The sequence below is a fragment of the Sphingomonas faeni genome, from assembly GCF_024273235.1.
Taxonomy (GTDB): domain Bacteria; phylum Pseudomonadota; class Alphaproteobacteria; order Sphingomonadales; family Sphingomonadaceae; genus Sphingomonas; species Sphingomonas faeni_A.
In genome coordinates, this window is sequence record NZ_JANBVH010000021.1 from 1 (window position 1) to 57106 (window position 57106).

Annotated in this window: 57 protein-coding genes (1 of these 57 cut by a window edge); 16 read left to right on the forward strand and 41 right to left on the reverse strand. The window is 66.3% G+C overall.

What is annotated here, in order from left to right; all coding sequences use genetic code 11:
• Window positions 1-28 precede the first annotated feature (28 nt).
• A complete protein-coding gene (locus NLI89_RS12515; RefSeq protein WP_254687320.1) occupies window positions 29-1171 on the reverse strand; it encodes an anhydro-N-acetylmuramic acid kinase in 1143 nt (380 codons plus the stop codon).
• Between the two features lie 94 nt (window positions 1172-1265).
• Between NLI89_RS12515 and rimO the strand changes: the two genes are divergently transcribed.
• Window positions 1266-2618 carry a 30S ribosomal protein S12 methylthiotransferase RimO gene (gene rimO / locus NLI89_RS12520; RefSeq protein WP_254687321.1) on the forward strand — a complete coding sequence of 451 codons (1353 nt, stop codon included), beginning with the start codon at window positions 1266-1268 and terminating at the stop codon, window positions 2616-2618.
• 109 nt (window positions 2619-2727) lie between these two features.
• Here rimO and NLI89_RS12525 read toward each other — a convergent pair whose 3' ends face one another.
• Complete coding sequence (locus tag NLI89_RS12525; RefSeq protein WP_128452849.1) at window positions 2728-2874, reverse strand: lmo0937 family membrane protein; 147 nt, start codon at window positions 2872-2874, stop codon at window positions 2728-2730.
• A 162-nt stretch (window positions 2875-3036) separates the two neighbouring features.
• Here NLI89_RS12525 and NLI89_RS12530 point away from each other — a divergent pair, with 162 nt between their 5' ends.
• Both NLI89_RS12530 and NLI89_RS12535 read left to right on the forward strand, forming a co-directional pair.
• Complete coding sequence (locus NLI89_RS12530) at window positions 3037-4428, forward strand: serine hydrolase domain-containing protein (RefSeq protein WP_254687322.1); 1392 nt, start codon at window positions 3037-3039, stop codon at window positions 4426-4428.
• A complete protein-coding gene (locus NLI89_RS12535; RefSeq protein WP_254687323.1) occupies window positions 4425-5813 on the forward strand; it encodes a leucyl aminopeptidase family protein in 1389 nt (462 codons plus the stop codon). Before NLI89_RS12530 ends, NLI89_RS12535 begins: the two co-directional genes overlap by 4 nt.
• A 103-nt stretch (window positions 5814-5916) precedes the next feature.
• On the opposite strand, the gene NLI89_RS12540 is transcribed toward NLI89_RS12535, so the two are convergent.
• Both NLI89_RS12540 and tpiA read right to left on the reverse strand, forming a co-directional pair.
• Window positions 5917-6615: a hypothetical protein gene (locus NLI89_RS12540; RefSeq protein WP_254687324.1), complete on the reverse strand. Its 699-nt coding sequence runs from the start codon at window positions 6613-6615 to the stop codon at window positions 5917-5919.
• Between the two features lie 125 nt (window positions 6616-6740).
• Window positions 6741-7484 (reverse strand): triose-phosphate isomerase, encoded by a 744-nt coding sequence (tpiA, locus tag NLI89_RS12545; protein WP_302675764.1) that lies wholly within the window; start codon window positions 7482-7484, stop codon window positions 6741-6743.
• A gap of 185 nt (window positions 7485-7669) precedes the next feature.
• On the opposite strand from tpiA, the gene NLI89_RS12550 reads away from it, so the two are divergent.
• Window positions 7670-9625: a peptidylprolyl isomerase gene (locus tag NLI89_RS12550; protein ID WP_254687325.1), complete on the forward strand. Its 1956-nt coding sequence runs from the start codon at window positions 7670-7672 to the stop codon at window positions 9623-9625.
• Window positions 9626-9629: 4 nt separating this feature from the next.
• Window positions 9630-11123: an anthranilate synthase component I gene (gene trpE, locus NLI89_RS12555; protein ID WP_254687326.1), complete on the forward strand. Its 1494-nt coding sequence runs from the start codon at window positions 9630-9632 to the stop codon at window positions 11121-11123.
• A 188-nt stretch (window positions 11124-11311) separates the two neighbouring features.
• On the opposite strand, the gene NLI89_RS12560 is transcribed toward trpE, so the two are convergent.
• On the reverse strand, window positions 11312-11716 hold the full coding sequence (locus NLI89_RS12560) for a hypothetical protein (RefSeq protein WP_187504394.1): 405 nt from the start codon (window positions 11714-11716) through the stop codon (window positions 11312-11314).
• A 215-nt stretch (window positions 11717-11931) separates the two neighbouring features.
• Between NLI89_RS12560 and NLI89_RS12565 the strand changes: the two genes are divergently transcribed.
• From NLI89_RS12565 to moaC, 4 genes are read left to right on the forward strand one after another with little or no spacing between them, the layout of a single operon-like run.
• Complete coding sequence (locus tag NLI89_RS12565; protein WP_254687327.1) at window positions 11932-12615, forward strand: anthranilate synthase component II; 684 nt, start codon at window positions 11932-11934, stop codon at window positions 12613-12615.
• Window positions 12612-13592, forward strand: a complete 981-nt coding sequence (gene trpD, locus NLI89_RS12570; protein ID WP_254687328.1) for an anthranilate phosphoribosyltransferase — start codon at window positions 12612-12614, stop codon at window positions 13590-13592. Before NLI89_RS12565 ends, trpD begins: the two co-directional genes overlap by 4 nt.
• 1 nt (window position 13593) lies before the next feature.
• Window positions 13594-14385 carry an indole-3-glycerol phosphate synthase TrpC gene (gene trpC, locus NLI89_RS12575; protein WP_254687329.1) on the forward strand — a complete coding sequence of 264 codons (792 nt, stop codon included), beginning with the start codon at window positions 13594-13596 and terminating at the stop codon, window positions 14383-14385.
• Window positions 14382-14849: a cyclic pyranopterin monophosphate synthase MoaC gene (gene moaC, locus NLI89_RS12580; RefSeq protein ID WP_254687330.1), complete on the forward strand. Its 468-nt coding sequence runs from the start codon at window positions 14382-14384 to the stop codon at window positions 14847-14849. Before trpC ends, moaC begins: the two co-directional genes overlap by 4 nt.
• A gap of 91 nt (window positions 14850-14940) precedes the next feature.
• On the opposite strand, the gene NLI89_RS12585 is transcribed toward moaC, so the two are convergent.
• The gene (locus NLI89_RS12585) at window positions 14941-15681 is read right to left on the reverse strand and encodes an energy transducer TonB (protein WP_254687331.1); all 741 of its coding nucleotides are present in this window, start codon (window positions 15679-15681) and stop codon (window positions 14941-14943) included.
• Window positions 15682-16197: 516 nt separating this feature from the next.
• Between NLI89_RS12585 and NLI89_RS12590 the strand changes: the two genes are divergently transcribed.
• Both NLI89_RS12590 and lexA read left to right on the forward strand, forming a co-directional pair.
• On the forward strand, window positions 16198-17379 hold the full coding sequence (locus tag NLI89_RS12590; protein WP_254687332.1) for a molybdopterin molybdotransferase MoeA: 1182 nt from the start codon (window positions 16198-16200) through the stop codon (window positions 17377-17379).
• A 68-nt stretch (window positions 17380-17447) separates the two neighbouring features.
• A complete protein-coding gene (gene lexA / locus NLI89_RS12595; protein WP_254687333.1) occupies window positions 17448-18122 on the forward strand; it encodes a transcriptional repressor LexA in 675 nt (224 codons plus the stop codon).
• A 312-nt stretch (window positions 18123-18434) separates the two neighbouring features.
• On the opposite strand, the gene NLI89_RS12600 is transcribed toward lexA, so the two are convergent.
• On the reverse strand, window positions 18435-20714 hold the full coding sequence (locus NLI89_RS12600; RefSeq protein ID WP_254687334.1) for a ComEC/Rec2 family competence protein: 2280 nt from the start codon (window positions 20712-20714) through the stop codon (window positions 18435-18437).
• Window positions 20715-20804: 90 nt separating this feature from the next.
• Between NLI89_RS12600 and gltX the strand changes: the two genes are divergently transcribed.
• The 3 genes from gltX to NLI89_RS12615 are packed head-to-tail and all read left to right on the forward strand — an operon-like array spanning window position 20805 to window position 23747.
• A complete protein-coding gene (gltX, locus tag NLI89_RS12605; protein ID WP_302675765.1) occupies window positions 20805-22235 on the forward strand; it encodes a glutamate--tRNA ligase in 1431 nt (476 codons plus the stop codon).
• A gap of 25 nt (window positions 22236-22260) precedes the next feature.
• Entirely contained in the window at window positions 22261-23544 is a 1284-nt protein-coding gene (locus NLI89_RS12610; RefSeq protein WP_254687336.1) for a citrate synthase, read from the forward strand.
• Complete coding sequence (locus NLI89_RS12615; protein WP_056058354.1) at window positions 23544-23747, forward strand: hypothetical protein; 204 nt, start codon at window positions 23544-23546, stop codon at window positions 23745-23747. Before NLI89_RS12610 ends, NLI89_RS12615 begins: the two co-directional genes overlap by 1 nt.
• Here NLI89_RS12615 and NLI89_RS12620 read toward each other — a convergent pair.
• The 4 genes from NLI89_RS12620 to NLI89_RS12635 all read right to left on the reverse strand — a co-directional run bounded on the left by NLI89_RS12620 (window position 23721) and on the right by NLI89_RS12635 (window position 27700).
• The gene (locus NLI89_RS12620; protein ID WP_254687337.1) at window positions 23721-25100 is read right to left on the reverse strand and encodes a sensor histidine kinase; all 1380 of its coding nucleotides are present in this window, start codon (window positions 25098-25100) and stop codon (window positions 23721-23723) included. The two genes, NLI89_RS12615 and NLI89_RS12620, sit on opposite strands and share 27 nt — an antisense overlap.
• Window positions 25097-26191, reverse strand: coding sequence for a DUF2336 domain-containing protein (locus NLI89_RS12625; RefSeq protein WP_254687338.1), 1095 nt, complete (start codon window positions 26189-26191; stop codon window positions 25097-25099). The genes NLI89_RS12620 and NLI89_RS12625 overlap by 4 nt, the downstream gene beginning before the upstream one ends.
• Window positions 26192-26244: 53 nt before the next feature.
• Window positions 26245-27426 (reverse strand): hypothetical protein, encoded by a 1182-nt coding sequence (locus NLI89_RS12630; RefSeq protein ID WP_254687339.1) that lies wholly within the window; start codon window positions 27424-27426, stop codon window positions 26245-26247.
• A gap of 133 nt (window positions 27427-27559) precedes the next feature.
• A complete protein-coding gene (locus NLI89_RS12635; protein WP_254687340.1) occupies window positions 27560-27700 on the reverse strand; it encodes a hypothetical protein in 141 nt (46 codons plus the stop codon).
• Here NLI89_RS12635 and NLI89_RS12640 point away from each other — a divergent pair.
• Both NLI89_RS12640 and NLI89_RS12645 read left to right on the forward strand, forming a co-directional pair.
• Complete coding sequence (locus NLI89_RS12640; RefSeq protein WP_439144510.1) at window positions 27699-30002, forward strand: hypothetical protein; 2304 nt, start codon at window positions 27699-27701, stop codon at window positions 30000-30002. The genes NLI89_RS12635 and NLI89_RS12640 overlap by 2 nt on opposite strands.
• Window positions 30003-30103: 101 nt before the next feature.
• The gene (locus NLI89_RS12645; RefSeq protein ID WP_254687341.1) at window positions 30104-30883 is read left to right on the forward strand and encodes an SDR family oxidoreductase; all 780 of its coding nucleotides are present in this window, start codon (window positions 30104-30106) and stop codon (window positions 30881-30883) included.
• Between the two features lie 150 nt (window positions 30884-31033).
• On the opposite strand, the gene NLI89_RS12650 is transcribed toward NLI89_RS12645, so the two are convergent.
• From NLI89_RS12650 to NLI89_RS12795, 30 genes are all read right to left on the reverse strand, one after another.
• A complete protein-coding gene (locus NLI89_RS12650; protein ID WP_254687342.1) occupies window positions 31034-31315 on the reverse strand; it encodes a DUF1467 family protein in 282 nt (93 codons plus the stop codon).
• Window positions 31316-31319: 4 nt separating this feature from the next.
• Window positions 31320-32957 carry a ribonuclease J gene (locus NLI89_RS12655; protein WP_254687343.1) on the reverse strand — a complete coding sequence of 546 codons (1638 nt, stop codon included), beginning with the start codon at window positions 32955-32957 and terminating at the stop codon, window positions 31320-31322.
• A 63-nt stretch (window positions 32958-33020) separates the two neighbouring features.
• Window positions 33021-33809, reverse strand: coding sequence for a type III pantothenate kinase (locus tag NLI89_RS12660; RefSeq protein ID WP_254687344.1), 789 nt, complete (start codon window positions 33807-33809; stop codon window positions 33021-33023).
• Between the two features lie 10 nt (window positions 33810-33819).
• Window positions 33820-34551, reverse strand: a complete 732-nt coding sequence (locus NLI89_RS12665; protein ID WP_254687384.1) for a biotin--[acetyl-CoA-carboxylase] ligase — start codon at window positions 34549-34551, stop codon at window positions 33820-33822.
• Window positions 34552-34553: 2 nt separating this feature from the next.
• Window positions 34554-35999: an NADH-quinone oxidoreductase subunit NuoN gene (gene nuoN / locus NLI89_RS12670; RefSeq protein ID WP_254687345.1), complete on the reverse strand. Its 1446-nt coding sequence runs from the start codon at window positions 35997-35999 to the stop codon at window positions 34554-34556.
• Window positions 35999-37534, reverse strand: a complete 1536-nt coding sequence (locus NLI89_RS12675) for an NADH-quinone oxidoreductase subunit M (protein ID WP_254687346.1) — start codon at window positions 37532-37534, stop codon at window positions 35999-36001. The genes nuoN and NLI89_RS12675 overlap by 1 nt, the downstream gene beginning before the upstream one ends.
• Window positions 37534-39639, reverse strand: a complete 2106-nt coding sequence (gene nuoL, locus NLI89_RS12680) for an NADH-quinone oxidoreductase subunit L (protein WP_254687347.1) — start codon at window positions 39637-39639, stop codon at window positions 37534-37536. Before nuoL ends, NLI89_RS12675 begins: the two co-directional genes overlap by 1 nt.
• Before the next feature lie 5 nt (window positions 39640-39644).
• On the reverse strand, window positions 39645-39953 hold the full coding sequence (gene nuoK / locus NLI89_RS12685) for an NADH-quinone oxidoreductase subunit NuoK (RefSeq protein ID WP_082441002.1): 309 nt from the start codon (window positions 39951-39953) through the stop codon (window positions 39645-39647).
• Complete coding sequence (locus tag NLI89_RS12690; RefSeq protein WP_056048540.1) at window positions 39950-40561, reverse strand: NADH-quinone oxidoreductase subunit J; 612 nt, start codon at window positions 40559-40561, stop codon at window positions 39950-39952. Before NLI89_RS12690 ends, nuoK begins: the two co-directional genes overlap by 4 nt.
• Window positions 40562-40686: 125 nt before the next feature.
• The gene (gene nuoI, locus NLI89_RS12695; protein WP_055877898.1) at window positions 40687-41172 is read right to left on the reverse strand and encodes an NADH-quinone oxidoreductase subunit NuoI; all 486 of its coding nucleotides are present in this window, start codon (window positions 41170-41172) and stop codon (window positions 40687-40689) included.
• Window positions 41169-42215 (reverse strand): NADH-quinone oxidoreductase subunit NuoH, encoded by a 1047-nt coding sequence (gene nuoH / locus NLI89_RS12700; protein WP_254687348.1) that lies wholly within the window; start codon window positions 42213-42215, stop codon window positions 41169-41171. The genes nuoI and nuoH overlap by 4 nt, the downstream gene beginning before the upstream one ends.
• Window positions 42212-44206: an NADH-quinone oxidoreductase subunit NuoG gene (gene nuoG / locus NLI89_RS12705; RefSeq protein ID WP_254687349.1), complete on the reverse strand. Its 1995-nt coding sequence runs from the start codon at window positions 44204-44206 to the stop codon at window positions 42212-42214. Before nuoG ends, nuoH begins: the two co-directional genes overlap by 4 nt.
• Complete coding sequence (gene nuoF / locus NLI89_RS12710; RefSeq protein WP_254687350.1) at window positions 44206-45507, reverse strand: NADH-quinone oxidoreductase subunit NuoF; 1302 nt, start codon at window positions 45505-45507, stop codon at window positions 44206-44208. The genes nuoG and nuoF overlap by 1 nt, the downstream gene beginning before the upstream one ends.
• Entirely contained in the window at window positions 45507-45734 is a 228-nt protein-coding gene (locus NLI89_RS12715) for a hypothetical protein (protein ID WP_254687351.1), read from the reverse strand. The genes nuoF and NLI89_RS12715 overlap by 1 nt, the downstream gene beginning before the upstream one ends.
• Window positions 45731-46399: a complex I 24 kDa subunit family protein gene (locus NLI89_RS12720; protein WP_254687352.1), complete on the reverse strand. Its 669-nt coding sequence runs from the start codon at window positions 46397-46399 to the stop codon at window positions 45731-45733. Before NLI89_RS12720 ends, NLI89_RS12715 begins: the two co-directional genes overlap by 4 nt.
• On the reverse strand, window positions 46399-47634 hold the full coding sequence (locus NLI89_RS12725; protein WP_254687353.1) for an NADH-quinone oxidoreductase subunit D: 1236 nt from the start codon (window positions 47632-47634) through the stop codon (window positions 46399-46401). The genes NLI89_RS12720 and NLI89_RS12725 overlap by 1 nt, the downstream gene beginning before the upstream one ends.
• Window positions 47631-48455 (reverse strand): NADH-quinone oxidoreductase subunit C, encoded by an 825-nt coding sequence (locus NLI89_RS12730; protein ID WP_254687354.1) that lies wholly within the window; start codon window positions 48453-48455, stop codon window positions 47631-47633. Before NLI89_RS12730 ends, NLI89_RS12725 begins: the two co-directional genes overlap by 4 nt.
• Window positions 48452-49000: a NuoB/complex I 20 kDa subunit family protein gene (locus NLI89_RS12735; protein WP_187504417.1), complete on the reverse strand. Its 549-nt coding sequence runs from the start codon at window positions 48998-49000 to the stop codon at window positions 48452-48454. Before NLI89_RS12735 ends, NLI89_RS12730 begins: the two co-directional genes overlap by 4 nt.
• On the reverse strand, window positions 48991-49365 hold the full coding sequence (locus NLI89_RS12740; protein WP_056048518.1) for an NADH-quinone oxidoreductase subunit A: 375 nt from the start codon (window positions 49363-49365) through the stop codon (window positions 48991-48993). The genes NLI89_RS12735 and NLI89_RS12740 overlap by 10 nt, the downstream gene beginning before the upstream one ends.
• Before the next feature lie 407 nt (window positions 49366-49772).
• Entirely contained in the window at window positions 49773-50585 is an 813-nt protein-coding gene (locus NLI89_RS12745) for an inositol monophosphatase family protein (RefSeq protein WP_056048515.1), read from the reverse strand.
• A 163-nt stretch (window positions 50586-50748) separates the two neighbouring features.
• Window positions 50749-51312, reverse strand: a complete 564-nt coding sequence (gene efp / locus NLI89_RS12750) for an elongation factor P (protein WP_254687355.1) — start codon at window positions 51310-51312, stop codon at window positions 50749-50751.
• 87 nt (window positions 51313-51399) lie between these two features.
• Window positions 51400-52005, reverse strand: coding sequence for a M23 family metallopeptidase (locus NLI89_RS12755; RefSeq protein WP_254687356.1), 606 nt, complete (start codon window positions 52003-52005; stop codon window positions 51400-51402).
• Between the two features lie 4 nt (window positions 52006-52009).
• On the reverse strand, window positions 52010-53020 hold the full coding sequence (locus NLI89_RS12760; protein WP_254687357.1) for a L,D-transpeptidase family protein: 1011 nt from the start codon (window positions 53018-53020) through the stop codon (window positions 52010-52012).
• 140 nt (window positions 53021-53160) lie between these two features.
• Window positions 53161-53850, reverse strand: a complete 690-nt coding sequence (gene thiE / locus NLI89_RS12765) for a thiamine phosphate synthase (protein WP_254687358.1) — start codon at window positions 53848-53850, stop codon at window positions 53161-53163.
• On the reverse strand, window positions 53816-54283 hold the full coding sequence (locus NLI89_RS12770) for a hypothetical protein (RefSeq protein ID WP_254687359.1): 468 nt from the start codon (window positions 54281-54283) through the stop codon (window positions 53816-53818). The genes thiE and NLI89_RS12770 overlap by 35 nt, the downstream gene beginning before the upstream one ends.
• Before the next feature lie 45 nt (window positions 54284-54328).
• Window positions 54329-55249 carry a class I fructose-bisphosphate aldolase gene (locus NLI89_RS12775; RefSeq protein ID WP_254687360.1) on the reverse strand — a complete coding sequence of 307 codons (921 nt, stop codon included), beginning with the start codon at window positions 55247-55249 and terminating at the stop codon, window positions 54329-54331.
• A gap of 20 nt (window positions 55250-55269) precedes the next feature.
• Complete coding sequence (locus NLI89_RS12780; protein WP_254687361.1) at window positions 55270-55596, reverse strand: type II toxin-antitoxin system PemK/MazF family toxin; 327 nt, start codon at window positions 55594-55596, stop codon at window positions 55270-55272.
• The gene (relB, locus tag NLI89_RS12785) at window positions 55593-55859 is read right to left on the reverse strand and encodes a type II toxin-antitoxin system RelB family antitoxin (protein WP_254687362.1); all 267 of its coding nucleotides are present in this window, start codon (window positions 55857-55859) and stop codon (window positions 55593-55595) included. The genes NLI89_RS12780 and relB overlap by 4 nt, the downstream gene beginning before the upstream one ends.
• Window positions 55860-55907: 48 nt before the next feature.
• Window positions 55908-57098, reverse strand: a complete 1191-nt coding sequence (locus NLI89_RS12790; RefSeq protein WP_254687363.1) for a phosphoglycerate kinase — start codon at window positions 57096-57098, stop codon at window positions 55908-55910.
• Window positions 57095-57106 carry the final stretch of an MOSC domain-containing protein gene (locus tag NLI89_RS12795; protein WP_254687364.1) on the reverse strand. Its footprint extends 447 nt past the window's final position, so 12 of the gene's 459 nt are visible here — the last part of the coding sequence; its start codon lies off the right edge, out of view — the gene reads right to left on this strand; its stop codon occupies window positions 57095-57097. Before NLI89_RS12795 ends, NLI89_RS12790 begins: the two co-directional genes overlap by 4 nt.

The window sequence follows — 57106 nt, forward strand, 5'->3', positions numbered from 1 at the left end:
CTGCGTTTCAAACACGGGGCAGCCCCCCTTAAACCCGATCGACAACCCCACCAGCCATCGCCACCGGCACGCCCGTAGTCCCCGGAAAACTAATCGCCAGCCCTTTCAACGCCCGCACCGCCATATACGCGAACCCCTCGGCCTCCAGCGCATCGCCGTTCCACCCGAGCACATCGGTAGGCTCCACTACCAACCCGGTCCGCTCGGCAATCATCGCCAGCATCGTCGGATTATGCCGACCACCCCCCGCGACCAGCAACCGAACCGGTCGAGCCGGCAAATGCCGCAAAGCCTCAGCCACAGTCGCCGCCGTAAACGCAGTCAAAGTCGCCGCTCCATCAGCCGCCGAGAGCCCTCGAGCCGGCTGGATCGTATAATCATTGCGATCGAGCGACTTAGGCGGCGGCGCATCGAAAAACGGATGATCGAGCATCGCCGTCAGCACCGTCTCGTCCACCCGCCCGGACGCCGCCAACGCGCCCCCGGCATCATACCGCGCGCCGGTCTCAGCCTCGACCCAGCTATCGATCAGCCCGTTCGCCGGCCCGGTATCGAACGCCACCAGCCCTTCGCGATCGGAAACCTGCGCCCGCTCCGGCGACATCTCCCGCGAATCATGCATGTCGCGCCCGCCGGGAATGAAGGTGATGTTCCCCACCCCGCCAAGGTTCAGCACCGCGACCGGCCCCTCGAGCCCAGCCGCCAACGCCGCATGATACACCGGCAGCAACGGCGCGCCCTGCCCACCAGCCGCGACATCCGCAGACCGAAAATCCGACACCGTCGTGATCCCGGTAGCCCGCGCCACCGCCGCCCCGTCGCCGATCTGCCATGTCCAGCGCCGATCCGGCCGATGCGCGATCGTCTGGCCGTGAAAGCCGATCACATCGACCTGCGCCGCAGCAACCCCCGCATCCGCCAGCAGCTTGTGCACCGCAAACACGTGCGCGCGCGTAATCAGCTCGCCCGCCGCAACCACCGGCGGACTCGCCCGCGGCTTGTCGAACGTCAGCGCCATGCGGGTCGCCTCGGCCAGTTCCGCCCGCGCCGCATCCGAATACGGCTCGCCACGAAACGCGATCGGCCGCACGAACGCCTCGCCGTCGGTCTCGATCAACGCCGCGTCGATCCCGTCGAGCGACGTCCCCGACATCAGTCCAATCGCTAGCATATCGGTTCCTTCCCGCGCAATCTCTTCATCCATGGCCGAAGCAATTTCGCGCGCCTAGAAAAAACCGAACTTTGCGCCTATGTGCGCGGGCTTCATGGCAACAACACTCCCCTCCCCGCCGAAGATCGGCATGGTCTCGCTCGGCTGTCCGAAGAACCTCGTCGACAGCGAGCGGATCCTCACCCAGCTTCGCGGCGACGGCTACCAGATGTCGCCCGACTATGCCGGCGCCGACATCGTCCTAGTCAACACCTGCGGCTTCCTCGATTCCGCCAAGGAGGAGAGCCTCGAGGCGATCGGCGAGGCGATCGCCGAGAACGGCCGCGTCATCGTCACCGGCTGCATGGGCAAGGAAGCCGACGCGATCCGCGCGCGCTTCCCGCAGGTGCTCGCGATCACCGGCGCGCACGAATACGAGCAGGTCGTCGGCGCGGTCCACGAGGCGGCGCCGATGCCGCCGTCGGCGTTCCTCAACCTGATCCCCGACGCCGGCCTGAAGCTGACCCCGCGCCACTACAGCTATCTGAAGATCTCGGAAGGCTGCAACCACCGCTGCTCGTTCTGCATCATCCCGTCGTTGCGCGGTGACCTCGTCAGCCGCCGCCCCGACGCGATCCTCCGCGAGGCGGAGAAGCTGGTCGAAGCCGGCACCAAGGAACTGCTGGTCATCAGCCAGGACACCTCGGCGTACGGCGTCGACCTGCGCCACGCCAGCTGGCCGGTGAAGACCGGCGGCCCGATGTCGCGCAACCAGGCTCGCGAGGTCCGCGCACATATGACCGACCTGTCGCGCGAACTCGGCAAGATCGCGCCGTGGGTCCGCCTGCACTACGTCTACCCCTATCCGCACGTCGACCACGTCATACCTTTGATGGCAGAAGGCCTCGTGCTGCCGTATCTCGACATCCCGTTCCAGCACGCCGCGCCGTCGGTGCTGCGCCGGATGAAGCGCCCCGGCAACGACGCGAAAGTGCTCCAGCGGATCCACAAGTGGCGTGAGATCGCACCCGACATCACGATCCGCTCGACCTTCGTCGTCGGTTTTCCCGGCGAGACCGAGGAAGATTTCCAGTATCTGCTCGACTGGCTTGACGAAGCGCAACTCGACCGCGTCGGCGCGTTCCGTTTCGAGCCGGTCGAAGGGGCCGCGGCGAATCTGCTCCCCGATCATGTGCCCGAAGAGCTCAAGGAAGAGCGCTACGCCCGCATCATGGAAAAGACCGCGGCAATCTCCGCGGCGAAGTTGCAGGCCAAGATCGGCCGCACACTCGATGTGATCATCGATGCGGTGGACGAAGAAGGCGCAACCGGCCGGTCAAAGGCGGATGCGCCGGAGATCGACGGCGAAGTTTTCCTCCGCGATGCCGGTCACTTGACGGTCGGTGACATCGTCCCGGTCACGATCGAAGACGCCGACGATCACGACCTCTACGGCGTGCCAGCCTAATCCCGCTTACTGTTCTCCCGCGAAAGCGGGAGCCCAGGAATCACGAACGATACCGCTTGTAATCCTGGACTCCCGCCTTCGCGGGAGAACGGCTAAGTTCGCGGGTCCGTCAGACCACGCTGCGCCCGGTGAACAGCTTCACCAGCACGACGATGACTGCGATCACCAGCAGGATGTGGATCAGCCCACCCGCAACGTGGAAGGCAAAGCCTGCCAGCCACAGGATGAGCAGGATGACGGCGATGGTGTACAACATTATTCGGTCCCCTTGAGAGTATCGGCCTCCCGGTACGGAGTGAAACGAGGCTGAAACGCGCCCTGTTCCGTCAACATTTCTGCCCTAGTCTAACCCCCTCAACCGACACGGAATAAAAATCACGGCGTTGCGCGCGTCAGCCGGTTCTGCTTCGTTGCGCGCATGATCCTACGCCTTCTCGCCGTCGCCGCGCTGCTGCCGGCCCCCGCCATCGCGCAATCACTCACCCCCGCCGAAACCGCGCAGATCGACACGCTGGTGACCGGTGCGCTCGGCGATACCGGCGTGCCATCCGCATCGATCGCCGTTGTCCGCGGCGGGCGGATCGTGTTCACCAAGGCATACGGCAAACCCTCCGAAGCGATCGCCGTCGCCGACCCGAAACTCCCCTACCAGATCGCCTCGATCTCGAAGCAGTTCACCGCCGCCGCGATCCTGCTGCTTGAGGACGAAGGCAAGCTCAGCCTCGACGACACCGTCGCGAAATACATCCCCGGCATCACCGGCGGCGACCGCATCACGATCCGCCAGTTGCTAAGCCACACCTCGGGCCTGCAGGATTACTGGCCGCAGGACTACAGCTTCGCCGCGATGGCGCACCCCGTCACGCCGCAGCAGATCGTCGACCGCTGGGCCAAGAAGCCGCTCGATTTCCAGCCGGGCACGCAGTGGCAATATTCCAACACGGGCTATGTCGTCGCCGGCATGATCGTCGAGAAGGTCGCGAAACAACCGCTGCTGAGCTTCCTCCAGCAACGCATCTTCAAGCCGCTCGACATCCGCGCACTCGATCAGGACAAGGCGATCGGCAAGGCGTTCCCGCAAGGTTACGGCCGGTTCGCACTCGGCCCCGTCCGCCCCGAGACACCCAGCGCGGACGGCTGGCTCTACGCCGCCGGCGAACTCTCGATGAGCGCCGAGGACCTCGCCAAATGGGACGTCGCGCGCCTCAACCGCACCACCCTCCCCGCCGACGACTGGGCCGCGCAGGAAACCCCGGTCAAACTCGCGGACGGCAGCAGCAACGGCTACGGCCTCGGCGTCTTCACCGGCAGCTCGAATGGCCGTCGCTATGTCGAGCACAGCGGCGAGGCGGTCGGCTTCCTCTCCGAAAACACCGTCTACCCCGACGACAAGGCCGCGATCGTCGTCCTCACCAACAGCTGGTTCAGCGACGCAACGGGCCGCATCGCCGCGGGCGTCGCCAAGATCGTCCTGCCGCCCGCCGCCGCCAACGCCGAAGACTCCGCCGCGCTCGCCCGAGCCCGCGCGGTCTACGACCAGCTCCGCACCGGCACGCTCGACCGCAAAGGCCTGACCGAGGACGCGAACTATTACTTCAAGCCGGTCGCGCTAGCCGACTACAAGACCAGCCTCGGCGCACTCGGCGAGCCCACCGCATTCGCACAAACCGGCAAGACCCGCTTGCGCGGCGGCTTCGTCAACCGCACCTACCGCATCACCTATCCCGACCGCACGCTCTCGCTCAGCACCTATGCCGAGCCCGGCGCGAACGGCCGGTACGAACAACTTCTGGTGGCGCCCGCACAATGACCGACTTCGCATCAATGCTGCAACCCGACCGCGGCCAGCCCGCAAGGACGATCCACGTCGTCCACCCCGACGCCTATGAAGGCTGGCTCGCCAAACAGTCGCAGCGCATCCGCACGACGGTCGCCGCGCACCGACTGACCGGCAAGGCCGGCGACCGCGCGGTGCTGCCCGGCGATACCGCCGACGACTGGTCGATGCTGCTGGTCTGCAACGAAGCGGTCACGTCGCCGTGGCGCATCGCATCGCTCGGCGCGTCGCTGCCCGCCGGGACCTATCGTCTCGCCGAAGGTCCGGTCGGTGCGGCAGGGCTCGGCTGGATGCTCGCCCAGCACCAGTTCACGCGCTACGTGAAGCCCGACGCGATCGGCACTCGCGTGCTCCTGACCGCCGACGCCGCCCATATCGACCAGACGGTGCGCCTCGCCGAAGCCACCGCGCTCGTCCGCGATCTCGTCAATACCGGCGCGTCCGACATGGGCCCCGCCGACCTCGAAGCCGCCGCCGAAACGCTCGCCAAACGCCACGGCGCGACGGTCACGACCACGCGCGGCGACGCACTCGCGACCGGCTACCCGATGATCCACGCGGTCGGACAGGCGGCGAGCAAGGACCGTGCGCCGCGGCTGATCGAACTCGAATGGGGCGACCCCGCGCACCCCCGTATCGCGCTGGTCGGCAAGGGCGTCACGTTCGACACCGGCGGGCTCGACATCAAGCCCTCCGCCGGCATGCGGCTGATGAAGAAGGACATGGGCGGCGCCGCCCACGCGCTGGCGCTCGCGAGCCTCGTGATGGCCGCCAAGCTCCCGGTCCGCCTCCACCTCCTGATCCCCGCGGTCGAAAACGCGATCGCCGGCAACGCCTTCCGCCCCGGCGACGTGCTCGCCACGCGCAAGGGCCTGACGGTCGAGAACACCAACACCGACGCCGAAGGCCGCCTCATCCTCGGCGACGCACTGACCAAGGCGGGCGAGAGCAACCCCGAACTGATCCTCGACTTTGCGACGCTGACCGGCGCGGCCCGCGTCGCGCTCGGTCCCGACCTGCCGCCGCTGTTCACCGACGACGAGTCACTCGCCGCCGACCTGCTCGCGGCCGGGCTGGAGCAGAACGACCAGATGTGGCGCCTGCCGCTCTGGAACGGCTATGACGAGATGTTGAAGTCGGATGTGGCGGACATGGTCAACGCGCCCGATGGCGGTTTCGCCGGCGCGGTCACCGCCGCGCTGTTCCTGCGCCGGTTCGTGCCGAAGGGGACGCCTTGGGCGCATCTCGACGTCTTCGCGTGGCGACCGTCCGCGAAACCGGGGCGGCCGAAGGGCGGCGAGGCCTACGCCCTCCGCGCGGCCTTCGCGATGTTGAAGACAAGGTTCACGCTTAGCTAGCCCGTTCCCCCGCGGAGGCGGGGGTCTAGGGTTACGAACGATACCCTGTGAGATCCTGGGCCCCCGCCTCCGCGGGGGAACTGGGTATTCCGCCCAGGACCATCTAACTCGCCGTAAACTGCCCGAACGGCAGCAATTTATCCGCCAGCGTCTTCGTCGCATTGGCATCGCCAGCCCGCAGCGGCACCAGCACCGCCATCGCCGCCCGCTTGATGAAGCCGTCGATCGCGGTCGGCGTCGGCGCCTTGCTCGCCGTCTCGACCAGCGCACGCCCTCGCGCATCGTTCGGGTCCAGCTCCAGCCGCAACAGCCCCGCCAACCCGGCGAACATCGCGCGATTGCCGCCCAGCGCCACCGACCGATCCAGCGCCTCGAACCCGGTCGCCTTCTGCGCACCCGCCACCGCACGCCCGACGAACCGCCCGAGCTTCGCGATCACGCCGACATGCCACGCGCCCAGCGCCGCCTGCGCCTCGGCATTGCGCGGATAGCGCGTCACCAGCGCCTCGTACTGCTTCCGCGCTGCAATCGCCTGCCCGCGATTGCCGAGCAGTTTCGCGCGATAGCCGTTCGCCATCGCCTGCATGATCGCGGCCTCCTGGTCGTTCGGCGAGCGGCTCAGCGCCTGCCCCGCGACCGCCGCCGCCTTGTCGATCCGCGCGAGCGCAACGCCGCGGTCACGATCGACGAACCCGGCCTGGGTCAGCAACTCGCGGGGCGTCTCGGCCCGGGCGGGAACCGACGACGCCACCGCGCAGACCGCGATCGAGGCGCCTACGCATCCGGGAAACCATCTGGCCATATCAACCCTCGCACGAAAGCCGCTTCACGCCGACCAACGATCAGATCGCCGAATCGCCCATTAATCGTAAGACCACAGGGTTTATCGGGACTTAACGCTTTCCGACGCAAGCCTCCGACACCCCGTCAAAGCGAAGCCGCCGCCTCGATGATCGGCACGAACTTCTCCGCGGTCAGGCTCGCACCACCCACCAGAGCGCCATCGACGTTCGGGGTCGCGAGGATGGACGCCGCGTTCGCGCCCGTCACCGAGCCACCGTACAGGATCCGTACCCCCGCCGCTGCCTCGCCGATCAGCATCCGCAACTTGGCGCGCGCGATGGCGTGGATCGCCGCGATCTCGTCGAGCGTCGGCGTGCGCCCGGTACCGATCGCCCAGCGCGGCTCGTACGCCAGCGTGAACCAGCTGCCATCCGCATTGTCCGGCACCGATTTCTCGATCTGCGCCTGCACGACCCGCTCGGCACGATCCGCATCCCGCTCCGCCTCGGTCTCGCCGCAACACAGGATCACCTGCAAGCCCTGACGCCGCGCCGCCGCAGCCTTCGCCCACGCATCGTGGCTGGTCTCATGCTGGTCCGCGCGCCGCTCGGAATGGCCGACGATCGTGAACGACGCGCCGACCTCCTTCACCATCCCGGCCGATACGCACCCGGTATGCGCGCCCGAATCCGCCTCGTGCACGTCCTCCGCACCGATCGCGAGCCCCGGCACGCGCTCCGACGCCGCCCCGATCAGCGTGAACGGCACCGCGACCGACACATCGACCCCCGGCGCAGCGCTCGCCGCAGCCGCGATCGCATCGAGTTCGACGAGCATCGCCCGCGACCCGTTCATCTTCCAGTTTCCCGCTACCAGCTTGCGCCGCATCACTATCTCCCCGATCATTTTGCCCAGCGATAGCGCCGCCCCCGCGCCGCACAACCCCCGCGCACACCCCGCCACAACCCAGCACGGGGCCACCCGCGCCTGCATGACCTTGAACCGCCCGACTTGAAGAGCCGCCCTCGCCCCCGTAAAGCATCCGCGTTCCCATCCCTGTCGATCGGCTGTCCATGCTCGCTTTCTTTCGCCGCCTTACCCATTCGAAGGTCGGCGTGGTCATCACCTTCATCGTGCTCGGCGTGATCGCGCTCGCGTTCGCGGCCGGCGACATCGCGGGCCTGAGCTCGATGACCGGTGGCGCAGGGATCACCGGCGGCGACGTGGCCAAGGTCGGCAAGGCCGAGGTCACCGAGAACGAGCTGAAGACGCAGGCACAGACCCAGCTCGAAGGCTTCCGTCAGGAACAGCCGACGCTCGACATGGCGACCTTCGTCAATCAGGGCGGGCTCGACGGCACGCTCGACCGGATCATGTCCAGCATGGCGCTCGAACAGTTCGGCCGTGCGCAGGGCATGGTCGTCAGCAAGCGCGCCGTCGATGGCCAGATCGCCAGCATCCCCGCGCTGCAGGGCCCGACCGGCAAGTTCGACGAGAATCTCTACCGCCAGGTGCTCGCCCAGCGGAAGCTGACCGACGCACAGATCCGCAGCGACATCGTCCGCGACACCTACGCGCAGCAGCTGACGATCCCGAGCACCGGCGCGACCCAGGTCGCCAGCCAGCTCGCGCTGCCCTACGCATCGCTGCTGCTCGAAAAGCGCACCGGCACGATCGGCTTCATCCCCGCCGCGGTCGTCCCCGCCGGCCCCGCGCCGAGCGACGCCGACCTCGCCACCTTCTACAAGCGCAACGTCGCACGCTATACCGTGCCCGAGCGCCGCATCGTCCGCTACGCAGTTGTCTCGCCCGATCAGGTCAAGGCGCAGGCCGTCCCGACCGACGCCGAGATCGCCCAGGCCTATCAGCAGGATCGCGCCCGCTATGCCGCGACCGAGAAGCGCACGATCACGCAGGTCGTCGTCGCCGATCAGGCCGGCGCCAACGCGATCGCCGCCAAGGTGAAGGCCGGCACCAGCCTCGCCGACGCCGCCCGCGCCGCGGGTCTCGAAGCGTCGACCCAGACCGGCGTCGAGAAGGCCGCCTATGCCGGCACGACATCCGCGCAGGTCGCCGACGCCGCCTTCGCCGCCGCCAGCGGTGCGGTGATCGGCCCGGTCCGTACGCCGCTCGGCTGGACCGTCGCGAAGATCGACAAGGTCGAGGCCGTCGCCGGTCGCTCGCTCGACCAGGTCCGCGGCGAGATCGCCGCCGCACTCGGCATCCGGAAGTCGGCCGAGGCATTGTCCGCGATCCACGACAAGATCGACGATTCGCTTTCGGCCAACGCCACCTTCGACGAGGTGATCGCCGACCAGAAGCTCAAGCCCGTCACCACGCCCGCGTTGATCGCGAACGGCATCAACCCCGACGACACCACCAGCAAGCCCGATCCCGCGATCGCGCCGCTCGTCGCCGCCGCGTTCCAGGCGGCCGAGGGTGACGGCCCGCAGCTCGTCCAGCTCGGCACCGATGGCGGGTTCGCCGTCGTGGCGCTCGGCCGGGTCGTTCCGGCCACGCCGCGTCCGCTGGCGCAGGTTCGCGCCGCCGTGCTGCGGGACGTGAGTGCCGAGCGCGCGCGTCAGGCCGCGCGGAAAGTCGCCGCCGACGTGCTCGCACGGATCAACAAGGGCATGCCGATCGCGCAATCGCTGGCGCAGACCAAGCTGCCGATCCCCGCCCCGCGTCCGCTGACCGCGTCGCGCGCGCAGATCGCCGCCGATCCGCGCGGTGCGCCGCCTGCGCTCGCGCTGATGTTCAGCATGGCGCCGAACACCGCCAAGACGCTCGCCGCGCCCGACGACAGCGGCTGGTTCGTCATCAAGCTCGACAGCATCGCCAGCGGCAACGCGGCCGGCAACGACGCCGCGATCAAGGCCGCGCGCGCCAATATCGGCCGCTCGGTCGGGCGCGAATATGTCGAGCAGTTCGCCAAGGCGGTCCGCGCCGAGGTCGGCGTGAAGACCAACGCGGCATCGCTCGCGCGCGTCCGTGCGGACCTGCTCGGCCAGGGCGGCACCGGGAACTGATCGGATGACGGGCGCGCGCGCAGCCTTGGCCGAGGGGCGCCCCGCGCTCGTCTGGCGTCGTCAGGTCGCCGACACCGAAACGCCGGTCGCCGCCGCGCTGAAGCTGATCGAGCCGGGGCGTGGCGACTTCCTGCTCGAATCGGTCGAGGGCGGTGAGACACGTGGTCGCCACAGCTTGATTGGCCTCGCGCCCGACCTGCTGTTCCGCGCAAACGGCCACAGCGCCGAGATCAACCGCCACTGGGCGACCGATCGCGAGACGTTCGAGCCGTGCCCGGTGCCGACCCTCGACGCCTTGCGGATGCTGGTGGCCGAGTGCCGCGCGGAGGTTCCGCCCGAACTTCCCCGCGCGCTAGCCTGCCTGGTCGGGTATTTCGGCTATGAGACGATCGGCCTCGTCGAGGACCTGCCGCAACCGCCGGTCGACCCGCTCGGCCTGCCCGACATGATCTTCGTGCGGCCGACGGTGGTGCTCGTGTTCGATCGCCTGACCGATGCGCTGTACCTTGTCGCGCCGGCCTGGCCCGATCCTTCGCGGGATGCCGACGCGATCGTGACCGAGGCGGAAGAGCGTCTCGATGCGGTCGCCGCGAAGCTCGCCAGCACGCCCGTCCCCGCCCCGATCCGTGCCGACGTCGCCGAGCCCGTCTACACGCCCGCGCTGCCCGAGGGCCGGTACGGCGAGATGGTCGCCACCGCGAAGGACTATATCCTCGCCGGCGACATCTTCCAGGTGGTCCTCGCGCAGCGCTTCAGCACGCCGTTCGCGCTACCCCCGTTCGAGCTCTACCGCTCGCTAAGGCGCATCAACCCGTCGCCGTTCCTGTATCACCTCGACCTGCCCGGCTTCGCGCTGATCGGCTCGAGCCCCGAAATCCTCGTCCGCGTCCGCGACGACGAAGTGACGATCCGCCCGATCGCCGGCACCCGCCCACGCGGCAAGACCGCCGCCGAGGACGAGGCGAACCGCGTGAGCCTGCTCGCCGACCCGAAGGAGCGCGCCGAACACCTGATGCTGCTGGATTTGGGCCGCAACGACGTCGGTCGCGCCGCATCGCCAGGCTCGGTGAAGGTGACCGCCAGCTACGGCGTCGAATTCTACAGCCACGTCATGCACATCGTCTCGAACGTCGTCGGCACGCTGTCCCCCGACAAGGACGCGCTCGACGCGCTGTTCGCGGGCTTCCCTGCCGGCACCGTCAGCGGCGCGCCAAAGGTTCGCGCCTGCCAGATCATCGCCGAGCTGGAACCCGAGCGGCGCGGCGCGTATGCGGGCGGTGTGGGCTATTTCTCCCCCGACGGATCGATGGACTCGTGCATCGTGCTGCGGACCGCGGTGGTGAAGGACGGCACGATCCACGTCCAGGCCGGCGCCGGCATCGTCGCCGACAGCGTCCCCGAATACGAACAGCGCGAGTGCGAGGCGAAGGCCGGCGCGATTCTCGCCGCTGCTCGCGAAGCCGTTAGCCGGGCAAAGGCACCGGGTTTCGGTCAGTAAGGCTCTGTGCCCACGGACAAGGCGGGCCGGAGCTGGACAACCCAACCACCCCGGCGAAGGCCGGGGCCCAATTGGTGAGGTCGCGGTAACGGGCCGCAACGTCCATCTCGACCGTCCCCCAATTGGGCCCCGGCCTTCGCCGGGGGGGGCGTTGTTTTTGGCTCCGCAAACGTCCAAATGACAAAAGCTTACGGCGTAGTATTCGTCTCGCTCGCTGGCGCACGACGCTCCGCCGCATACGCCTGGTTACGCTGCATGAAGCAGCCCGACTGCCCCCCGGTCCCGACCGCCGAGCACGTATCCGGCAACCCACCGGCAACCCGCCCGATCTGATCCATCGTCGCCGCTCGGTTCACCCAGCTCTGGTTCTGCGCCGCGATCGGTTTGTCCTCACGCAACGACTTCGGGATGCGGTACGGCTGGTCGAGCGTCGAGCACACGACGATCTCGCCGCCGCTCGACTTGGGGCATTTCTGGTCGCCGGTCAGCGTGACGCTACGGATACGCTGGGGCGGGGTGTCGACCTGCGCGTCCTGGGCATACGCCATGCCGGGAAGTGCGATCAGTGCAGCGAGGACGACGGTACGTAACATCGGTTAAGGCTCCTTTGAACGGATAACGTCCGTCACGCGGCATTGCTCCGCGCTGAATGATGCGCCGCCTGCGCTTCCGATATAGGAAGGCACCCGACGATCCGCGACTGTTCGATGGCGGAATTAGGGCAATCGGTCGCAGCGCGGTTGATGGAGCGTAACATCGGGCGCCGCTGCCATGTTGCACCGCGCCCCGCTTAGGCTATGGCGGCGCCATGATCCTCGTCGTCGACAATTACGACAGCTTCACCTGGAACCTCGTCCATTACCTGATGGAACTGGGCGCCGAGGTGGAGGTCGTCCGCAACGATGCGATCTCCGCCGGGCAGGCTCTGTCGTCGGGCGCGGACGCGTTCCTCATTTCCCCCGGCCCCTGCACGCCGACCGAGGCAGGCGTCAGCCTCGATCTGGTCGCGGCCTGCGCGGATGCCGGCAAACCGTTGCTCGGCGTGTGCCTCGGTCACCAGGCGATCGGCCAGCATTTCGGCGGCAAGGTCGAGCGCGGCGGCCTCATGCACGGCAAGACCTCGCCGGTGCTCCATGACGATACCGGCCTGTACGCAGGGTTGCCCTCGCCGTTCATCGCCACGCGCTACCATTCGCTGATCGTCAACGCGGTGCCGGAGACGCTGGTGGTGAACGCCACAGCGCAGGACGGCACGGTGATGGGCTTCCGCCACAAGACGCTGCCGATCCACGGCGTGCAGTTCCACCCGGAAAGCATCGCCACCGAACACGGCCACGCGATGCTGGCGAACTTCCTGAAGATGGCGAACATCCCCCACGTACTCCCCTCCCGCCTGCGGGAGGGGTCGGGGGAGGGCAGCGCCGCGCCCACGACCTCGGCTGGACAGGAAGCCCCTCCCCTGACCCCTCCCGCAAGCGGGAGGGGAATGTGAACCTCCCAGACCCAACCTCGCCCCTATCCCGCGAATCCGCCCGAGAAGCCTTCGCCGACATCCTCGACGCGCGCGCCAGCGACGACGCGATCGCCACCTTCCTCACCGATCTGGCGACCCGCGGCGAGACCAGCATCGAGATCGCCGAAGCCGCCCGCGCGCTGCGCGACCGGATGATCCCGATCAACGCCCCCGCCGGCGCGATCGACGTCTGCGGCACCGGCGGCGACGGCCACCACACGCTTAACGTCTCGACCGCCGTCGCGCTGGTCGTTGCAGCGTGCGGCGTCCCCGTCGCCAAGCACGGCAACCGCGCCGCCTCCAGCAAGGCCGGCGCCGCGGACACGCTCGAAGTCCTCGGCCTCGACATGGACCGCGCCGGCGCCACCGCCGAGGCCAGCCTCAACGAGATCGGCATCGCCTTCCTCTTCGCCGCCAACCACCACCCGGCGATGAAGCGCATCACCCCGATCCGCCAACGCATCGGCAAGCGGACGATCTTCAACCTGATGGGCCCGCTCGCCAACCCCGCCGGCACCACCCGCCAGCTGATCGGCATCGCTCGCCCCGACTACGTCGCGCTCTACGCCGACGCGCTGGAGCAACTCGGCACCGAAGCCGCACTCGTCGTCTCGGGCGAAGAAGGCCTCGACGAAATCTCGGGCGCCGGCCCCAGCATCGTCGCCTCGGTCGGCAGCGTCGCGCTTCCTGCCAGGATCACCCCCGAAGACGCCGGCCTCACCCGCCACGCCATCACCGATATCCGCGGCGGCGACGCGGCGCACAACGCCGACGCGCTCCGCCGCCTGCTGAAGGGCGAGGCGGGACCCTACCGCGACGCCGTCCTGCTCAACGCCGCCGCCGCCTTGATGGTCGCCGGCACTGTCCCCACTCTCGTCGAAGGCGCCGCGCAAGCCGCCGCCGCCCTCGACACCGGCAGCGCCGACGCGCTGCTCGCCCGCTGGATCGCCTACTGACATGACCATGCTCGACCGTATCCTCGAGACCAAGCGCGCCGAAGTCGCCGCGCGCAAGGCCACGACCTCGCTCGCCGATATCGATGCCGGCATCGCCCGGATGTCGAAGCCACGCGGCTTCCGCGCCGCACTTGATGCGAAAAAGGGCGACACGAAAACCGGCTACGCACTCGTCGCCGAGGTCAAGAAGGCGAGCCCCTCGAAGGGCCTGATTCGCGCCGATTTCGACCCCGTCGCGCACGCCCGCGCCTACGAAGCCGGTGGCGCCGCCTGCCTGTCGGTCCTCACGGATGAAAAGTGGTTCCAGGGCTCCGACGCCTATCTGACCGCCGCGCGCGACGCCGTCTCGATCCCCGTCCTCCGGAAAGATTTCATGGTCGACCCGTGGCAGTCGACCGAAGCGCGCGCGATCGGCGCCGACTGCATCCTGATCATCGTCGCCGCGCTCGACGACATCCAGATGGCCGAGATCGAGGCGTCCGCGCTCGAATGCGGCATGGACGTGCTGGTCGAGGTCCACGACGCACACGAGATGGAGCGCGCGCTGAGGCTCAAGTCGCGGCTGATCGGCGTCAACAACCGCGACCTGCGCGACTTCACGGTCGATTTCCAGCGCACCTACGATCTCGTCGGCAAGGCGCCCAAGGACTGCACCTTCGTCGCCGAGAGCGGGCTGACGACCCGCGCCGAACTCGACGCGATGGCCGAGCACGACATCCACTGCTTCCTGATCGGCGAAGCACTCATGCGCCAAGACGACGTCGAAGCCGCCACGCGCGCGCTCGTCGGGTGACCGGCCTAACCCACATCGACGAAGCCGGCGCGGCAAGAATGGTCGACGTCGGCGGCAAGGCGGTCACCGCCCGCGAAGCCGTCGCCTCCGGCCGCATCACCATGTCCGCCGAAGCCGCCGCGGCAATCGGCGCCGGAACCGCGAAAAAGGGCGACGTCCTCGCGGTCGCACGGGTCGCCGGCATCATGGCCGCCAAGCGCACCAGCGACCTGATCCCCCTTTGCCACCCGCTCCCGCTCACGAAGGTCGAGATCGACCTGGTCGTGGACGAAACCGGCGTAACCGCCACCGCCACCGCCTCGACCGAAGGCAAGACCGGCGTCGAGATGGAAGCCCTGACGGCGGCCACGGTAACGCTCCTGACGATCTACGACATGGCCAAAGCGATCGACAAGACGATGGTCCTCTCGGACATCCGCGTCAGAGCAAAATCCGGCGGCAAATCCGGCAACTGGACCGCGTAACAAACCCCTCTCCCTGAAGGGGAGAGGGAGAGACGCCGAAGGCGGCGAAGGGTGAGGGCAAGCCAAGCCGGACGCGCTCGGCTATGGCCCCTCAATCCTCATCCATAGACCAGTCGTGGCTCTCCACGATCGTCGACTCCACCGGCCGCCCCGCCGCATCGAGCGATGGATCATACCGAAACCGCTGCTCGATCAGCCGGCACGTAAGATCATCCAGCACCCGGCTCCCGCTCGACCGCGTCACCCGGCACCGCGACACCCGCCCGTTGGTTTGAACCAGATACCGCACAGAAACCCGCCCCCGGATCCCGGTCTCGGCGGCCTCGCGCGGATAATCCGAGTCCCGCAACCGCCCGCTGCGCCACTCCGGCGGCGTCTCCTCGCCCCCACCGCCGTCACCGTCCCCATACCCACCGCTCCCGGTCCCATTACCGATCCCGCCACTCCCGGTTCCCGGCCCGCGAACATTCGAAGCCCCCGAGGTCGCCTCCGCACCCACCCCAGCCTTCTCCGCCACCACGACAGGCGGCGGCACGACGATCGGCACGATCGGCGGCGGCGCCACCACTTCGGTAGCCTTCGACTTCAGGTTAGGCGGCGACGCAGCCCCCTCGGGCTTGCGGCTAGGCGACGGCCGAGGCCTGACCTTCTCCTCGGGCGGCGGCGGCGGAGGTGGCGCCACGCTGAAAACTTTCAGCGCATCGGTCACGGCCGTCGGCAACGGCACCACGAGCCCATAAATCAGCGCATAGCCCAGCAACCCCGACACCACGACGGCCCCCGTCGCCGCGCCGATCCTGTCTCTCGCCCGAGGCTGATTGCGTGTCATCATACTGATCTGGTGTCTCTTTCCCCCAAACAAAGCCCCGCAAAGGATGAACCCCCGCTGGCTGGAGGTTCGAAGTACGCGTTAGAAGATCACCCGCAGCCCCTAGCCGGCCCGGAAGAAAACGGAAGCACACCGACCTACCAGCACCACCCCGGCGAAGGCCGGGGCCCAATTGAGAAGGCCAACATTATCGCGACCGCCATCGGCCAAACCCTTGTTTCCCCGCGAAGGCGGGGACCCAGCCTGGCCTCCCGCCTTCGCGGGAGAACAAGGAGGCGGTAGCTATCATTCGATATCGGTCAGGCCAGGCAGGGCGCTAGCGGGCAAGCGCCCCGCACCCCGCACAGCCAACAACACCTGTCCTACACACCAGACCCATGGCAAAGCACGGAACATACCCACGCACCCTGCGCTTCCCCCATTCGAAACCGCCCCAAAACACAAACCGCCAAAACGCTCCCAGCGTCTATACTTCCTATACTTCACTTTTCAGAACCGCCCGAAAACAGAGTCTTACGCATGACCCTCGTCCCCGTCGCCGAAGCCCAGACCCGCCTCTTCGCCATGGCCCCCCGCGTCGGCCGCGAGACCGTCCCCCTGCGCGAAGCCGCCGGCCGCTGGGCCGCGCAGGACATCCTCGCCCGCCGCACGCAACCCGCCGCCGACCTCTCGGCCATGGACGGCTACGCGATCCGCTTCGAAGACCTCCCTGGCCCCTGGAAAGTCATCGGCGAAAGCGCCGCCGGCCGCCCCTTCACTGGCAAGGTCGCCCCCGGAGAGGCCACCCGCATCTTCACCGGCGCCGCGATGCCCGAAGGCGCCGACACCGTCATGGTCCAGGAAGAGGCCGAACGAGACGGCGCCACACTGATCCTAGCCGGCGAAGGCCCCCCGACGCTCGGCCGCAACACCCGCCGCAAAGGCCTCGACTTCTCGACCGGCACCCGCCTGATCGCCGCCGGCGACCGCCTCAGCCCGGCGCGCATCGCCGTCGCCGCGACCGGCGGCCACGGCAGCCTCGCCGTCAACCGCCGCGTCCGCGTCGCCGTCGCCGCGACCGGCGACGAACTCGTCCCCCCGGGCTCGACCACCGACGGCGTCGCGCTCCCCGAATCGAACGGCATCATGCTGGCGGCAATGCTCGCCGACATGCCCGTCGACATCATCGACCTCGGCATCCTCCCCGACACTCTCGAAATCCTGCGCGACGCCTTCGCCAGCGTAGAGGCAGACCTGCTCGTCACCACCGGCGGCGCCTCGGTCGGCGATCACGACCTAGTCCGGCCCGCGATCGAAGCCGCCGGCGGCTCCATCGATTTCTGGCGGATCGCACTGCGCCCCGGCAAGCCGATGATGGCGGGTCGGATCGGCGGCATGATGGTGCTAGGGCTGCCCGGTAATCCCGTGTCGGCGTTCGTCACCGCGACGCTGTTCGTAAAACCCGTCGTCGCGCACATGGCCGGCGCGCGCGACCCGCTGCCCCAGTCCACGCATGCGCTACTCGGCGAAGACCTCCCCGCCAACAACGCCCGCACCGACTATCTCCGCGCCGAACTGCGCGACGGGAAAGCCTATGCCTCGACGATCCAGGACAGCTCGATGCTGCTGACGCTGGCGCGCTCGACCTGCCTGATCGTCCGCGCCGGCAACGCGCCAGTGGCACGGACAGGCGAATCGGCGGAAATCCTCGTCATCGCGTGATACGCACGCTTGACGTCGTTAATTATGTTCCATAGAAGTTCCTCGTCTGTTCCGGACGGAGAACCGCCATGCTCACGCGCAAGCAGCACGAACTCGTGTGCTTCATCAACGATCGCCTCAACGATACCGGCGTCTCGCCGTCGTTCGAGGAGATGAAGGACGCGCTCGACCTCAAGTCGAAGTCGGGCGTCCACCGTCTGATCAGCGCGCTCGAGGAGCGCAACTTCATCCGCCGCCTGCCGAACCGCGCGCGCGCACTCGAAGTGCTGCGGATGCCCGAGCGTGCGGAGAAGAAGGCGCCCTCGAAGGCCTCGAACGTCAAGGCGGCCCCCACCGCCGCGACGCCGCACCCGGCCAACGACGTCATCGAGATCCCCCTCCACGGCAGGATCGCGGCCGGCGTCCCGATCGAGGCGTTCGAAGGCAGCACCATGCTAGCCGTCCCCGCCGCGTTGCTCGGCACCGGCGAACATTATGCGCTGGAAGTCTCCGGCGACTCGATGGTCGAAGCCGGCATCCTCGACGGCGACTACGCGCTGATCCGCCGCACCGAGACCGCCCGCGACGGTGAGATCGTCGTCGCCCTGATCGAAGACAGCGAAGCCACTCTAAAATACTTCCGCCGCGAGGGCGCCATGGTCCGCCTCGACCCGGCCAACCGCGCCTACGACCCCCAACGCTACGCCCCCGCGCAGGTCCGCGTGCAGGGCAAGCTATCCGGCATCCTCCGCCGCTACGACTGAACCGCCGCCGCCTTCTCTGCGCAGCATAGAGAATATGTTCGCGCGGAGACGCGGAGACGCGGAGGTGTTTCGCTTGGGGAGAGCCTTGCGGGTTCAAACGACCGCGGGAGGGACGGCCGGGTAATCTTCAACCTGGTCCAGTTTTTTGTGTAAGACACTGCTCCGCGTCTCCGCGTCTCCGCGTGAAAATTCATCGCCCTGCCACCGCGCGCGTCGGCTGGCGATTTGGATCACGCGAAGGCGCAAAGGCGCGAAGATGTTGCGTTTGCGGGCGCTCACCTCACCTCGAAGCGGTCAAGGCGACGCCGCTCTTCAATCCTTCATGGAATTCAAGACGGTCTCCCGAACCGCAACACCTTCGCGCCTTTGCGCCTTCGCGTGAACATCATACTTCCTACGGCCTCGGTCGGCCCGAAACCCAGACGTCCCATCGTAGAACCTAGCCTGCCGCGATCTGAAAATATGCGCCGAACGTTCGAGTACAGGCGGATCGCGCCAGGGATGGCGATCGCCCGCAGTCAGTATCGTAACGACCGTCCCCGTCCCCAAGGTCAGCGCGACCCCGCCCGTCCGACGCAGAACACGGCGATCCAGCTTCAGCCACCGCGGCACGCAGCGTTTCGGCAGACCGCGTTCGCTGACGACGACGTCGGCGCTGCGACAGGCGGCGATCAGTTCGGCGATCGGGACCATATACGCGCTGCGCGTCGCGAGGATACGCCACATCCGTCCTCTCGCGGCAATATCGGTGACGCACAGATCGCGGCTGCATCGTGCATCGGGCTGGTCCGCGAGCAGGAGCGCCTCGCCATCCACCCCGCCATTCTCGGCGAGCATGTCGCGCGTATAATCGCCGGCCCGATCGCGCAGCATTGCCAAACCCGCCGCCGTTCGTACCGCTACGTGGCGCCCATCTCCGGTAACGAGAATATCGGGCGCAGGTGTCGTCAATGCCCAGATCGCACCGGCGGCGAGCGGCAGTAGTCCCAGTCGCCGCAACCGCGTCCGCCACAAGGCGATCCAAATCCCCCCGACAATCATCAGCGCAAACGCTGCCGTCGGCATCGCAGGCAAGGATCGCACCGAACCCGGCGCATCGGCAACGATATGCGCCAGCCATAGCAGCGCATCGAGCGACCGCTGCACCAACCACCAGACCGGCGCGCCCACGCCGCCGGCGTCGAGCAGCAGCGCCAGCGCCTCCAGCGGCATAACGACGAACGTCGTCAACGGGATCGCGATGATATTGGCGAACGCGCCGTACAGGCCCGCCTTGTGGAAATGATACACCGCGATCGGCATCAGCGCGAATTCGACCAGCAACCCCGTCAGCAGCAGCGACGCCACGCCGCGCGCGAGCCTGCGCCCGCGCCCCTCGTCATGCGGGCCGAAGAAGGCGCGGATCACCGGATGTTCGTGCAACGCCATGATCGCGGTGATCGCCGCGAACGAGAGCTGGAAGCTCGGTCCTGCTGCCGATTCGGGCAGCACCAGCATGACGCACGCCGCCCCCGCCGCGACGAGCCGCAAGGTCATAGCCTCACGCCCCATCGCCAGCGCCGCCAGCACGAGCAACGCGGCGACGCACGACCGGATCGTCGGCACCTGGCTTCCGGTCAGCAGCGTATAGCCGATCGCCGCCGCCGCCCCGGCCAGCGCGGCAATCAACGGCAGTCGCGCGTGCAAAGCCAGCCACGGACTGAGCGCCAGCAGCCGCAACACGATCAACATCGTCGCCGCCACCGCAGCCGTAATGTGCAACCCGCTCACCGACAGCAGATGCGCGAGACCCGCCCGCCGCATCGCCTCCGAATCCTCTTCGCTGATCGCGCCGACATCACCGGTCGCAAGGGCAGCGGCGATGCCGCCCGCACTGCCGTCCAGTCGCGAGACGATATGGTGCGAGAGCGCGACACGGATGCCCGCTCCCGATTCGCTCGACTTCGTCACGACCACCGGTGCGAAACCGCGCCCGGTCGCGCCGATCCCGCCGAACCACGCGACGCGCGCGAAGTCGTAGGCGCCCGGCACCGCGGGGAGCGGCGGTGGCATCAGCCGTGCCCGCAAGTGGATGACCGCCCCCGTCCCCAGCAGCTTCGGCGCATCCGCTTCCGCCAGATTGACTCGGACGCGGAACGGCAAGGCGACCGGCTGCCCGTCGCTCTCGATCCCCTTCCCAATCGGCAGCACCGTCAACCGAACCAGCTTCCGCGCCACCAACGGTTCGATCGCCTCGACCTTCGCCGAGAAACGCGCGATCGTCGGACCGCCCAGAACCGGCCGCGCGACCCATTCCGATCGCGCCCAGATCAGCCCGAGCCCCAGCGCCGTCGTCAGCAACCCGATCGCCAGCGCCCGCGCCGCACGACCGCCCTGCCCCACGGCCAGACAGGCCAACCCGCCTGCGACCAACAGCAGCACCGCGACGCACCACGCCGCCGTGTCCGGCAGCGCAAACCACAATGCGATGCCGCCGCCGAGCATCACCGGCAGCCACAACACCAGTTGGTCGCGCTCCGCCTCCAGCCAGCGTTCCACGGCCAGCCCGACGACAGCAAGCCCAACGACAGCCCCCCATCGCGGCACGCCCATTTGTCGCCGCCAAGGACGCATGCTAGGGGCGGCGACGGCTGTCATGGCCATCGTTTCTCCATTGTTTCATCAGTCTGGGAGCACCCGCGGTTGGGCGCAATATCTGATACGGGCACCGCCAAACCGGCCGCACCCGTGGTTACCCGTTTCGCTCCGTCGCCGACGGGGTTCCTGCATCTCGGCGGCGCGCGCACCGCGCTGTTCAACTGGCTGTTTGCCAAGGCGAACGGGGGTAAATTCCTGCTGCGGATCGAGGATACCGACCGGGTCCGCTCGACCCAGCCGGCGATCGACGCGATCATCGACGGCATGCGCTGGCTCGGGCTCGACTGGGACGGCGACGTCGTCATGCAGTTCGCCGGTGCCGAACGCCACGCACAGGTCGCGCACGAGATGGTCGCGAACGGCCATGCCTATCGCTGCTACATGACCAACGACGAGATCGCCGCGATGCGCGCCGAGGCGCAGGCCGCGAAGAAGCCGCTGCGCATCCGCAGCCCGTGGCGCGATCGCCCGGCGAGCGAGGCCCCAGATCTTCCCCATGTCGTCCGCCTGCGCGCGCCGCAGGAAGGCGCCGTCACCATCGAAGACCGCGTCCAAGGCTCGGTCACGGTCCGCAACGAAGAGATCGACGACCTCGTCCTGCTCCGCTCGGACGGCACGCCAACCTATATGCTCGCGGTCGTCGTCGACGATCACGATATGGGCGTCACCCACGTCATCCGCGGCGATGATCATCTCAACAACGCCTTCCGCCAGCTGCCGATCTACCGCGCGATGCAGTGGCCCGAGCCGATCTACGCGCACATCCCGCTCATCCACGGCCCGGATGGCGCCAAGCTATCGAAGCGCCACGGCGCGGTCGGTATCGAGGCCTATCGCGACGAAATGGGCATCCTCCCCGAGGCGTTCGACAATTACCTCCTCCGGCTCGGCTGGGGCCACGGCGACGACGAGATCATCAGCCGCGAGCAGGCGGTCGAATGGTTCGACCTGTCGGGAGTCGGCAAGTCGCCGTCGCGGTTCGACTTGAAGAAACTCGAAAATCTCAACGGCCATTATATCCGCGAGGCCGACGACGCGCGGCTCGCGCAGCTTGCCGCCGATCGTCTCGGCCATGACCTGCCGACCGGCGGACTCGAACTTCTGACTCGCGCAATGCCCGTCCTGAAGCCACGTGCCGCAAACCTGAACGAACTGGCCGAAGGGTCGAATTTCCTGTTCAGCCAGCGCCCTTTGGCGATGGATGACGCCGCGGCGAGCCTTTTGCAGGGTGAAGCGAGTGCGATTTTGGCGAATGCGCATGCCGAACTTGACGCGCTCGACAAGTGGGATACGGAAGCGCTCGAAGGCGCGGTACGGCGCGTGGCCGAAGCCCGAGGCGTCAAACTCGGGCAGGTCGCACAGCCGCTTCGCGCCGCGCTGACGGGACGCAAGACGTCACCGGGAATATTCGACGTGCTCGACCTGCTCGGGCGCGACGAGAGCCTCGGTCGGATCGCCGACCGGATGGCTAGCTGATAAGATTTCGAGGAAGGATACAAGCATGAGCGAGACCGCAACCCTCAAGGTCGACGGCAAGGATTTCGATTATCCGGTGATGTCCGGAACGGTCGGGCCCGACGTCATCGATATCCGCAAGCTGTACGCACAGACGGACAATTTCACCTATGATCCGGGTTTCACCTCGACCGCGTCGTGCCAGTCGAAGCTGACCTATATCGATGGTGACGCGGGCACGCTGCTGCACCGCGGCTACACGATCGGCGAGCTGGCCGAACAGTCGAACTTCATGGAAGTCGCCTATCTCCTGCTCAACGGCGAACTGCCGAGCGCGGACGAGCTGGCGAACTTCTCGAACACGATCACGCGCCACACGATGGTGCACGAGCAGCTCGCGCAGTTCTTCCGTGGCTTCCGCCGCGATGCGCATCCGATGGCGATCCTGTGCGGCGTCGTCGGCGCACTCTCGGCTTTCTATCACGATTCGACCGACATCCACGATCCGGCCCAGCGCGTCATCGCGTCGCACCGCCTGATCGCCAAGATGCCGACGATCGCCGCGATGGCGTACAAGTACAGCGTCGGCCAGCCGTTCGTCTATCCGGACAACACGCTGAGCTACACCGGCAATTTCCTGAAGATGACGTTCGGCGTACCGGCCGAGAAGTATGTCGTGAACCCGATCGTCGAAAAGGCGATGGACCGCATCTTCATCCTCCACGCCGATCACGAGCAGAACGCGTCGACCTCGACCGTCCGTCTCGCCGGCTCGTCGGGCGCCAACCCGTTCGCGTGTATCGCCGCCGGCATCGCATGCCTCTGGGGCCCCGCACATGGCGGCGCCAACGAAGCCGCGCTCAACATGCTGCATGAGATCGGCACGGTCGACCGCATCCCCGAATATATCGCGCGCGCCAAGGACAAGAACGATCCGTTCCGCCTGATGGGCTTCGGTCACCGCGTCTACAAGAACTACGATCCGCGCGCGGCCGTCATGCAGACGACCGTCAAGGAAGTGCTCGGCGAGCTGGGCGTCACCGACCCCGTGTTCGACGTCGCGATCGAGCTCGAGCGCCTGGCGCTCAGCGACCCGTACTTCATCGAGAAGAAGCTGTTCCCGAACGTCGATTTTTATTCGGGCGTGATCCTGTCGGCGATCGGCTTCCCGACCTCGATGTTCACGGTCCTCTTCGCGCTCGCCCGCACCGTCGGCTGGGTCGCGCAGTGGAACGAGATGATCACCGATCCCGACCAGAAGATCGGCCGCCCGCGCCAGCTCTACAGCGGCCCGACCGCGCGTGACTACGTCCCGATGGCGTCACGCTGATGAAGACGCTCCGGCCGATCCTGATGGTCGTCGGCGTGCTCTGCGCGCTGATGGGTCTGCTCTGGATCGGTCAGGGGCTCGGATACGTCCATTGGCCGCAGTCGAGCTTCATGCTCGATCAGCGGCCTTGGGCGGATCGCGGCGCATTCCTCGCCGCGTTCGGCCTCGCGTTGATATTAGTGGCGCGCCGGATCCGCCGGTAGCGTCAGCACGAACCGCGCACCTTCTCCGGGTGCGCTCTCGATCGTAAGATCTCCCTGCATCGCCCGCGCCAACCGCCGTGCGATATACAGGCCGAGCCCGTTGCCGCCGGCCTCCGACGGATCGACCCGCTCGAACTTCTCGAAAATCCGCACCTGATCCTCGGGCGCGACGCCCTTGCCCTTGTCCGCCACCACGACGACCGCGTGGCTTTCGGTACGCGTCACGGTGACGATCACCTGCGCGCCACGCGGCGAATAGCGCACCGCATTGCCGACCAGGTTGACGAGAATCTGCAACACGCGCCGGAAATCGCCGAGCGCCGCGACGCGCATATCGACCGGTGGCCGCGCGATCGTGACATCGGCATTGGCAGCGCGAACCGACAACAGCCCCGCCGCGCGACGCGCGACATCGGCAAGGTCGATCGGCTCGGGCAGCAGCGTGAAATCCGGCCGCTCGACCGCCTGGAGATCGACGAGGTCATCGACCAGTTCGAGCAGATGGCGCCCGGCGCTCGCAATATCAGCTGCGTAATCGGCATAGTCGCCCTGCACCGGACCATCGGCCTGCGCATTGATGCTGTCGGCGTTGGCGACGATCCGCGCGAGGGGAATGCGCAATGCCTTGTCGAGGCCACTCGTGAAGGTCGGCGAGAGCGTCGCGGTTTCGGCCGGCGGTGCGACGTCGTCGACCACCATCCGTGCGGTGCCGACGAACCCGGCGAAATCCCCCGAAGCGTCGTGCCGCACGGTCGCGGTCAGCGTCACTGCCCGCCCCGAACTCCGCAACCGCGCGGGTTGCGCCGTCATCGGCCGGCGCCGGGCGAGCGAATCGAGGATCGGCAACGTCCCGTCGGTTCCGGTATCGAGCGCGAACATCGCCGTCAGCGGCTGGCCGAGCAGCGCGAACGCGTCGAAACCATGCTTCGGCCCGGCATCCAGCGTCACGAACGTCAGTCGCAACGCCGCGTCGGTCTCCCACCGCCAATCGGTCTCGCCACCGAGCAAATCATCCGGTGCACCCGGTGCGGGCCGGGTCGGACGCCACGCGGCGATCTCGCGCCAACCGCTCACCGTCAGGCGTATATTCTCGCCGTCCGGTTGCGCGCGTACCCAGAGATCGACATCGGCTTCGTCGTCGGCGACCACCACGCCGCGCGACACGACGATGCCCAGTCGCCGCGCAAGCCGCACGATCGTCGCGAGTTGCGGAACGGCGAGCGGCGCCCCGCGCATGCCGCCGGCCCGCTGGTTGAGTGCGATCAAGGCCGGGTCCGCGAACGACAGCGATCCGTCGGGCGCGACGATGCCGTGCGCGATCGGGCTTTCGGTCGAGGGATCGAACAGGCTCATCGCCGTTCCGTACGCGCCAGCGCGCGCAACGCCATCCGAAAATCGCGGTCCAGCGCAAGCGGCGCGATCGACGCGCGTGCGTCCTCCACACCGATTGAAACGATCGCGTCGAGCGCATCGGCGAACTGTTCGATATCCCGGCGCGGATCCGCTTCCGACAGCGCGAGCCCGATTCGGGCGATCGTCGGCCGATCCATGTCGAGCGCACGTAGCGCGAGCCAAAGTCGATCGCCCTCCGGATCGAGCGTGATCGCCCGTGCCTGATCGAAGGCGACGCCCAGCGCATGCGCCAGCACCGCGACGAACAAGGATAGGCGTCGGTCGCCGATCGACTCGACCAGCACCGCCGCCAACTCGTTGGGCCGCGCGTCGAGCGCCGCCGCCAGCCGTGTCGCCACCGCATCGGGCCGCTCGCCCTCGTCATGCGCCGCCAGGCTGCGTTGCGCGGCGTCCGTGATTGCGCGGTCGCTTTCGCGGGTCGGCGACGTCAAGCCGTCGCGGATCGCCGCGGCCACCCACCAGACCAAGCGATGATGCAGTTCGGCGGGCAATTCGCTGCCTCCGACCGCACCCTGCTCGTTCGCTACCCGCCGCCGACTTTCGGCCGCGAGCAATGCCGATGCCGCCGACGCCACGACGCTGTCGGGCACACCGGCCAAGCGTACAAGCAGGCTCGCCTCGTCGGGTTCCGCCACCTCGACCGGCAGCGACGCCGCGATCAGATCGTGGCGGACTCGGGCGATCAGTTCGTCCATCAGGTCTTCGTCACGCAACAGGCCCGCGCGTGTCAGGCGTTGCAGGACCGTGCCCGCCCCTGCCTTCAGGCCCGCCCCAGCCTTCAAGATAGCCTCGCCCGCCTGCGTTGCGCCGCTGCCGGCCAGCAACCGCGCGGCATGTCGCCGGATATCCCATTCGATCGACCCGACGATCGCGCCGAGCACCTGTGCCAGCATCAACCGCGTGCGGTCGTCGAGCCGAGCATCCGCATCGAGAAAAAAGTCGGCGATCGTCCCGGCCAGCCGCGTCTCGGCGCGCAGGCGCGCAGTCTCGGCCCGCTGCACTGGATCATAGGACGGCATAGCGTCTTGCATCGTTGGGCCGACCGACATGATCCCGTGCTTAGCCCCCGGTCGTTAAGGTACGCCTAAGGCGCGCGACGCAATCGCTCGATTGCTGCCGCCAGCGTAGCGGTCGCATAGACCGCCGTCATGCCCAGCCCGAACACCGGAAAACCGATCAGCGCGAACACCGCGACGAGCAGCAGATACGCCGCCGGGCTGCCCCACCACAGCCGTCGCTCGCGCTCGAGGATCGCGCGCTCCGCCAGTCCACCGATCGCGACCGTCGCGGTGCCGATCGCCAGCGCGGTGTTATCGCCCGCATAGCCGCTGACGAAGAACGCGAAGGCCAGGATCGCCGCCGCGGCGACGCCGGCGATCGCAAGCGTCTGCCAGCGCGCCATCGGCGCCTCGTCGCGAAGGCCGCTCAACACCGAGCCGAGCGCCAGCGCGATACTGCCGATCAACGCAACGAACAGCCCGATCGACGACAACCCGAAGCCGATCGTCACCAGCCCGGCGATGCCCAGCGCCAGCCCGGCCGCACCGACGCTCTTCCCCGCCGCGCCACGATCGACCAGCAGCGGCAACGCCAGCCGCGCGATCGGTGCGAGCACGAACCGGTCGAACCAGCCGCGCCGTCCCGACACGATCGTCATCAGCACCGCGCGCCCGCGCTCCTCCAGCGTCCGCGCCTGACGCTCGATGCCGTGCCCGCCACGTACCGCATCGGTCGGGAGCAGCACATGGATCGCGCGCGACTGCACCGCGAGCCGCAGCAGCGAAGACTGGAGATCGTAATCCTGCGGCAACGCGGCGACTTCGGCGATCCGGCTCGAACTCAGCCGCGCGACACCGGCCCACGCCATCTGCCCACCGACGCGTTCGAAGCCGGGGCCTGCATCGCCCTCCGGCACGACGAGCAGGCAATCGCCCTCCTCGCCGGCCATCGCCTTGACGATCGCCTCGGTGGTGACCAGCCCGTCGCCGAGCATCAATATGCGCGCGAGGGGGTGGAGTTTCTCGACCGCCTCGGTCGCGGAGCGCACCGTATCGACGCTGACGCCGCGCCGTCCGATGCGGTTGATCGCGCCGAGCAGTTCGGGCGTCATCCGCGCGACGACGACGATCACCTGCGACACGCCCGCCGCAATCAGCAGACGCGCCTGGTATTCGATAAGCGTGACACCGCTGAACGGCAGCGTCGCGGCCAGACGATCGGGACGATCGTCGGCGTCGTGTATTGCAAATAATAGACCGGCAAGCATCGCAGGCTGTTAGGCGGTACACGCGGTCCTGCAAAGCCCGCGTTCGGCCGAACTGCCCCGCATCGTGGTTCGGTTCGCCGTTGCGAGCGAGAAACACCCGCCCGAGGTTACGAAACCCGCCGCGTCGCGCCAATCATCGCAAATGCGACAGGCGCCGCTTGGCGATGCCGCCGCGATCATACGCCGTGTCGCCCCGCTTACCGGACGGATGTTCGCCGAACCGTCGCATCATCCGTTTTGTCGGGCGGCAATCCATGATACTTCCGCTGTTCATGAACGGGGGTTCGTCAATGATCGGGTTTCGCGCGTCGGCAGGCAATGCCCATCCCATTCGCGCGGACATCGTGATGGATCCGGTGATAGAAGATATGTCCGAAGCCGTCGCTGAACCTCAATTTGACGAGGTTTATCAAGAGCCTGCGCGCGAACGCGGACCTCTTTACGCGGGTATCGCCGTGGCCGTCGTGGTCGTCTGGCTCGCCGCCATGCTCTGGATCGCGCGCGGCTCGCTCGGCACGATCGAGCCGGTCACACTCGTCCAGTTCATCGCCGCTCTCTGTGTCGTTCCTGCGCTCGTCGGTATCGTCTGGCTGCTCGCGATGCGCACCAGCCGCACCGAGGCTCACCGCTTCGGTATCACCGCGCAGGCGATGCGCGACGAGGCCGCGAGCCTGGAGCGCACCGTCGCCGCATTGTCGAACACGATCGACGCCAACCGCGTACAACTTGCCGAGCAGCTCGACACGCTGATCGCGATGGGCGGCGGCGCGACCGAACAGCTCGCCGCGATCGGTCGGGGCATGGTGTCCGAGATCGACCAGGCGGCCGCGCACGCGCGCAACCTCGCCACCTCGACCGCGGGTGCGCAGACCAGCCTCGGCGTCCTGATCGCGACGCTTCCCCGCGCGCAGGCGGATATCGACGACGTCGCCAAACGCCTCGAACGCACTGGTTTGTCGGCCAGCGAGCATGCCGCTGCGCTCGACGCGCAGATCGTCGCGCTCGCCGAGCGCGGCCGCGATGCCGACACGATGGCGAGCGGCGCGGCGCAACGCCTCGCCGCGCACATCGTCCGCATGGAAGCCACCAGCCAGACCGCGGGCGCACACCTCGAATCGGTCACCGACGGGATGTCCGGCGCGATCGATGCGCTGCTCAATCGCACCGCCGACGCGATCGACGAGGCCCGCAAGAGCATTGCCGCGCAGGGCGACGCGATGCTGGCGATGGTCGGCGCGAACCAGGCCGCGCTCGACAGCGCCGCCCGCGACAGCGCCGAAGCGCTCGCCAAGCGGATCGCCACCGTCGAGGACGCGATCGAGCGGGTTGCGATCCGCCTCGACCTGCAACGCAACGCCGGCGAGCGGATCGTCGACGACCTTCACACCGGGCTCGGCGAAGTCGAGGCGCGGATCGAGGCGCTCCACCGCCACGGCACCGAGCGCACGCAGGGCCTCGCCGCCTCGATCAGCGCGCTGGGCGGCTCCGCTGACGCGATGACCGAAGCGTTGCGCACCGGCGACGAGATGGCGCACCGGACCATCACGACGACCGAAACGCTGCTGGTCGCGCTAGACGCCGCCGCCCGCGAGATCGACGAGACGATGCCCGAGGCACTTGGCCGGCTCGACTCGCACGTGCTCGCCAGCAAGAGCATCGTCGTCTCGGCGCGACCCGAACTGCTCGCGCTCGTCACCGCGGCGGAGAGCACGCACGACGCGATCGAGGCGATCGCGGGCGTGATCGGCGAACAGCGCCAGGTGCTCGACACGCTCTCGACCGACCTGCTCAACACGCTCAACACCGGCCGTGCGAAGGCCGATGCGCTGGGTCAGATGGTCGACGAGGCGATCGGCCGGACTCAGCATTTCGCCGAGGACGCCGCGCCGCAGTTGATCGAAGCGCTCCACCGCGTCCGCGAAACCGCCGCGGTCGCGGCCGACAAGGCGCGCGAGACGCTGTCGAAAGTTATTCCCGAAGCCGCGGCCGCGCTGGGGGCTGCCAGCGCCGACGCGATGCGCCGCGCGACCAACGACACGGTGGAGCGGCAGGTCAAGGCGCTCACCGATGCCACCGACGCGGCGGTCGATGCCGCGACCGGCGCGACCGAACGCCTGGCCCGCGAAGTCCAGGCGATCGTCGACCAGACCGCGATCGTCGAAACACGGATCGAAGAGGCCCGGGCCGAGCGCGAGGACGCGAACAGCGACACCTTCGCCCGCCGCGTGTCGCTGTTGATCGAGTCGCTCAACTCCGCGTCGATCGACATCACCAAGGCAATCGCCCCGGAAATCTCCGACAGCGCGTGGGGCGCGTATCTCAAGGGCGACCGCGGGGTCTTCACGCGGCGTGCGGTGCGGATACTCGATGCCAGCGAAGTGCGCGAGATCGCCGGGCTCTACGACGACGACGAAGCGTTCCGCGAGATGGTGAATCGCTACATCCACGACTTCGAGGCGATGCTCCGCGCGATCCTGACGCAGCGCGACGGTTCGCCGCTCGGGGTGACGCTGCTGTCGTCGGACATGGGCAAGCTGTACGTCGCGCTGGCACAGGCGATCGAGCGGCTGCGCTGACCTGAGCTGAACGGGAGTATTCGAAATGATCCAGCGGCACCGCTGAAGCGGCCCTCGCCAGCGGAGCGATCCGCCGACCGGACTCATATTTCGAGGCTTACATGCCAAGACTGAATAACAAGACCTGCGTCGTCACCGGCGCAGCGCGCGGCATCGGCCGCGCCATCGCCGAGCGGTTCCGTGACGAAGGCGCGATCGTCATCCTCACCGATATCGATGAAATCGCTGGCGCCGAGACGGCAGCGGCTATCGGCTGCCAGTTCGAAAAGCTCGACGTCCGCGAAGAGGCGGATTGGCAGCGACTGGCGGAGATCGTCCCGGTCGCCGACGTCGTCGTCAACAATGCCGGCGTGACGGGCTTCGAGCAGGGCATGGTTGCGCATGATCCCGAATATGCGAGCTTGGCAGATTGGCGTGCGGTCCATGCGGTCAATCTCGACGGCACGTTCCTCGGCTGCCGCTATGCGATCGGCGCGATGAAGGCGGCGGGGACCGGCTCGATCATCAACATCTCGTCGCGCTCCGGGCTGGTCGGCATCCCCCTCGCCGCGGCCTATGCGTCGTCGAAGGCGGCGATCCGCAATCACAGCAAGACGGTGGCGCTGTATTGCGCGCAGCAGGGGTGGAAAATCCGTTGCAACTCGGTGCATCCGGCGGCGATCCTGACGCCCATCTGGGAGCCGATGCTGGGGGATGGTCCGGACCGCGAGGAGCGGATAGCGGCGCTGGTGGCGGATACGCCGTTGAAGCGGTTCGGGATGCCGGACGAGGTCGCCGCGGTTGCGGTAATGCTGGCGTCGGACGAGGCCACGTACATCACGGGAACCGAGATCAATATCGATGGCGGCTTGCTGGCTGGCTCAGCCGCGTCGCCGGGCTGATGCCGGACTTACGATCCTCCCCCGCCAGGGGGAGGTGGCACCGAAGGTGACGGAGGGGGAGGACACTGAACAGAGGTTACCCTTACCTCCCCCTCCGTCTGGCAAGCGCCAGCCACCTCCCCCTGGCGGGGGAGGATCGTTAGGTCGCCCTCAGCGCGTAACCATGTTGCCACGGTCGAACAGGTCGACATTCTGCGGCGAGATCCAGCCATAGTGATAGTTCAGCTGGAACAGCACGAACAACACCGTCGCCACCACCGTCACCCGCCACGCCGTCCGCCCCGAGCGAAACTCATGCGGCGCGCTTTCTGCCTGGCCGGGGACGTGCTCGCCCCCGACCTCGCGCGTCGTCTTCACCCCGAACGGCAGGACCAGGAACACCGAGAACGCCCAGAACAGGACGTAGATCGCGAGTGCCGAGGTCCAGCGCATTCGCTCAGCCCTCGATCAGCAGGACGTCGACGATCGGCTGCTTGCCGGTCCAGCGCTTGGCGACCTTGCGCACCGCGAGACGGATCTGCTCGCGCATCTTCTCGCTCTCGCGCTTGCCGCCGCGCACCGTGTCCGCCGCCGCCTGCACCGCGTCGGCGATGAACGCCGCACGGTCTTCCTCGACCGGGACGCCCTGCACGCGGACCTGCGGCTGGCCGACCATCCGGCCGTCCTTGCCGAGCGCGACACCGACCGAAATCTGGCCGTTGATCGCCAGCTTGCGCCGCTCGCTCAACGTCGCGCCGTCCGCCGGCAGGATCACGTCGCCGTCGAGCACGAGGCGCCCGACCGTCGCGTTGCCGATCTTCACCGGGCCCTTGGGCGCCAGACGAATGATGTCGCCGTTGCTCTGCACGATCGCGCGCGGAATGCCCTGTTCGAGACCGAAGCGCGCATGCTCCATCATATGGCGCATCTCGCCGTGCGTCGGCACCAGCACGTCAGGCCGCAGCCAGTCATACATCTGCGCGAGCTCCGGCTGACCCGGATGGCCCGAGACGTGGACGTGAGCCTGGCGCTCGGTCACCATCCGGATGCCCTTGGCCGCCAGCGTGTTCTGGATGCGACCGATCTGGACCTCGTTGCCCGGGATCTGCTTCGACGAGAAGATCACCGTGTCGTCGGCGTCGAGCGTGATCGTGTGGCTGCCGTTCGCGACGCGTGCGAGCGCCGCGCGCTCCTCGCCCTGGCCACCGGTGGCGATGACCAGGACCTTGTTCTTGGGCAGGCGCATCGCCTCGTCGGGGCTGATCGTGTCGGGAAAATCCTTCAGATAGCCCGTCGCGCGCGCGACCTTGATGATCCGGTCGAGCGAACGCCCGGTCACGCAAAGCTTGCGCCCGGTTTCCTTCGCGACTTCGCCGAACGTGTGGAGCCGCGCGGCGTTCGACGCGAAGCTGGTGATCATCACGCGGCCCTTGGCATTGCTGACCTCCTCGAACAGGCCCTTTCGCACGGTGCTCTCGCTGCCCGACGCGGTCGTGTTGAAGATGTTGGTCGAATCGCAGACGAGCACGTCGACGCCCTTGTCGCCGATCGCCATGAAGCCCTCGGGCTTGGTCGGGTTGCCGATCACCGGGTTCGCATCGAGCTTCCAGTCGCCGGTGTGGAACACGCGCCCGTGGGGCGTGTCGATAAGCAGCGCATTCGCCTCGGGGATCGAATGCGACATCTCGACGAAGGTGAAGCCGAACGGCCCGAGCTGGAAATTGCCGCCCATCGGGATCATCTTGAGCTTCACGCGGTTGGCGATGCCCTCTTCCTCGAGCTTGCCGCGGATCAGGCCCATCGTGAACGGCGTCGCGTAGATCGGCACGCCAAGGTCTTCGGCGAGGTACGGCAGCGAGCCGATGTGATCCTCATGGCCGTGCGTGATGACGATACCGAGCAGGTCGTCGATACGGTCCTCGATAAAGGACAGGTCGGGCAGGATGACATCGACGCCGGGATATTGAGGATCGGCGAAGGTGATGCCGAGATCGACCATCACCCACTTGCCCTGGCAGCCGTACAGGTTGACGTTCATGCCGATTTCGCCGGAGCCGCCAAGGCCACAGAAAAGGAGTTCGTTCTTCGGAGTCATTGATTACTTTCAGGATTATACAGGAATATGGCCCGCAGGCCGGTCGGCGCGAGCCCAATGGCCCTAGATATGGTGACGATCCCACATCATCGCCAGCCCCTGGATCGTCAGGTCGGCTTCGATGACGTCGAACACGTCGGTCTGTTTCTCGAATAATGTGGCGAGCCCGCCGGTCGCAACGACCTTCACGGGACGGCCGATTTCGCGCTTCATCCGCGCCACCAGCCCCTCGATCATCGCGACATAGCCCCAATAGATGCCGATATGCATCTGCGAGACGGTGTTGAGCCCGATGACGCTGATATCGGTCGGCGCCTCGATCGAGATCCGCGGGAGTTTCGCGGCCGCGGTCACCAGCGCGTCTAGCGACAGGTTGATGCCCGGCGCGATGATCCCGCCCTTGTACGCGCCACTATAGTCGACGACGTCGAAGGTGGTCGCGGTGCCGAAATCGATCACGATCAGGTCGCCGGGATGCAGCGCATGCGCGGCGATCGTGTTGACCGCACGGTCGGCGCCGAGCGAGGCCGGCTCGTCGACGTCGATCGCGATGCCCCATTCGACCGGCGCATGACCGGCGATCAGCGCCTCGGTGTGGAAGTATTTCGACGCGAGCACCTGGAGATTGTGCAACGCACGCGGGACGACGGTGGCGACGATCACGCCCTCGACCGCGGTACGATCATGCCCGCCGAGCTGCATCAGCTGGCTCAGCCACACCGCATACTCATCCGCCGTCCGCCGCGGATCGGTCGCGATCCGCCAGCGCGCGACGATCTCGCCGCGCCCCTCGTTCTGGCGGACGAGCGCGAACACGACATTGGTATTGCCGGCATCGATCGCGAGCAGCATCAGCGGGGCCTCAAAGCAGGAAGACGTCGGCAGCGTGAATGACACGCCGCTCGCCAGACGCCAAGCGGAGGATCAGCGCGCCGTCGGTGTCGAGCCCGACGAACAGGCCGTCGATCCCGCTGCCATCGGGTAGGCGAGCGGTCAGCGCGGTGCCGGCGGGGTGCGCACAGTCGACCCAGCGATCGCGAACAGGTGCGATGCCCTCTGTCCGCCAGCGGCCGATCCAGCGCGCGAAACTGTCGGCGAGAATATCGAGGAACATCGCCGGATCGACCACCACGCCGTGCGATGCGAGATCGGTCGTAGCGCGATCGGGCAGATCGGGATGATGCGCGATGTTGACGCCGTAGCCGACGATCACCGCGTCGTCCGCGCGTTCGAGCAGAATGCCCGACAGCTTGGCGTCCGCGAGCAACAGGTCGTTGGGCCATTTCAGGACCAGCGTCTCGCTCTCGTCCGTCGTACCCTGGCAGATCCCGGCGACGAGGAAGGTCGAAACGGTTTCCTGCAAGGCGACCGCGGCGACCAGCGCGAGGCTGGCCGCCGGCGGGTCGCTCGGTCGCAACCGGACCAGCGTGCTCGCGTAGAGGTTACCCTCGGGCGAGGACCAGTCCCGGCCAAGCCGCCCCCGCCCCGCCGTCTGGCGGAGAGCGCGCAACCAGAGACCGTCTTCGGCACCGCCGCGTGCAAGCTCCAGCAGGTCGGCGTTGGTCGATCCTGTCTCCGCGACGGTGCGGATGATGCTCAGAACAACGCCCGTGCGGCCGCCATCGTCCACGCGCCGAGCACGGGGATGAGGAGGTAGCCGGCTGGCGAGACGAACACGGCGGCGACAGCGATGAGGCCACCCTCGACCTTGCTCTCCATCGGCGCGAACGCCGGGGCCGGATCGTCGAAGTACATCGTCTTGACGACACGCAGATAATAATACGCGCCGATCACCGAGGCGGCGATGCCGACCACCGCCAGCGGGAACAGCCCGGCGTCGACCGCCGCGCTGAACACCGCGAACTTCGCGTAGAAGCCGAACAGCGGCGGGATGCCGGCGAGGCTGAACATGAAGATCGCGAGTGCCGCCGCCAGTGCAGGCCGAGTCCGCGACATGCCGGCGAGGCTGTCGATCGTCTCGACCGGCTGGCCGTCGTCACCACGCATCTGCAACACGATCAGGAACGAGCCGAGCGTCATCGCAACGTAGATCGTCAGGTACATCAGCACGCCCGACACGCCTTCCGGCGTCCCGGCCGCAAGACCGATCAGCGCGAAGCCGACATTGTTGATCGACGAATAGGCTAGCAGGCGCTTGATGTTGGTCTGGCCGATCGCCGCGACCGCACCGAGGATGATCGACGCGAGTGCCGCGAAGATCACGATCTGGCGCCACTGGTCGGTCGCCGGGCCCATCGCATCGACCGCGACACGGACGCTGAGCGCAAGCGCTGCGACCTTGGGGGCAGATGCGAAGAACGCGGTGACCGGGGTCGGTGCGCCCTCGTACACGTCGGGCGTCCACATGTGGAACGGCACGGCGCTGATCTTGAACGCGAGCCCTGCGAACACGAACACGAGACCGAACAGCAGGCCGAGCGACTTGGTGCCCGCATAGGCGTCCGAGATGCCCGAGAACAACGTCGTGCCGCTGAACCCGTAGACCAGCGAGATGCCGTACAGCAGGATGCCGCTGGCGAGCGCGCCGAGCACGAAATACTTCAGGCCCGCTTCCGCCGAACGCCCGTCGCGCCGCATGAAGCTGGCGAGGACGTAGGCTGCAAGGCTCTGGAGCTCGAGACCGACATATAGCGTCAGCATGTCGGTGGCCGACACCATGATGCCCATGCCGCAGGCCGACAGCAGGATCAGCACCGGATATTCCGGACGCAGATCGTCGCCGTGGGTGCGCGCGAAGAAGCTTGGAGCCATGACGATTGCTACCGCCGAGGCGATGTAGATCAGCACCTTGGCGAACGCGCCGAACGCGTCTGCGCGGTACAGGCCGTCAAAGGCATAGCCCCCTGACGAGGCCGGACCGACGAGCGCGATCCCTGCCCCGACCAAGACGAAGACGGCAGCGATCGACACGGCGCGGGTGGATTTCTCCCCGCCCCAGGCCGACACGAGCATCAGGGCGATCGCGCCCAACGCCAGCACCAGTTCGGGCAGCGTCATTGCGATGTTAGCGGCGTAATCCATCAGTGTGCCTCCCCGTGCGCGGCACTATGGACGATTGCGGCCGGACGCCCGGCGGTTGGGTTCGAATCATTGGCAGGCTTGGCGCGGTCGACGCGGGCAAGAAGCACGCTCACGTCCTTGCGCATCGGAGCCAGGAAGCTCTCCGGGTACACGCCCATCCACAGCACGACGGCGGCGATCGGCGCGAGCAGCCAGAACTCGCGCGCCGACAGGTCGACCATGCCGCGAACGTCGTCCGACTTGATCTCGCCGAACACCACGCGACGGTAGAGGTACAGCATGTACGCGGCGCCCAGGATGATGCCCGTCGTGCATAGCAACGCCGTCCAGGTCGAGACCTGATACGTGCCCATCAGCGACAGGAACTCGGCGACGAATCCGCTCGTGCCCGGCAGGCCGATCGACGCCATCGTGAAGAACAGGAACAGAATCGCATACTTCGGCATGTTGATCGCGAGGCCGCCATAGCGCGAAATCTCGCGGGTATGGAGCTGGTCGTAGATCACGCCGACGCACAGGAACAACGCGCCCGATACCAGGCCATGGCTCAGCATCATGATCATCGCGCCTTCGATGCCCTGCCGGTTGAACGCGAACAGACCGATCGTGACGATCGCCATATGCGCCACCGACGAATAGGCGATCAGCTTCTTCATGTCCGACTGCACAAGCGCGACGAGCGACGTGTAGATCACCGCGACCGCCGACAGGCCGAAGATCAGCCACGTCAGCTGACCCGAGGCTTCGGGGAACATCGGCAACAGGAAACGCAGGAAGCCGTATCCGCCGAGCTTGAGCAGCACGCCCGCCAGGATCACCGAGCCTGCGGTCGGCGCCTGGACGTGCGCGTCGGGCAGCCAGGTGTGGACCGGCCACATCGGCATCTTGACCGCGAACGACGCGAAGAACGCCAGCCACAGCCACGTCTGGACGTGCGCCGGGAATTCGTAGTTCATCAGCGCCGGGATGCTGGTCGTGCCCGCAGTTTTCGCCATGTACAGCATCGCGATGAACATCAGGACCGAACCGAGCAGCGTGTACAGGAAGAACTTGTACGACGCGTAGATCCGGTTCGCGCCGCCCCAGATGCCGATGATCAGGTACATCGGGATCAGGCCGGCTTCGAAGAACACGTAGAACAGGAACAGGTCCTGCGCCGCGAACGTGCCGATCATCAGCACTTCGGTGAACAGGAACGCCGCCATGTATTCCGGCACACGGGTCGTGATCGAACGCCAGCTGGCGCCGATGCAGATCGGCATCAGGAACACGCTGAGCATGATCAGCATCAGCGCGAACCCGTCGATGCCGAGCGACCAGCCGAACGGGCCGAAGATGCCAGGGGCATGCTCGACGAACTGCCACTGCGCGCCGCCGATATCGTAGTTCATCCACAGCATGATGCCGAGAACGAAGTCGATCAGCGTTGCCGCCAGCGCCAGCATCCGCGCCGTGTTCGCCGAGACGAACAGGCACGCGATGGCCGCGATCATCGGGACCGCGATCAGGACGGAAAGGATAGGAAAGCCGGTCATTACAATCCGATCGCCCAGGTTACGGCTGCGGTCAGCCCGATCAGCATGACGAAGGCATAGGTGTAGAGGTATCCCGTCTGGAAGCGGTTGGCGACGCGGGCACCGATCTGGACGACCCAGGCCGAACCGTCAGGCCCGAACCGGTTGATCGTCTTCTCGTCGCCGCGGTGCCACAGGAAGCGGCCGATCGCGAACGCCGGACGGACGAAGATCAGGTCGTACAGCTCGTCGAAATACCACTTATGCAGCAGGAAGTCGTAGAGCACGCCGAACTGTTCGACGACCTTGGCCGGGAACGTCGGGTTCTTGATATAGGCGTACCAGGCGGTCAGCAGGCCGAGCAGCATCGCGATCGTCGCCGACAGTTTGATCAGCAACGGTACGCCGTGCATCTCGTGCATCAAGTGTTCGCGGAACGCGAGTGCGCCCTTCCAGAACTCTTCGCCTGCGGTCGGCTCGATGAAGAAGCCGTGGAAGACGAAGCCGGCCGCGACCGCACCGACCGACAGCACGATCAGCGGGATCAGCATCGGCAGCGGGCTTTCGTGCGGGTGGTACCCACCGTCGCCCTCGGCTACCGCATGCGCGGCGTCGTGATGATCGTGCGGCGCATGCCCTGCGTCCTCGGCCTTGACCGGGTTCGCGTGGTGATCGTCGACATGATGCGCGTCATGCGCGTGGTCGTCATGACCATGAGCATCGTGGAGCGCATGCTGGATATGCTCCGATGCGGCCCAGCGCGGCTTGCCCCAGAAGGTCAGGAACATCACGCGCCACGAATAGAAGCTGGTCAGCAACGCGACGAGCACACCGACGAACCATACGCCCGGCTGGCCAGCAGCCCAACTCGCCTCGATGATCGCATCCTTCGAATGGAAGCCTGCGAACCCGATCGCGGTGTTGCCGAAGATGCCGGGGATGCCGACGCCGGTGATCGCGAGCGTACCCGCCATCATCGCCCAGAACGTCACCGGGATCTTCTTACGCAGGCCGCCATAGTAGCGCATGTCCTGCTCGTGGTGCATCGCATGGATGACCGAGCCGGCGCCGAGGAACAGCAGCGCCTTGAAGAAGGCGTGCGTGAAGAGGTGGAACATCGCCGCGCCGTACGCGCCGACACCCGCCGCAAAGAACATGTAGCCGAGCTGCGAACAGGTCGAATACGCGATCACGCGCTTGATGTCGGTCTGCACGAGACCGCAGGTCGCCGCGAACAGGCAGGTCGCGGCACCGACCGAGGTGACCACGGTCAGCGCGACCGGGCTCATCTCGAACATCGGCGACAGGCGGCACACCATGAACACGCCGGCCGTGACCATCGTCGCCGCGTGGATCAGCGCCGACACCGGGGTCGGGCCTTCCATCGCGTCCGGCAACCAGGTGTGCAGGCCGAGCTGTGCCGACTTGCCCATCGCACCGACGAACAGCAGCAGGCAGAGCACCGTCATTGTGTCGAAGCGGTAGCCGAGGAAGCCGAGCGTCGAGCCCGCCATGCCGGGGGCCGCGGCGAGGATCTCGGGGATCGACACCGTGCCGAACACCAGGAACGTGCCGAAGATGCCGAGCATGAAGCCGAGATCGCCGACGCGGTTGACGACGAACGCCTTGATCGCGGCTGCGCTCGCCGACGGCTTGCGGAACCAGAACCCGATCAGGAGGTAGGATGCGAGACCCACGCCTTCCCAGCCGAAGAACATCTGGACGAGGTTGTTCGCGGTGACGAGCATCAGCATCGCGAAGGTAAACAGCGACAGATACGCAAAAAAGCGCGGCTGATCAGGGTCTTCATCCATATAGCCCCAGCTATACAAATGGACCAACGCAGAAACCGACGTGACGACAACGAGCATCACCGCAGTCAGCGCGTCGACGCGCAACGACCACGCGACGTTCATGTCGCCGGAATGAATGAAGTCGAGCAGCGGCGCGACGGTGGCCGTGCTGGTACCCGAGAGGAAGCCGATGAAGATCGGCCAAGACAACAGGCACGACGCGAACAGCGCAGCCGTGGTGACGAGTTTCGCCGGCACATTGCCGATCGCGCGATTGCCGAACCCGGCAACGATCGCGGCCAGTAACGGCAGGAAGACGATAAGCTGGATCAACCGTATTACCCCTTCATCCGGTTGACGTCGTCGACCGCGATGGTGCCGCGACCGCGGAAATAGATCACGAGAATGGCGAGGCCGATCGCGGCTTCACCCGCGGCGACCGTCAGCACGAACATCGCGAACACCTGTCCGACGAGATCGTGGAGGAACGCCGAGAACGCGACGAGATTGATGTTCACCGCCAGCAGGATCAGCTCGATCGCCATCAGGATGACGATGAGGTTCTTGCGGTTGAGGAAGATGCCGAGCACCCCCATCGTGAACAGGATCGCCGCGACGACCAGATAATGGACGAGACCGATCGTCACAGTTCGACTCCCTGCCCGACGACCGGGCTCGTGTTGCGCGTGGCGTCCTGCGGACGACGCGCGTTCTGGCGGCTGATGTTCTGCGCCTTGACGCCGCCACGCTGGCGGTGGGTCAGCACGATCGCGCCGATCATCGCGACCAGCAGCACTAGGCCGGCACCTTCGAACACGAACAGATAGCGCGTGTAGAGCAGGTTACCGATCGCCTGGATGTTGGGCACGGTATCGTCGATCGGCGCGGCGCGGCGTGCGAGCTGGATTGGCCCCGTGCTCCAGGCGCCGATCGCGATCATCACCTCGGCAGCGAGCGCGACCGCAAGTGCAAGGCCAATCCCGAAATACCGGGCGACGCCGGCGCGCAGTTCGGTGAAGTCGATATCGAGCATCATGACCACGAACAGGAACAGCACCGCGACCGCGCCGACATAAACGATGACGAGCAGCATCGCAATGAACTCGGCGCCGACCAGGATCATGAGGCCCGCCGCGTTGAAGAACGCGAGGATCAGCCACATCACCGAATGGACCGGGTTGCGCGACGCGATCGTCAGAGCGCCCGACAGGACGACGACGAAGGCGAAGAGGTAGAAGGCTAAGGCCTGGATCACGCGATCACCCTCCCCGTCACCCCAGCGAACGCTGGGGCCTTCACGTTGGTGGGTGCGCCCGTGCGGCACGAGATCCCAGCCTGCGCTGGGACGACGGAGTTAATCTGTGTCATCGCGGCGCTCGCTTAACGGTACGGCGCATCGGCGGCAAGGTTCGCCGCGATCGCGCTTTCCCAACGGTCGCCATTATCGAGCAGCTTCGACTTGTCGTAGATCAGCTCTTCGCGCGTCTCGGTGGCGAACTCGTAGTTCGGTCCCTCGACGATCGCATCGACCGGGCACGCCTCGGCACACAGGCCGCAATAGATGCACTTGGTCATGTCGATATCGTAGCGCGTGGTGCGACGCGAGCCGTCGTCACGCGGCTCGGCCTCGATCGTGATCGCCTGCGCGGGGCAAACAGCCTCACACAGCTTGCACGCGATGCACCGCTCTTCGCCGTTCGGATATCGACGCAGCGCATGCTCGCCCCGGAACCGCGGCGACACCGGATTGCGCTCGTATGGATAGTTAATCGTCGCTTTTTCCTTGAAGAAATAGCGAAGCGTCAATGCGTGCGCCTTCACGAATTCCCACAGGGTAAACGACTTGATGATCTGAGCGACGCTCATGAACCCACTCCAACGCGCGTCAGCATGAGATAGCCCGACACGAGGAAAACCCAGAACAGCGAGACGGGGAGGAAGACCTTCCAGCCGAGCCGCATCAGCTGATCATAGCGATAGCGCGGCACGGTCGCCTTCACCCAGCTGAACAGGAAGAAGAAGAACAGGATCTTGGCGAAAAGCCAGATGATCCCCGGCACGTAATAAAGCGGCGCCCAGTCGACCGGGGGCAGCCACCCGCCCCAGAACAGCGTCGCGTTCAGCGCGCACATCAGCAGCACGTTGGCGTACTCGCCGAGCCAGAACAGCGCGAACGACATCGACGAATATTCGGTCTGGTACCCGGCGACGAGCTCGCTCTCCGCCTCGGTCAGATCGAACGGCGCGCGCTGCGTCTCGGCCAGCGACGAGATGAAGAACATCACCGCCATCGGGAACATCAGCGGGTTCAGGATGTACCCGTTGACGAACCAGACGTGCGACTTCTGCGCCATCACGATCGCCGACAGGTTGAAGCTGCCGGTCCACAGCACGACCGAAATCAGGATGAAGCCGATCGCGACTTCATACGACACCATCTGCGCAGCAGCACGAAGCGCCGAGTAGAACGGGTATTTCGAGTTCGATGCCCAGCCCGACAGGATGATCCCGTAGACGCCGAGCGACGAGGCCGCGAGCACGTAGAGCAAGCCGACGTTGATGTCCGCGAGCACGACGCCGACCCCGAACGGTACCACCGCCCAGACGATCAGCGCGACCGTGAAGGTGATGATCGGGGCCAGCAGGAACAAAGTCCGGTTGGCGGCTGCGGGGACAATCGTCTCCTGAAGGAACACCTTCAGGCCGTCGGCGAAGCTCTGTAGCAAGCCGAACGGACCGACGACGTTGGGACCACGCCGCAACGCCATCGCCGCCCAGATCTTGCGATCGGCATAGATGATCATCGCCACCGCCAGCATCAGCGGGAGTGCGATCACGAGAATGTCGATGATCGTCGCGAGGAAGAACGCCCAGTCGTAACCGAGCGAGGATTCGAACCAAGAGATCATTCGGCTGCCTCCGCGTAATCTTCCCCGTGGAGAAGTTCGGCCGAGCAGCGCTGCATCGTCGGCGACGCGCGACAGATCGCATTGGTCAGGTAGAAGTCCTTGATCGGATAGCCGGCGAGGACGCCCTGCCCTTCGCCGCTAAGCGAAGGCGGGTTCCACTCGAACGTCGCGAGCGCCTGGTGACGCAGCGCAGGCACGGCGGCATACATTTCCTCGCGGAGGCCCTCGAAGCTGTCGAACGGCAGCGTGTGGCCGAGCGTATCGGACAGCGCGCGGAAGATCGACCAGTCGTCGCGCGCGTCGCCCGGTGCGAACACCGCACGCTCGCCGCGCTGGACGCGACCTTCGAGATTGACCCACGTGCCCGACTTCTCGGCATAGGTGACACCCGGCAGGATGACGTCGGCAGCAGCAGCCCCCTTGTCGCCGTGATGGCCCACGAACACCTTGAACCCTGAGAACTGGCTGAAATCGACCTCGTCCGCGCCGAGGAAGAAGCCGAGCTTCGCCCCCATCACGTCGGCGATGCCGCCCTTCTGCGCGTAGCCGAGCATCAGCCCGCCCATCCGCGAGGCCGCCATGTGGACGACGTTGAAGCCGTTCCAGCCGTCCTTCACGAGACCGAGCGTATCGACCAGCTTCAGCGCAGCGCCGTGGCCGCCCTTCAGCGCGCCGCCACCAACGATCACCATCGGACGCTCAGCCTTGGCGAATGCCTCGGTCACCGCCTCAGGCAGCTTGCCGAGCAGCGCCAGATCGTCGCCGAGCCACTCGACCTTGTACGTCAGGTCCGTCTCCGGCCCGATCGCGAAGACCTTCGCGCCCTTCTTGATGGCTTTCCGCACCCGCGTGTTCACCAGCGGCGCTTCCCAGCGCAGGTTGGTGCCCACCAGCAGGATCGCGTCCGCACGCTCGGTGCCGGCGATCGTCGTGTTGAAATTGACCGCGGCGATGCTCGTCGCGTCATAGTCCATGCCGGTCTGACGACCTTCGAGCAAAGTCGAACCCATCTTCGCGAGCAGCGCCTTGGCAGCGTACATCGTCTCGCAATCGACCAGATCGCCAGCGACAGCGGCAACGCTCGACCCGGCGTTGACTGCCTTGATCGCCGCAAACGCTTCATCCCACGTCGCCGGCTGGAGCTTGCCGTTCACGCGGACATAAGGCTTGTCGAGACGACGACGCACGAGACCGTCGATCGCGTGGCGCGTCTTGTCGGTCGCCCACTCCTCGTTCACGTCCTCGTTGATCCGCGGCACACAGCGCAGCACCTGGCGACCACGGCTGTCGAGCCGGATGTTGGTGCCGACCGCGTCCATCACGTCGATCGTCAGCGTCTTGCGCAATTCCCAAGGACGCGCCTCGAACGCATAGGGCTTCGACGTCAGCGCACCGACCGGGCACAGGTCGACGACGTTGCCCGACAGCTCGCTCTTGACCGCGTTCTCGAGATACGAGGTGATCTGCATGTCCTCGCCGCGGAAGATCGCACCGATCTCCTCGACGCCGGACACTTCCTCGGCGAACCGGATGCAGCGCGTGCACTGGATGCAGCGGGTCATGACCGTCTTGACGATCGGACCCATATACTTCTCGGTGACCGCGCGCTTGTTCTCGTCGTAGCGCGAATGGCCGCGACCGTACGCGACCGACTGGTCCTGAAGATCGCACTCGCCGCCCTGATCGCAGATCGGGCAATCGAGCGGATGGTTGATCAGCAGGAATTCCATGATGCCCTCGCGGGCATTCTTCACCATCGGCGAGTTGGTGAAGATCTCCTGCTTGTCCGCCGCCGGCAGCGCGCACGACGCCTGCGGCTTGGGCGGACCAGGCTTCACCTCGACCAGGCACATCCGGCAGTTGCCGGCGATGCTGAGGCGCTCATGATAACAGAAACGCGGGATCTCCTTGCCGGCAAGCTCGCACGCCTGCAGCACGGTGGCGCCCTGCGGCACCTCGATCTCTACGCCATCGACTTTGACTAAGGGCATTACTCTGCGGCTTCCATCATCGGCGCGGTGTCGCCACCACGTTCGCGGATACGGCGCTCCATCTCTGGGCGGAAATGCTTGATCAGGCCCTGGATCGGCCATGCTGCGGCGTCGCCGAGCGCACAGATCGAGTGACCTTCGACCTGCTTGGTGACCTGCTGGAGCATGTCGATCTCGGACAGCTCGGCGTCGCCGGTGCGCATCCGCTCCATCACGCGCCACATCCAGCCCGTGCCCTCGCGGCACGGCGTGCACTGGCCGCAGCTCTCATGCTTGTAGAAATACGAGATGCGGCTGATCGCGCGGACGATGTCGGTCGACTTGTCCATGACGATGATCGCCGCGGTGCCAAGACCCGAGCCGACCGCCTTCAGGCCGTCGAAGTCCATCGCGCAATCCATGATCTGCGCTGCGGGAACGAGCGGTACGGAGGAACCACCGGGGATCACCGCAAGCAGATTGTCCCAACCGCCACGGATGCCACCGCAATGCGTCTCGATCAGGTCGCGGAACGAGATGCTCATCTCCTCCTCGACAACGCACGGCTTGTTCACATGGCCGCTGATCTGGAACAGCTTGGTGCCGCGATTATTCTCCGCGCCGAAGCTGGAGAACCACGCCGCACCACGCCGCAGGATCGTCGGCGCGACCGCGATCGATTCGACGTTGTTGACCGTTGTCGGGCAGCCATAAAGACCAGCACCTGCCGGGAAAGGTGGCTTCAGCCGCGGCTGGCCCTTCTTGCCCTCGAGGCTCTCCAACATCGCGGTCTCTTCGCCACAGATGTAGGCGCCGGCACCCCGGTGCACGAACACGTCGAAGTCGTAGCCCGACCCACACGCATTCTTGCCGATGAAGCCGCGATCATAAGCCTCGGCAACGGCCGCGAACAGCGTTTCGGCCTCACGAATATACTCGCCGCGGATGTAGATGTAGGCGGCGCGCGCGCGCATCGCGAACCCGGCGATCAGCGCACCTTCGATCAGCTTGTGCGGATCGTGGCGGATGATCTCGCGATCCTTGCAGCTGCCCGGCTCGGATTCATCGGCGTTGATGACGAGGAAGTTCGGCCGGTCCGGCTTGGGCTCCTTCGGCATGAACGACCATTTGGTGCCGGTCGGGAAGCCCGCACCGCCACGGCCGCGCAGACCCGACGCCTTCATCACGTCGATGATGGCGTCCTGGCCAAGCGCCATCAGGTCCTTGGTATTGTCCCAATCGCCGCGCAAGATCGCCGCGTCGATGGTCCACGGCTGGAAACCGTAGACGTTGGTGAAGATGCGGTCCTTATCGGCGAGCATTACTGTCCCTCGACCAGATCGAGCCGACGCTCGATACGTTCAACCCGGTTGCTAAGCCGGTCTAGGCGATGATTGATGCCCGCCGTGGACATAACCAGCGTCGCCAGATGTTCTTCAGTCGCTGTCATGCGCAGGCGGAGATCGGATACGTCCGCCTTCACCTCCGACATGTCCGACTGAATCCGCTTCAGGATCTCAAGCATGACGCTTTCGTTCTCGACCGTCATGCCCACTCCCCACGGTAATCGTGGTTCGCGTCGACCATCGCCTTCAGCGAGGTCGGGCCGCCCTCGGGGCAGCTCGCTCGGCGACCGAACTGCGGCCCCGGCGTTGGCGTGCCGCCATTGGCCAGCGCTTCGAGGATCTCGGTCGTCTTGTCGTAATCGAGGTCTTCGAAGTTATCGTCGTTGATCTGCACCATCGGCGCGTTCGCACACGTGCCCAGGCACTCGACCTCGGTCAGCGTGAACATGCCGTCCGGCGTCGTGCCGCCCTTGACCAGACCGCGGTTCTTGCAGGCGGCCAGAACGTCGTCCGACCCGCGCAGCATGCACGGCGTCGTACCGCAGACCTGAACGTGGAAACGACCGACCGGCGCCAAATTGAACATCGTGTAGAAGGTCACGACCTCGTACACGCGCATGTAAGGCACGCCGATCTGGCGCGCGACGAATTCGATCACCGGCACCGGCAACCAGCCCTGGGTCTGCGTTTCCGCACCGACCTGGCGTTGCGCAAGATCCAGCAACGGAATCGACGCGGACTGCTCGCGACCCTTGGGATAGCGCCCGAGGATCTCGTTCGCCTTCACCTGGTTCTCGTCCGTCCACGCGAACGAACCCCAGCGTGCGCGGGTCTCGGCCTCGTCGGGAATTTTCGGAGCTTCAGCCATCAGCGGTCACATTCACCAAAAACGATATCCATCGCGCCGAGGATCGCGGTCGTATCCGCCAGCATGTGGCCCTTCGCCATGAAGTCCATGGCTTGCAGATGCGAGAACGCGGTCGGGCGGATCTTGCAGCGATACGGCTTGTTCGAGCCGTCGGCGACCAGATACACGCCGAACTCGCCCTTCGGGCTTTCGGTCGCGACATAGACGTCGCCGGCGGGGACGTGGAAGCCCTCGGTGTAAAGCTTGAAGTGATGGATCAGCGCTTCCATCGACTGCTTCATCTCAGCCCGCTTGGGCGGCACCACCTTGCGGTCGAGCGACGCGATCGGCCCCTCGGGCATCTCGCGCAGGCACTGCTTCATGATCCGCGCCGACTGACGCACTTCCTCGACGCGCACCATGAACCGGTCATAGCAATCGCCGCGCGTGCCGACCGGCACGTCGAAGTCCATCTTCGCATACACGTCATAAGGCTGCGACTTGCGCAGATCCCAGGCGATGCCCGAGCCGCGGATCATCGGGCCCGAAAAGCCCCATTTGATCGCGTCGTCGCGGCTGACCACGGCGATGTCGACGTTGCGCTGCTTGAAGATGCGGTTGTCCGCAACGAGCGAGATCGCATCCTCGAACAGCCGCGGCAGCCGCGTGTCGAGCCAGTCGCCGATGTCGGCGAGCAGCTTCAACGGTGCATCCTGATGCACGCCGCCCGGGCGGAAATAGTTCGAATGCATGCGCGCGCCGGAGACGCGCTCGAAGAAGTTCATGCAGTCTTCGCGGATTTCGAACAGCCACAGGTTCGGCGTCATCGCGCCGACGTCCATGACGTGCGACCCGAGATTGAGCATGTGATTCGAGATGCGCGTCAACTCGGCGAAGAACACCCGCAAATACTGCGCACGCTCGGGCACTTCGAGGTCGAGCAGCTTCTCGACTGCCAGCACCCAGCTATGCTCCATGCAGAGCGGCGAGCAGTAATCTAGCCGATCGAAATAGGGCAGCGCCTGCGTGTAGGTCTTGTACTCGATCAGCTTCTCGGTGCCGCGGTGGAGCAGGCCGACATGCGGATCGACGCGCTCGACGATCTCGCCGTCGAGCTCCATGACCAGACGCAACACGCCGTGCGCAGCCGGATGCTGCGGACCGAAGTTGATCGTGTAGTTCTGGATCGTGAGATCGCCGGTCGTCGGATCGGACGCGTCGGCTTCACCCAGAAGCTCCTCTACGTACAGACTCACTGGTTCTGTCCTCCACCCTTGGTCGGGACCACGTCGGGGTTGGCCGGCTTCGGGGTCGCGTCGGACTCCGACTTGCCGGCGCCCGTCTGCGCGGTCGACTCGGTGCTCTTTGGCTCGCTCGGCGCCTGGGTCGGCGACTGCGCGGCATCCGCCTTCACGATCGTGCCGGCCTTGAGCGGCGTCGGCGCGCCCTTGGCCTCGGGCAATGCGCCCTTCTCGTCGCCGGGGAGCACGTAGTTCGCACCCTCCCACGGGCTCATGAAGTCGAACGTGCGGAAATCCTGCGCCAACTGCACGGGCTCGTACACGACGCGCTTCGACTCTTCCGAATAGCGCAGCTCGACATACCCGGTCAGCGGGAAGTCTTTCCGCTGCGGATGACCGCGGAAACCGTAGTCGGTCAGGATGCGCCGCAGGTCCGGATTGCCGCTGAACAGCACCCCGTACATGTCGTACACCTCACGCTCGAGCCAGCCCGCGACCGGCCAGATGTCCGTCACCGACGGCACCGGCTTTTCCTCGTCGGTTGCGACATGCACGCGCAAGCGGTGGTTCCGCGTCAGCGATAGCATGCAATAGACGACTTCGAACCGCTCAGGCCGATCCGGATAGTCGACGCCGGCGATCTCCATGAGCTGCTGGTAGGCAAGCCCCGGCGTGTCGCGCAGCGCGATCATCGCGTCGTACAGGTCTTCGCGACGAACGTGCAGCGCGACTTCGCCGACATGGTCGACCGCGTCGAGCAGCATGCCGCCGAGCGCCGCACGGGCGCTGTCGATCACGCCGTCGTTGGACGTGTATGCTGGTGCAGGAGCCCTCAACGCTCGATGCTCCCGGACCGCCGGATCTTCCGCTGCAACTGCATGATGCCGTACAGCAGCGCCTCAGCCGTCGGCGGGCACCCGGGAACGTAGATGTCCACCGGCACGATCCGATCGCAGCCGCGCACGACGCTGTAGCTGTAATGATAATAACCGCCGCCGTTCGCGCACGATCCCATCGAGATCACGTACTTGGGCTCCGACATCTGGTCGTAGACCTTGCGCAGCGCAGGGGCCATCTTGTTGCACAGCGTGCCGGCGACGATCATCACGTCCGACTGGCGCGGCGACGCGCGCGGTGCGGCGCCGAAGCGCTCCAGATCGTAGCGCGGCATGTTGACGTGGATCATCTCGACCGCGCAGCAGGCGAGCCCGAACGTCATCCACCACAGCGAGCCGGTGCGGGCCCACTGGAACAACTCCTCGGTCGACGTGACGAGGAAACCCTTGTCCGTCAGCTCACCGTTCAAACCGTCGAAAAAGCCCTGATCGGGTGGCACCAGCGAGCTGGAGGCACCGAGTGCGGGCTGAAGCTCTACTCCCAATCGAGTGCTCCCTTCTTCCATGCGTAGACGAGGCCAAGGGCCAATTCGCCGATAAAGATCATCATCGAAATCCACGCGGTCCAGCCGAGCGTGAAGACCGAGACGGCCCAGGGATACAGGAACGCGGCCTCGAGATCGAAGATGATGAAGAGGATGGCGATCAGGTAGAAGCGTACGTCGAACTGGCTGCGCGGATCCTCGAATGCGGGAAAGCCGCACTCATATTCGCTGAGCTTCTCGGGCGTAGGCTTGTGCGATCCGGTGAGGCGCGAGACGGCCATCGGCAGGAACACGAACGTGCTCGACAATGCGATGGCGATCCCGAGGAACAGGAGGATCGGAAGATAGTGCGACAGGTCGACCAAATTGCTTCTCGCAAGTGCGAACGGAACGGGGCCGCTTTAGGCTGAAGGGGGGTTCGGGGCAAGGCTCGGGGGGTGTGAGAATCACTCGCAACAGGAGTGCGGCGCTGGGATAAGAGCATGGCGGTAACTTGGGTCACCGCCCAGTGCCACACGCTTTCGTCATTCCCGCAGAGGCGGGATCCCAGACCCCCGATCGTTAGCGATCATGTGCCAGTCGATGCCGTCTGGATCCCCGCCTTCGCGGGGATGACGATATGGCAACCGCATACCAATCCGTCGCAAACGCACACCGATACCCCTGCCCTACACCCGTCACCCCAGCGAAAGCTGGGGTATCAACATTGGCGAGCGGGGCGGCCACCACACGGATACCCCAGCTTTCGCTGGGGTGACGGACGTAGTGAAGCTTACCGAAGCGCGCCAGCTACCAGCTTGTGCAGCCGCGAGTGCAGCGCGTCGTTCGCGGCGAGGAACTCGTTGCGCTCCATCGCGCGGTCGCCGCCGCGGAAGTCGGTGACGAAGCCGCCGGCTTCCTTCACCAGCAGCATGCCCGCTGCGACATCCCATGGCTTCAGGTTCGATTCCCAGAACCCGTCGAACCGACCGGCCGCGAGCCAGGCCAGATCGAGCGCAGCAGCACCGAGACGACGGATACCCGCGACCTCAGGGGCGACCGCCCCGAAAATCCGGCTCCACTGCGCGAAGTCGCCATGGCCGAGGAACGGGATCCCCGTCGCGATCAGCGATTCGGACAGATCGCGCCGCGACGACACGCGCAGACGCTGGTCGGTGAGCCAGGCGCCCCGGCCCTTCTCGGCCCAGAAGCTCTCGTCGGTCAGTGGCTGGTACACCAGCGCGGTGGTGACCTCACGCTTGCCGTTCGGCATCGGCTCCTCGACCGCGATCGAGATGCAGAAATGCGGGATGCCGTGGAGAAAGTTCGACGTGCCATCGAGCGGATCGACGATGAAGCGCGGCTTATTCGGGTCGCCCTCGACCTCGCCGCGCTCCTCCATGAGCATGCCCCAGTCGGGACGGGCGTGGCTGAGTTCTTCGAAGATCGTCTGCTCGGCGCGCTGATCGGCCTGGCTGACGAAGTCGGCCGGACCCTTGCGGCTCACCTGGAGCTGCTGGACCTCGTTGAAGTCGCGACGCAGGCGCGGCGCGGCCTTGCGGGCGGCGCGCTCGATGACGGTCATGATGCCGGAATGGCTGGGCATGGTATTCTATCTCCCCCCTCCCGCATGCGGGAGGGGCCGGGGGTGGGCTCGCGCTATCAGCGTCGCGCGGCATCGAAATAGTTCGCGCCAAAGTCGTTGCGCGACGTGGAGGGCGGGCGCCCACCCCCCGACCCCCTCCCGCTTGCGGGAGGGGGAGCAGTCTTTAGTCCGCGCGACGCACGTAGGTCTGCTCGTACACATCGACGACGATCCGCGTGCCGGCGCCGATATGCGGCGGCACCATCACGCGCACGCCGTTCTCAAGCACCGCGGGCTTGTACGACGACGACGCGGTCTGGCCCTTCACGACGGCATCCGCCTCGACGATCAGCGCCTCGATCGTGTCGGGCAGCTGGACCGAGATCGGCCGCTCTTCCCAGAGCTCCATCACCACGTCCATGCCGTCCTGCAGGAACGCCGCGGCGTCGCCCAGGATGTCGGCATCGAGCGAAATCTGCTCGTAGTTCACCTTGTCCATGAAGGTGAGCATGTCGCCTTCGCGGAACAGGAACTGGAAGTCGACGGTGTCGAGCCGGACCTTCTCGACGCTCTCGGCGGAGCGGAAGCGGATGTTGTTCTTGCGGCCGTCGATCAGGTTCTTGAGTTCGACCTGCATATAGGCGCCGCCCTTGCCGGGCTGGGTGTGCTGAATCTTGACGGCGCGCCAGATGCCGCCCTCATATTCAAGAATGTTGCCGGGACGAATCTCGACCGCGTTGATCTTCATGACCGATTCCTGCTGGAAAGAGCTAGGGGCCGTCCGCGAAGCATGGCCCTAAAGGCGTGGCTCTGCGGAAACCCGAAGCGGCGGGCTTTAGCGGGGCGACCCGGTTCCGGCAAGCATCGGGTACGGGTTCACGTTCTCGCCCTCATACCAGCGCTGACCCGGCTGCATCCGCGTCAGCCCGAAATGCAGGTGATAATTGCCAGCCCCGGCGTCGCCGGTATCGCCGACATAGCCGAGCAGATCGCCGGTCTTGACCGCCATGCCCTCCCGCACCCCGGCCGCGTATCCGGCGAGATGCGCGTAATAATAGGTCCAGCGTCGGTCGGGCGAGCGAACGTACAGCGTGACGCCGCCGAGCCCGCTCTGGAACAGCTTCTCGATCCGCCCCGGCGCGGCTGCGACCACCGGGGTGCCACCCGGCGCCATGATGTCCGTCCCGTGATGGCCGCGCAGCCCACCGCCACGCGCATCGTTCCAGCTGTCCGCAATCGCCTTGCGCGGAACGCCGGCCACCGGGACGACGAGCGCGCCCGGCGTCACGGGTGCAGCAACGACCTCGGCAGGAGGCGCGGGCTTGCGCCAGGGTATCCGCCGCTCGATGCCACCACCGCTACCGCCGAACGACAGCATCGACGCGAACCCGCCGGCGACGACCACGATCAGCCCGAGAATGATCCAGAACGTCCGCGTCATCGCCTTACGCCTGGAAGACCGCCTTGGTACCCGGCTTGATCATCATCGACAGCCGCGCGGCATCCCAGTTGGTCAGGCGGATACAGCCATGGCTCTCCGCACGCCCGATCGTCTCCGGGTTAGGCGTACCGTGGATGCCGTAATGCTCCTTCGACAGATCCATCCAGACGACGCCGACCGGACCGTTCGGCCCCGGCGGCAGCATCTCCTTCTGCTGGCCCTTCTTGGCGTCCCAGAACAGCGCGGGATTGAAGTGGAACTTCGGATTGTAATCGGACCCCTTGATCGTCCACGTGCCGAGCGACAGCGGGTCGTGGCTCGACCCCATCGTCGCGGAGAACTGCGCGATCAGCTTGTCGTTCGCGTCGAGCACGCGGAGCACGCCGTCGGACTTGTCAACGACGACGTGATCCGCCTGCGGCTGCTTGGCATCGACGTTCAGCATGTTGAGAGTCGCGGTCCAGTCCGGCCGGAACTTGGCATCGTAGGCGCGCGATGTCGGCAATGCGTTCGGGAACACGACCTTCGTGCCCGGTGTCAGCATCGTCGTCGGCGAGTTCAGCGCCATGATCACTGCTGGCGTGGTGTGGAACATCTCGCCGAGCTTCTCCATGACCGAGCGATAGCCGATCGTCTGGAGTTCCGCCTGCTTGGCGGGATCCTTGGGCAGCGGAGTGACGAACGGCCCCGCGAGCATCTGCGGCGTCAACGCGATCGTCACCGTCGGCCGCGCGGCGCGATACGGATACAGCGCCTGCAACGTCCGCGCATCGGGCTTGCCGGTGATCGGCAGGCCCTTCGCCTCCTGAAACCCCTTCAACGCCGCGACCAGGGACTGCCCGCCACGCCCGTCGAGCACGCCCGGTCCGAAACCGAGATGATCGAGGATCACCTGCACGTGGAGGATGTTGCGATCGATCGGTACGGACTTTGCCGGAACCGTCTGCGCCAAAGCGGGCGACGCCAGGCCGAACAGGCCCGCTACAAGAACCGAAGCCTTCACAAATGCCGTCATGCCGTCATCCCAACCGTTACGCTCCTGCATCAAACGGTCGGGACGACGGTTGTTTCCGTTGAACGAAACGGCCCCGTTCACCTACCGCCCGTTATCCTGACGAAAGTCAGGATGACGGGCGGTTTGTTTCGTTAGTCGGTTCAGCGCTGGGCAAGAACCTCGCCGAACGCCTTGATCGCCGCGACCTCGTCGCCACCCCAGACGGCGCCCGACACGGCGATGAAATCCGCACCGGCCGCAACGAGCGGCGCGGCGTTCTCCGGCGTGATGCCACCGATCGCAACGCAGGGCATCTCGAACAGTGTCGACCACCAGGACAGGATCACCGGCTCGGCGGTATGCGTCGCGACCTTCGTCGTGGTCGGATAGAAGGCGCCGAACGCGACGTAGTCGGCCCCGGCCTCGCCCGCTTCCATCGCCAGATGACGACTGCCGTGACAGCTCACGCCGATCTGCGCATTGGGCCCGAGCTGCGCGCGCGCCTCGCGCGGATCGCCGTCTTCCTGCCCGAGATGCACGCCGTCCGCGTCGAGCCGCTTGGCCAGTCCGATGTCGTCGTTGACGATGAACGCGACGTCGCGCTCAGCGCAGATCGCGCGCAACGGCTCGCCGAGCGCGGCAGCTGCGTGCTGGTCGATGTCCTTGACCCGGAACTGGAACGCGGCCACCGGCCCGGCGTCGAGCGCCCGCGCCAGCCGCGCGGGGAAATCGCCCCCGACGTCGAGCGGCGATACCAGATACAACTGGCACGGCGGCCGACGCATGTCGCGTCGGAAATTCTCGGCGAAATTGGGATCAAGCGGGCCCAGCGGATCTTCGAATTCGGTCATGTCCGCCCCCTAGCCGGTTCAGCGCCTGAGCGAAACCGGTTGGATCATCGAGCCGATGTGCGATCGTCGATATCTTGCGCCGACCTACTGGGACGGGCGCCGCGAGATCGACCACGACATTCGGGTAGGCAATCAATGCCAGGTTCAGCACGTGACGCTGCTTCAGCGTCGCTGCATCGCATGACGAGCGCAATCCGAGGATGCTCTCCGTTGGAACGCTGACCGACCGAAGCCGGCCGATCCGCATCAACATCCGGTCCGCATCGAGTAGCACCGGCAAGCGGCGGAAGGAGCGTACAAACATCATCAGCCAGCCGATCCCGGCGACTGTCACCAGCGCGACGAAGATCGCGAGACGAGGCCACCAATGCGCCAGCAACAGATGAACGACGACCAGCTCGACGGTCGAGAGCCCGATAAGAACCCAGATCATCGGGCCGATCGCCTTATGATAGGTGAACGCCCCGATCAAAGGACCTTATTCCTCGTTCTTGTAGATACGGATGATGCGGTCGAGCATCGCCAGTGCCTCGTCGCGGGGGCGCTGGAAGGTGTTGCGACCGATGATCGAGCCGTTGCCGCCACCGTCGCGGATGTCGCGCGCGTCCTGGAACACCGCGTCCTCGCCCTTCGACGCACCGCCCGAGAAGACGTTGATGCGACGCCCGGCGAAGCTCGACTGGACGACGTGCTTCACGCGGTCCGACTGCTTCGACCAGTCGGTGTTCGCGTAGAGCGGCTTGGCTTCCTTCTGCTCGATATGCGCGGTCGGCAGCTTGGTCTTGATGATGTGCGCGCCGAGCAGCGCCGCCATGTGCGCGGCATAGGCCCCGACGTCGAGCGCGAGTTCGCCGTCCTTGGTCAGCTCACCGCCGCGCGGGTAGGACCAGATCACCGTGGCGATGCCGACTGACTTGGCCTCTTCGCTCAGTTCACGGATCTCCTCGACGAGGTCGAAGAACTGATCCGCACCCGGATAGATCGTGAAGCCGATCGCCGCCGAACCGAGCCGAACGGCATCCGACACGGTCGCGGTCACCGCCTGGTCGATCGACGTCGCCCAGCTGTTCGAGCTGTTGCACTTCAGGATCGTCGGGATCTGCCCCGCAAACGTATCCGCCCCAGCTTCGAGCATCCCGAGCGGCGCCGCATAGGCGCTGAGCCCGGCGTCGATAGCGAGCTGGTAATGGTAATGCGGGTCGTACGCCGGCGGATTAACCGAGAAGCTGCGCGCCGGGCCATGCTCGAAGCCCTGGTCGACCGGCAGGATCACCAGCTTGCCGGTTCCGCCGAGCTTGCCCTGCATCAGGATGCGCGCGAGATTCGCCTTCACCGCCGGGCTGGTGGCTTCGTATTTGTCGAGGATGGTTTTGACTTGCGGGGTGATCGTCGAGGTCATGGTAAATCCTTTTCTGATATTCAAAGTTCCAGCCACCGGCGAAGTGCCTGATCGACCGCAAACATGGTTTCGTTGGAAGCAACACCGACGCGTCGACCGATGCGATGCCGCCAGACCGACTGCACCTTGTCGACACTGACCTCGCTCGGTTTAAAGAGCCCCGTGTCGGGATTTGCAGCGATCGGTATGCGGAACATGCCGAGGCCGGCAAGCTGGCTGGTAATCAAACACACCGTGACGCTGTCATGGTCGCGCAGGAACGCGTCGGTCTGAACGACGAGTGCCGGGCGCGGCTTTCTGGCGAAATCTCCGGCGTCGGCAATAGTGACGATATCACCGCGTTTCATTCGGCGGCATCACGGCGATTGTTGGAAGGCTCTGGGTCATCCCAGGCTACTCCCAAACGCTCCCATTCCTCGTCTTCTTCGGTCCAGCCAAGTGCCGCCGCCGCGAGCGACTGCCGCTTCGCCTCCGCAAGGAATGCCTCGTCGTGGCGTTCGACATAGCGTCGCACGGCTTCGCGTGCGATATCGCTCTTGCTGCGCCCTTGGGTGCGCGCAACCGCCGCGAGTCGTTCTTCGAGTTCACTATCGAGCCTGACGCCGAGCATCCGAGTCTCCGTTTAACATGTTAAACATAGCTCGGATGCTCGCGTATTTCAACCGTGGAGCGCGGCGACCCCCGGGAGGGTCTTGCCCTCCATCCATTCCAGGAACGCGCCGCCTGCGGTCGAGACAAAGGTGAAGGCGTCCGCCACGCCGGCGTGGTTGAGCGCCGCGACCGTATCGCCGCCGCCGGCGACCGAGACGAGCGAGCCGCCCTCGGTCAGGGCCGCTGCCGTCTTGGCGAGCGCGACGGTGGCCTTGTCGAACGGTGGCGTCTCGAAGGCGCCGAGCGGGCCGTTCCAGACCAAAGTGCGGCAGTTCTTGAGGACGTCCCCGAGCGATTCGACCGCGGCCGGGCCGACGTCGAGGATCATCTCGTCGGCGGCGACTTCGTGGACGTTGACGGTGCGCGTGGCGGGGTTCGGCTTGAACTCCTTGGCGACCACCACGTCGTACGGCAGGTGGACGGTGCAGTTGGCCTTGTCCGCGGCTTCCATGATCTGTTCGCAAACGCTTGCAAGCTCATGCTCGCACAGGCTTTTGCCGACGTCGACGCCGCGCGCCGCGAGGAAGGTGTTGGCCATGCCGCCACCGATGATCAGATGATCGACCTTGGTGACGAGGTGACGCAGAACGTCGAGCTTCGACGACACTTTCGCGCCCCCCACGACGGCTGCGACCGGATGCTCGGGCTCACCGAGCGCTTTCTGGAGCGCGTCGAGTTCGGCTTCCATCGCGCGGCCGGCATAGGCTGGCAGGACATGCGCAAGGCCCTCGGTCGAGGCGTGCGCGCGATGTGCGGCGGAGAAGGCGTCGTTGACGTACAGGTCGCCGAGTCGGGCGAAACGCTGGACCACCGCCGGGTCGTTCTTTTCTTCGCCGCCGAAGAAGCGCGTGTTCTCCAGCACCGCGATGTCGCCGGGTTCGAGCATGGCAACGGCGTCATCCGCGCCCTCCCAGTCGATGTAGCGGACTTCGCGACCCAGCACTTCGCTGTACGGCTTCACGACCTGCGACAGCGAGAACTCCGGGCTCGGCACGCCCTTGGGACGGCCGAAATGCGCGAGGACGAGGACGATCGCACCCTTGTCGGCAAGCTCGCCGACGGTCGCGACAGTCGCGCGCAATCGGGTGTCGTCGGTGACATGCCCCTCGGCCATCGGCACGTTCAGGTCTTCGCGGACGAGCACGCGCTTGCCCTGGATGTCGCCGATATCATCTAGCGTCTTGAATGGCTTGGTCATGGTTCTTC

Coding starts and splice junctions, on each gene's coding strand:
- NLI89_RS12515 (WP_254687320.1), bottom strand. CDS start 1,171: ATGCTAGCGATTGGACTGATGTCGGGGACGTCGCTCGACGGGATCGAC.
- rimO (WP_254687321.1), top strand. CDS start 1,266: ATGGCAACAACACTCCCCTCCCCGCCGAAGATCGGCATGGTCTCGCTC.
- NLI89_RS12525 (WP_128452849.1), bottom strand. CDS start 2,874: ATGTTGTACACCATCGCCGTCATCCTGCTCATCCTGTGGCTGGCAGGC.
- NLI89_RS12530 (WP_254687322.1), top strand. CDS start 3,037: ATGATCCTACGCCTTCTCGCCGTCGCCGCGCTGCTGCCGGCCCCCGCC.
- NLI89_RS12535 (WP_254687323.1), top strand. CDS start 4,425: ATGACCGACTTCGCATCAATGCTGCAACCCGACCGCGGCCAGCCCGCA.
- NLI89_RS12540 (WP_254687324.1), bottom strand. CDS start 6,615: ATGGCCAGATGGTTTCCCGGATGCGTAGGCGCCTCGATCGCGGTCTGC.
- tpiA (WP_302675764.1), bottom strand. CDS start 7,484: ATGCGGCGCAAGCTGGTAGCGGGAAACTGGAAGATGAACGGGTCGCGG.
- NLI89_RS12550 (WP_254687325.1), top strand. CDS start 7,670: ATGCTCGCTTTCTTTCGCCGCCTTACCCATTCGAAGGTCGGCGTGGTC.
- trpE (WP_254687326.1), top strand. CDS start 9,630: ATGACGGGCGCGCGCGCAGCCTTGGCCGAGGGGCGCCCCGCGCTCGTC.
- NLI89_RS12560 (WP_187504394.1), bottom strand. CDS start 11,716: ATGTTACGTACCGTCGTCCTCGCTGCACTGATCGCACTTCCCGGCATG.
- NLI89_RS12565 (WP_254687327.1), top strand. CDS start 11,932: ATGATCCTCGTCGTCGACAATTACGACAGCTTCACCTGGAACCTCGTC.
- trpC (WP_254687329.1), top strand. CDS start 13,594: ATGACCATGCTCGACCGTATCCTCGAGACCAAGCGCGCCGAAGTCGCC.
- NLI89_RS12585 (WP_254687331.1), bottom strand. CDS start 15,681: ATGATGACACGCAATCAGCCTCGGGCGAGAGACAGGATCGGCGCGGCG.
- NLI89_RS12590 (WP_254687332.1), top strand. CDS start 16,198: ATGACCCTCGTCCCCGTCGCCGAAGCCCAGACCCGCCTCTTCGCCATG.
- lexA (WP_254687333.1), top strand. CDS start 17,448: ATGCTCACGCGCAAGCAGCACGAACTCGTGTGCTTCATCAACGATCGC.
- NLI89_RS12600 (WP_254687334.1), bottom strand. CDS start 20,714: ATGGGCGTGCCGCGATGGGGGGCTGTCGTTGGGCTTGCTGTCGTCGGG.
- NLI89_RS12610 (WP_254687336.1), top strand. CDS start 22,261: ATGAGCGAGACCGCAACCCTCAAGGTCGACGGCAAGGATTTCGATTAT.
- NLI89_RS12615 (WP_056058354.1), top strand. CDS start 23,544: ATGAAGACGCTCCGGCCGATCCTGATGGTCGTCGGCGTGCTCTGCGCG.
- NLI89_RS12620 (WP_254687337.1), bottom strand. CDS start 25,100: ATGAGCCTGTTCGATCCCTCGACCGAAAGCCCGATCGCGCACGGCATC.
- NLI89_RS12625 (WP_254687338.1), bottom strand. CDS start 26,191: ATGCAAGACGCTATGCCGTCCTATGATCCAGTGCAGCGGGCCGAGACT.
- NLI89_RS12630 (WP_254687339.1), bottom strand. CDS start 27,426: ATGCTTGCCGGTCTATTATTTGCAATACACGACGCCGACGATCGTCCC.
- NLI89_RS12640 (WP_439144510.1), top strand. CDS start 27,699: ATGAACGGGGGTTCGTCAATGATCGGGTTTCGCGCGTCGGCAGGCAAT.
- NLI89_RS12635 (WP_254687340.1), bottom strand. CDS start 27,700: ATGAACAGCGGAAGTATCATGGATTGCCGCCCGACAAAACGGATGATG.
- NLI89_RS12645 (WP_254687341.1), top strand. CDS start 30,104: ATGCCAAGACTGAATAACAAGACCTGCGTCGTCACCGGCGCAGCGCGC.
- NLI89_RS12650 (WP_254687342.1), bottom strand. CDS start 31,315: ATGCGCTGGACCTCGGCACTCGCGATCTACGTCCTGTTCTGGGCGTTC.
- NLI89_RS12655 (WP_254687343.1), bottom strand. CDS start 32,957: ATGACTCCGAAGAACGAACTCCTTTTCTGTGGCCTTGGCGGCTCCGGC.
- NLI89_RS12660 (WP_254687344.1), bottom strand. CDS start 33,809: ATGCTGCTCGCGATCGATGCCGGCAATACCAATGTCGTGTTCGCGCTC.
- nuoN (WP_254687345.1), bottom strand. CDS start 35,999: ATGGATTACGCCGCTAACATCGCAATGACGCTGCCCGAACTGGTGCTG.
- NLI89_RS12675 (WP_254687346.1), bottom strand. CDS start 37,534: ATGACCGGCTTTCCTATCCTTTCCGTCCTGATCGCGGTCCCGATGATC.
- nuoI (WP_055877898.1), bottom strand. CDS start 41,172: ATGAGCGTCGCTCAGATCATCAAGTCGTTTACCCTGTGGGAATTCGTG.
- nuoH (WP_254687348.1), bottom strand. CDS start 42,215: ATGATCTCTTGGTTCGAATCCTCGCTCGGTTACGACTGGGCGTTCTTC.
- nuoG (WP_254687349.1), bottom strand. CDS start 44,206: ATGCCCTTAGTCAAAGTCGATGGCGTAGAGATCGAGGTGCCGCAGGGC.
- nuoF (WP_254687350.1), bottom strand. CDS start 45,507: ATGCTCGCCGATAAGGACCGCATCTTCACCAACGTCTACGGTTTCCAG.
- NLI89_RS12715 (WP_254687351.1), bottom strand. CDS start 45,734: ATGACGGTCGAGAACGAAAGCGTCATGCTTGAGATCCTGAAGCGGATT.
- NLI89_RS12720 (WP_254687352.1), bottom strand. CDS start 46,399: ATGGCTGAAGCTCCGAAAATTCCCGACGAGGCCGAGACCCGCGCACGC.
- NLI89_RS12745 (WP_056048515.1), bottom strand. CDS start 50,585: ATGCCCAGCCATTCCGGCATCATGACCGTCATCGAGCGCGCCGCCCGC.
- efp (WP_254687355.1), bottom strand. CDS start 51,312: ATGAAGATCAACGCGGTCGAGATTCGTCCCGGCAACATTCTTGAATAT.
- NLI89_RS12755 (WP_254687356.1), bottom strand. CDS start 52,005: ATGACGCGGACGTTCTGGATCATTCTCGGGCTGATCGTGGTCGTCGCC.
- NLI89_RS12760 (WP_254687357.1), bottom strand. CDS start 53,020: ATGACGGCATTTGTGAAGGCTTCGGTTCTTGTAGCGGGCCTGTTCGGC.
- thiE (WP_254687358.1), bottom strand. CDS start 53,850: ATGACCGAATTCGAAGATCCGCTGGGCCCGCTTGATCCCAATTTCGCC.
- NLI89_RS12770 (WP_254687359.1), bottom strand. CDS start 54,283: ATGATCTGGGTTCTTATCGGGCTCTCGACCGTCGAGCTGGTCGTCGTT.
- NLI89_RS12775 (WP_254687360.1), bottom strand. CDS start 55,249: ATGACCTCGACGATCACCCCGCAAGTCAAAACCATCCTCGACAAATAC.
- NLI89_RS12780 (WP_254687361.1), bottom strand. CDS start 55,596: ATGAAACGCGGTGATATCGTCACTATTGCCGACGCCGGAGATTTCGCC.
- relB (WP_254687362.1), bottom strand. CDS start 55,859: ATGCTCGGCGTCAGGCTCGATAGTGAACTCGAAGAACGACTCGCGGCG.
- NLI89_RS12790 (WP_254687363.1), bottom strand. CDS start 57,098: ATGACCAAGCCATTCAAGACGCTAGATGATATCGGCGACATCCAGGGC.